The organism is Methanococcus voltae PS, assembly GCF_024807035.1.
GTDB classification, from domain to species: Archaea; AGJL01; Methanococci; order Methanococcales; family Methanococcaceae; genus Methanococcus; species Methanococcus voltae.
Genome location: NZ_JANUCQ010000002.1, coordinates 288,358 through 346,028, shown reverse-complemented (window position 1 = coordinate 346,028; position 57,671 = coordinate 288,358). Strand labels below are relative to the sequence as shown.

48 protein-coding genes and 2 tRNA genes (2 of these 50 only partly in view) are annotated in these 57,671 nt (G+C 30.2%); 33 read left to right on the top strand and 17 right to left on the bottom strand.

Annotation, left to right across the window (positions count from 1 at the left end; genetic code table 11):
• Positions 1–468, top strand: partial view of a translation initiation factor IF-2 subunit gamma gene (locus M2325_RS04800; RefSeq protein WP_209590976.1) — the final stretch only. The gene continues 762 nt to the left of window position 1, outside the view; only the last 468 of its 1,230 coding nucleotides appear in the window; its start codon lies beyond the left edge, outside the window; it ends in the stop codon at positions 466–468.
• Positions 469–650: 182 nt separating this feature from the next.
• Here the strand turns inward: M2325_RS04800 and M2325_RS04795 are convergent, their stop codons facing one another.
• The 3 genes from M2325_RS04795 to M2325_RS04785 all read right to left on the bottom strand — a co-directional run bounded on the left by M2325_RS04795 (position 651) and on the right by M2325_RS04785 (position 3,685).
• Positions 651–1,625: an NOL1/NOP2/sun family putative RNA methylase gene (locus tag M2325_RS04795; protein ID WP_245314866.1), complete on the bottom strand. Its 975-nt coding sequence runs from the start codon at positions 1,623–1,625 to the stop codon at positions 651–653.
• A gap of 171 nt (positions 1,626–1,796) precedes the next feature.
• Positions 1,797–2,906: a thiamine-phosphate kinase gene (locus tag M2325_RS04790; RefSeq protein ID WP_259051923.1), complete on the bottom strand. Its 1,110-nt coding sequence runs from the start codon at positions 2,904–2,906 to the stop codon at positions 1,797–1,799.
• Positions 2,907–3,058: 152 nt separating this feature from the next.
• Positions 3,059–3,685 (bottom strand): HoxN/HupN/NixA family nickel/cobalt transporter, encoded by a 627-nt coding sequence (locus M2325_RS04785; RefSeq protein WP_259051667.1) that lies wholly within the window; start codon positions 3,683–3,685, stop codon positions 3,059–3,061.
• A 575-nt stretch (positions 3,686–4,260) separates the two neighbouring features.
• On the opposite strand from M2325_RS04785, the gene M2325_RS04780 reads away from it, so the two are divergent.
• Both M2325_RS04780 and M2325_RS04775 read left to right on the top strand, forming a co-directional pair.
• Positions 4,261–5,901 (top strand): S-layer protein, encoded by a 1,641-nt coding sequence (locus M2325_RS04780; RefSeq protein ID WP_209590974.1) that lies wholly within the window; start codon positions 4,261–4,263, stop codon positions 5,899–5,901.
• A gap of 273 nt (positions 5,902–6,174) precedes the next feature.
• On the top strand, positions 6,175–6,402 hold the full coding sequence (locus tag M2325_RS04775; RefSeq protein WP_209590973.1) for a hypothetical protein: 228 nt from the start codon (positions 6,175–6,177) through the stop codon (positions 6,400–6,402).
• A 163-nt stretch (positions 6,403–6,565) separates the two neighbouring features.
• On the opposite strand, the gene M2325_RS04770 is transcribed toward M2325_RS04775, so the two are convergent.
• Positions 6,566–7,174 (bottom strand): flavin reductase family protein, encoded by a 609-nt coding sequence (locus tag M2325_RS04770; RefSeq protein WP_209590972.1) that lies wholly within the window; start codon positions 7,172–7,174, stop codon positions 6,566–6,568.
• Positions 7,175–7,500: 326 nt separating this feature from the next.
• On the opposite strand from M2325_RS04770, the gene M2325_RS04765 reads away from it, so the two are divergent.
• The 3 genes from M2325_RS04765 (at position 7,501) to M2325_RS04755 (ending at position 9,904) form a co-directional block, all read left to right on the top strand.
• Positions 7,501–8,031, top strand: a complete 531-nt coding sequence (locus tag M2325_RS04765) for a CD3072 family TudS-related putative desulfidase (RefSeq protein WP_245314149.1) — start codon at positions 7,501–7,503, stop codon at positions 8,029–8,031.
• Between the two features lie 248 nt (positions 8,032–8,279).
• Positions 8,280–9,083, top strand: a complete 804-nt coding sequence (locus tag M2325_RS04760) for an ABC transporter substrate-binding protein (RefSeq protein WP_374759674.1) — start codon at positions 8,280–8,282, stop codon at positions 9,081–9,083.
• Positions 9,084–9,241: 158 nt separating this feature from the next.
• Positions 9,242–9,904, top strand: a complete 663-nt coding sequence (locus tag M2325_RS04755; RefSeq protein WP_209590970.1) for an amino acid ABC transporter permease — start codon at positions 9,242–9,244, stop codon at positions 9,902–9,904.
• Between the two features lie 71 nt (positions 9,905–9,975).
• Here the strand turns inward: M2325_RS04755 and M2325_RS04750 are convergent, their stop codons facing one another.
• A complete protein-coding gene (locus tag M2325_RS04750) occupies positions 9,976–10,677 on the bottom strand; it encodes a 4Fe-4S binding protein (RefSeq protein WP_209590969.1) in 702 nt (233 codons plus the stop codon).
• Between the two features lie 538 nt (positions 10,678–11,215).
• On the opposite strand from M2325_RS04750, the gene M2325_RS04745 reads away from it, so the two are divergent.
• Positions 11,216–11,659 (top strand): MarR family winged helix-turn-helix transcriptional regulator, encoded by a 444-nt coding sequence (locus tag M2325_RS04745; protein WP_209590968.1) that lies wholly within the window; start codon positions 11,216–11,218, stop codon positions 11,657–11,659.
• Between the two features lie 227 nt (positions 11,660–11,886).
• On the opposite strand, the gene acs is transcribed toward M2325_RS04745, so the two are convergent.
• A complete protein-coding gene (gene acs, locus M2325_RS04740) occupies positions 11,887–13,803 on the bottom strand; it encodes an acetate--CoA ligase (RefSeq protein ID WP_259051665.1) in 1,917 nt (638 codons plus the stop codon).
• A 1,497-nt stretch (positions 13,804–15,300) separates the two neighbouring features.
• Here acs and M2325_RS04735 point away from each other — a divergent pair.
• The 10 genes from M2325_RS04735 to M2325_RS04690 all read left to right on the top strand — a co-directional run bounded on the left by M2325_RS04735 (position 15,301) and on the right by M2325_RS04690 (position 26,605).
• Complete coding sequence (locus M2325_RS04735) at positions 15,301–15,612, top strand: hypothetical protein (protein ID WP_209590966.1); 312 nt, start codon at positions 15,301–15,303, stop codon at positions 15,610–15,612.
• Positions 15,613–15,774: 162 nt separating this feature from the next.
• Positions 15,775–17,832, top strand: coding sequence for a V-type ATP synthase subunit I (locus M2325_RS04730; protein WP_209590965.1), 2,058 nt, complete (start codon positions 15,775–15,777; stop codon positions 17,830–17,832).
• A gap of 165 nt (positions 17,833–17,997) precedes the next feature.
• Positions 17,998–18,666 carry an ATP synthase subunit C-like protein gene (locus M2325_RS04725; protein ID WP_209590964.1) on the top strand — a complete coding sequence of 223 codons (669 nt, stop codon included), beginning with the start codon at positions 17,998–18,000 and terminating at the stop codon, positions 18,664–18,666.
• Positions 18,667–19,030: 364 nt separating this feature from the next.
• A complete protein-coding gene (locus M2325_RS04720) occupies positions 19,031–19,642 on the top strand; it encodes a V-type ATP synthase subunit E (protein WP_209590963.1) in 612 nt (203 codons plus the stop codon).
• Positions 19,643–19,738: 96 nt separating this feature from the next.
• Positions 19,739–20,905 (top strand): V-type ATP synthase subunit C, encoded by a 1,167-nt coding sequence (locus M2325_RS04715; RefSeq protein ID WP_209590962.1) that lies wholly within the window; start codon positions 19,739–19,741, stop codon positions 20,903–20,905.
• Between the two features lie 48 nt (positions 20,906–20,953).
• On the top strand, positions 20,954–21,253 hold the full coding sequence (locus M2325_RS04710) for a V-type ATP synthase subunit F (RefSeq protein WP_209590961.1): 300 nt from the start codon (positions 20,954–20,956) through the stop codon (positions 21,251–21,253).
• A gap of 243 nt (positions 21,254–21,496) precedes the next feature.
• A complete protein-coding gene (locus M2325_RS04705) occupies positions 21,497–23,254 on the top strand; it encodes an ATP synthase subunit A (protein WP_209590960.1) in 1,758 nt (585 codons plus the stop codon).
• A gap of 246 nt (positions 23,255–23,500) precedes the next feature.
• Positions 23,501–24,895 carry a V-type ATP synthase subunit B gene (locus tag M2325_RS04700; protein ID WP_209590959.1) on the top strand — a complete coding sequence of 465 codons (1,395 nt, stop codon included), beginning with the start codon at positions 23,501–23,503 and terminating at the stop codon, positions 24,893–24,895.
• Positions 24,896–25,030: 135 nt separating this feature from the next.
• Positions 25,031–25,666, top strand: a complete 636-nt coding sequence (locus M2325_RS04695; protein WP_209631753.1) for a V-type ATP synthase subunit D — start codon at positions 25,031–25,033, stop codon at positions 25,664–25,666.
• 561 nt (positions 25,667–26,227) lie between these two features.
• A complete protein-coding gene (locus M2325_RS04690) occupies positions 26,228–26,605 on the top strand; it encodes a DUF22 domain-containing protein (protein WP_209590957.1) in 378 nt (125 codons plus the stop codon).
• A 482-nt stretch (positions 26,606–27,087) separates the two neighbouring features.
• Here M2325_RS04690 and M2325_RS04685 read toward each other — a convergent pair whose 3' ends face one another.
• Positions 27,088–28,971, bottom strand: a complete 1,884-nt coding sequence (locus M2325_RS04685) for an ATP-dependent DNA ligase (RefSeq protein WP_259051664.1) — start codon at positions 28,969–28,971, stop codon at positions 27,088–27,090.
• Positions 28,972–29,213: 242 nt separating this feature from the next.
• Complete coding sequence (locus M2325_RS04680) at positions 29,214–30,098, bottom strand: hypothetical protein (protein WP_209631756.1); 885 nt, start codon at positions 30,096–30,098, stop codon at positions 29,214–29,216.
• Between the two features lie 333 nt (positions 30,099–30,431).
• On the opposite strand from M2325_RS04680, the gene M2325_RS04675 reads away from it, so the two are divergent.
• Positions 30,432–31,886: a hypothetical protein gene (locus tag M2325_RS04675; protein WP_259051661.1), complete on the top strand. Its 1,455-nt coding sequence runs from the start codon at positions 30,432–30,434 to the stop codon at positions 31,884–31,886.
• Between the two features lie 102 nt (positions 31,887–31,988).
• On the opposite strand, the gene M2325_RS04670 is transcribed toward M2325_RS04675, so the two are convergent.
• A complete protein-coding gene (locus M2325_RS04670) occupies positions 31,989–33,350 on the bottom strand; it encodes an oligosaccharide repeat unit polymerase (RefSeq protein ID WP_209590953.1) in 1,362 nt (453 codons plus the stop codon).
• Between the two features lie 401 nt (positions 33,351–33,751).
• On the opposite strand from M2325_RS04670, the gene argJ reads away from it, so the two are divergent.
• Together argJ and cooS are read left to right on the top strand one after the other, a co-directional pair.
• Positions 33,752–34,972 carry a bifunctional ornithine acetyltransferase/N-acetylglutamate synthase gene (gene argJ / locus M2325_RS04665; protein ID WP_209591116.1) on the top strand — a complete coding sequence of 407 codons (1,221 nt, stop codon included), beginning with the start codon at positions 33,752–33,754 and terminating at the stop codon, positions 34,970–34,972.
• 173 nt (positions 34,973–35,145) lie between these two features.
• Positions 35,146–37,029 carry an anaerobic carbon-monoxide dehydrogenase catalytic subunit gene (gene cooS, locus M2325_RS04660; protein WP_259051659.1) on the top strand — a complete coding sequence of 628 codons (1,884 nt, stop codon included), beginning with the start codon at positions 35,146–35,148 and terminating at the stop codon, positions 37,027–37,029.
• 155 nt (positions 37,030–37,184) lie between these two features.
• Here the strand turns inward: cooS and rsmA are convergent, their stop codons facing one another.
• From rsmA to ppsA, 6 genes are all read right to left on the bottom strand, one after another.
• Positions 37,185–38,021, bottom strand: coding sequence for a 16S rRNA (adenine(1518)-N(6)/adenine(1519)-N(6))-dimethyltransferase RsmA (rsmA, locus tag M2325_RS04655; RefSeq protein WP_245314150.1), 837 nt, complete (start codon positions 38,019–38,021; stop codon positions 37,185–37,187).
• Between the two features lie 112 nt (positions 38,022–38,133).
• A complete protein-coding gene (locus tag M2325_RS04650; RefSeq protein WP_259051648.1) occupies positions 38,134–39,249 on the bottom strand; it encodes an oligosaccharide repeat unit polymerase family protein in 1,116 nt (371 codons plus the stop codon).
• Positions 39,250–39,463: 214 nt separating this feature from the next.
• Complete coding sequence (locus tag M2325_RS04645) at positions 39,464–40,231, bottom strand: phospholipase D-like domain-containing protein (RefSeq protein ID WP_209590949.1); 768 nt, start codon at positions 40,229–40,231, stop codon at positions 39,464–39,466.
• A 142-nt stretch (positions 40,232–40,373) separates the two neighbouring features.
• Positions 40,374–41,288 (bottom strand): AEC family transporter, encoded by a 915-nt coding sequence (locus tag M2325_RS04640; protein WP_259051646.1) that lies wholly within the window; start codon positions 41,286–41,288, stop codon positions 40,374–40,376.
• 110 nt (positions 41,289–41,398) lie between these two features.
• Positions 41,399–41,911 carry a phosphopantetheine adenylyltransferase gene (locus tag M2325_RS04635; RefSeq protein WP_259051644.1) on the bottom strand — a complete coding sequence of 171 codons (513 nt, stop codon included), beginning with the start codon at positions 41,909–41,911 and terminating at the stop codon, positions 41,399–41,401.
• Between the two features lie 304 nt (positions 41,912–42,215).
• Positions 42,216–44,504 carry a phosphoenolpyruvate synthase gene (gene ppsA / locus M2325_RS04630; RefSeq protein WP_259051640.1) on the bottom strand — a complete coding sequence of 763 codons (2,289 nt, stop codon included), beginning with the start codon at positions 44,502–44,504 and terminating at the stop codon, positions 42,216–42,218.
• Positions 44,505–45,214: 710 nt separating this feature from the next.
• Here ppsA and M2325_RS04625 point away from each other — a divergent pair.
• The 6 genes from M2325_RS04625 to hisC all read left to right on the top strand — a co-directional run bounded on the left by M2325_RS04625 (position 45,215) and on the right by hisC (position 51,479).
• Positions 45,215–46,033: a transketolase gene (locus M2325_RS04625; protein ID WP_374759685.1), complete on the top strand. Its 819-nt coding sequence runs from the start codon at positions 45,215–45,217 to the stop codon at positions 46,031–46,033.
• Positions 46,034–46,183: 150 nt separating this feature from the next.
• The gene (gene rpe, locus M2325_RS04620; protein WP_209590945.1) at positions 46,184–46,846 is read left to right on the top strand and encodes a ribulose-phosphate 3-epimerase; all 663 of its coding nucleotides are present in this window, start codon (positions 46,184–46,186) and stop codon (positions 46,844–46,846) included.
• Between the two features lie 83 nt (positions 46,847–46,929).
• Positions 46,930–47,862, top strand: coding sequence for a transketolase family protein (locus M2325_RS04615; RefSeq protein WP_209590944.1), 933 nt, complete (start codon positions 46,930–46,932; stop codon positions 47,860–47,862).
• A 308-nt stretch (positions 47,863–48,170) separates the two neighbouring features.
• The gene (locus M2325_RS04610; RefSeq protein ID WP_209590943.1) at positions 48,171–49,448 is read left to right on the top strand and encodes an ornithine cyclodeaminase, nickel-pincer nucleotide-dependent; all 1,278 of its coding nucleotides are present in this window, start codon (positions 48,171–48,173) and stop codon (positions 49,446–49,448) included.
• A gap of 78 nt (positions 49,449–49,526) precedes the next feature.
• Positions 49,527–50,285: a DUF2100 domain-containing protein gene (locus M2325_RS04605; RefSeq protein WP_259051635.1), complete on the top strand. Its 759-nt coding sequence runs from the start codon at positions 49,527–49,529 to the stop codon at positions 50,283–50,285.
• A gap of 81 nt (positions 50,286–50,366) precedes the next feature.
• Positions 50,367–51,479 carry a histidinol-phosphate transaminase gene (gene hisC / locus M2325_RS04600; RefSeq protein ID WP_259051633.1) on the top strand — a complete coding sequence of 371 codons (1,113 nt, stop codon included), beginning with the start codon at positions 50,367–50,369 and terminating at the stop codon, positions 51,477–51,479.
• A 92-nt stretch (positions 51,480–51,571) separates the two neighbouring features.
• On the opposite strand, the gene lysS is transcribed toward hisC, so the two are convergent.
• Both lysS and M2325_RS04590 read right to left on the bottom strand, forming a co-directional pair.
• The gene (gene lysS / locus M2325_RS04595) at positions 51,572–53,191 is read right to left on the bottom strand and encodes a lysine--tRNA ligase (RefSeq protein WP_209631762.1); all 1,620 of its coding nucleotides are present in this window, start codon (positions 53,189–53,191) and stop codon (positions 51,572–51,574) included.
• 328 nt (positions 53,192–53,519) lie between these two features.
• Positions 53,520–53,593: transfer RNA gene (locus M2325_RS04590), tRNA-Cys, on the bottom strand.
• Between the two features lie 775 nt (positions 53,594–54,368).
• Between M2325_RS04590 and M2325_RS04585 the strand changes: the two genes are divergently transcribed.
• From M2325_RS04585 to M2325_RS04555, 7 genes are all read left to right on the top strand, one after another.
• Positions 54,369–54,453 (top strand) — tRNA-Ser (locus tag M2325_RS04585).
• Positions 54,454–54,509: 56 nt separating this feature from the next.
• Positions 54,510–54,959, top strand: a complete 450-nt coding sequence (locus M2325_RS04580) for a 30S ribosomal protein S13 (RefSeq protein ID WP_209590939.1) — start codon at positions 54,510–54,512, stop codon at positions 54,957–54,959.
• 230 nt (positions 54,960–55,189) lie between these two features.
• On the top strand, positions 55,190–55,726 hold the full coding sequence (locus tag M2325_RS04575; protein WP_209590938.1) for a 30S ribosomal protein S4: 537 nt from the start codon (positions 55,190–55,192) through the stop codon (positions 55,724–55,726).
• Between the two features lie 9 nt (positions 55,727–55,735).
• Positions 55,736–56,110 carry a 30S ribosomal protein S11 gene (locus tag M2325_RS04570; RefSeq protein WP_209590937.1) on the top strand — a complete coding sequence of 125 codons (375 nt, stop codon included), beginning with the start codon at positions 55,736–55,738 and terminating at the stop codon, positions 56,108–56,110.
• A 218-nt stretch (positions 56,111–56,328) separates the two neighbouring features.
• Positions 56,329–56,895: a DNA-directed RNA polymerase subunit D gene (locus tag M2325_RS04565; RefSeq protein ID WP_209591114.1), complete on the top strand. Its 567-nt coding sequence runs from the start codon at positions 56,329–56,331 to the stop codon at positions 56,893–56,895.
• 181 nt (positions 56,896–57,076) lie between these two features.
• A complete protein-coding gene (locus M2325_RS04560) occupies positions 57,077–57,439 on the top strand; it encodes a 50S ribosomal protein L18e (RefSeq protein ID WP_209590936.1) in 363 nt (120 codons plus the stop codon).
• 136 nt (positions 57,440–57,575) lie between these two features.
• A protein-coding gene (locus M2325_RS04555; RefSeq protein ID WP_209590935.1) for a 50S ribosomal protein L13 crosses the window boundary here: on the top strand, positions 57,576–57,671 show its 5' portion. Its footprint extends 318 nt past the window's final position; only the first 96 of its 414 coding nucleotides appear in the window; it begins with the start codon at positions 57,576–57,578; the stop codon falls past the right edge of the window.

Sequence of the window (57,671 nt, the reverse complement as noted above, 5' to 3'; positions counted from 1 at the left end):
ATAAAAGTTGTAGAAGGAAACAAAACTTACTGGAAGCCAATTGTAACAAAAATAACTTCATTAGGTGCAGGCTCTGCAAAAGTAAAAGAAGCACAACCTGGTGGTTTAATTGGTGTAGGTACTGAATTAGACCCTTCATTAACAAAATCAGATGCTTTAAACGGTAGTATTGCAGGAAAACCTGGAACTTTACCTCCAACTTTAGAGCAAATGACAATAAAACCTCAGTTACTCGAAAGAGTTGTAGGTTCACAAGACGAATTGACAATCGAACCATTAAAAACAAATGAAGTTTTAATGTTAAACGTTGGAACATCAACAACCGTTGGAATAACTGCTTCAGCAAGACCTGACGAAGTAGATATTAAATTAAAATTGCCAATCTGTGCAGATAAGAATGACAGAGTAGCAATTAGCAGAAAAATAGGTTCAAGATGGAGATTAATCGGTTACGGACTTATAATCTAAAAATTATAATTTAAACTTATAATTTAAACTTATAATCTAAGACTATAATCTAAAAATAGAATATTTAATAAAATATTAAATTCAATTTATTATTTTAAACTTTATTTAATCTTATTTTTAAAATTTAAGAATGTAAAATAGTGTATATAAAATAGTGTATTTAATATACTAATGTAGTATACTTACAATTTCTTAAGTTTCGCAATATAGAACGGTTCATTTGGCGGTAAAATCTTAAGTGTACCCTTAATTATTGCATCTTCAATATTTAGTCCCTTGTAGTCATTTTTATCTAATTTTACAAGTTCTACGTCATTTCTAAGGTTTACTATATGGCTAATAACTTCTTCATCTTCCTCAATTTCTGGCGAACATGTACTGTATACTAATTCACCACCTGATTTTAATAAATCAATAGCTGTATGTATGAGTTCTTTTTGACGATTGGAGCAAAATAAAATGTCACTTCTATTTTTAATCCGGCTACTATCCTTATAAGCATTACCTGTACACGGTGCATCCAATAGTATTTTATCAAATAATCCTAATTCTTCAGGTTTTAAGTTAACAGAATCCGTATTCATTGTTACAACGTTTTTGAGTCCCATACGGTTAATATTTGATGTAAGACTTCTAACCCTATTTTTATTTACCTCAACAGCGAAAACCATGCCTTCATTATTCATTAATTGTGCGATATGTGTAGTTTTGCCACCTGGTGCAGCACACATGTCCAATATACGTTCGCCTTTTTGAGGATTCAAGGCAATAACTGGTACCATTGAAGAAATACTCTGCATAAAGTAATATCCGTAAAGATATTCTGGAGTAGCACCAACTGAAAAAGGACTGCTAATCACTTTAAAGGCATAATCCAAGAAAGTATCTTCCAAAACGATTTTTTTATTTTCAAGCCTTTTTTTCAATTCTTCGGGCGTAATTTGTAATGTATTGACCCTTATATACTTATAATTTTGAAAATCAACCGTATTATTGTCTTCGTCATTTTTTTTATCCAATTCATCATTGGAATCGTTTTTCAAATTATTATTAGATTTTGATAAATCCAATTCTATTTTATCTTCTTTTCTAATTTTATCCTTCATCTGTCTCATTTTTTTAATGTCTCTTAATGAAGAAGTAAGTTTAAGTCCCATAATGTCACCAATATTTATTTAATGTAATTTTTATCAACATGCTCATTATAATTTTTCATAATTAGCGTAATAATTTTCGTAATTCTAAACTATTGTTTATCATATTATTTATATTTACTATTAAATCTAATATTAAATCTAATATTAATCTAATAGTAAATTATCAATACATTAATCATTCCAACGATGAACATAGCCTTTGACAACGCCCTCGTGGAATTTATTAAATGCTACACTATCTATATATTGACCATTTTCAATTGTTTTTCCAATTTTTTGAACTTTACTGTCATTATTCTTATTATTATTGCTATTATCTTTATTCTCATCATTTTTGTTTTTACTTTTATTTTTACGTTCAATTTTTTCCAATTTATTATTCAAATAATGACTTGAATTAAATGAACTAAATAGCAATTCAAATTCTTCACCACTATTTAATATAATATCCAATAATCCAATATCGTCAATATCAAGTTCTTCACAGAATTCAAAGGTTTCAGAACTTGCACAATTTAATATATCTTCTGAATTAAGTTCAAAATTATTTAAATATGTGATATCTTTACCTAATCCATCGGAAATATCACAACAAGTATTTATATGACCATTAAGTGCCATACCTTCAAAAATTCTTGCTTTTGGCTCACTAAGTTTATTAAAAATTTCGGGATAGTTATTTATGAGCTTTAAACCTACATTAAAGTCATAAGGGACTCCATTTTTTTTATCAATCAAGTATTTTTCATACATTATCAAAGCACAGGATACTTTCCCTAAGTCATTAGTTATGTATATATTTGACTCATATTGATTTGTTTCTGTTTCTTTTAAATTAAAATCCCTAAATACTGGATTTGACGTAATACCAAACGCAGTACCTGATAAAACCAATTCTTCTGATTTATTAGTATCGCCACCTACTAATGGGCATTCATATTCACAACAAGCCGAATTTATCCCCCTCGAAAGCTCGTCAATATACTTTTTATCGGCAGTTTCTTTGTCAAATCCCATTGATACCACAATTCCGAGTGGTTTAGCACACATGGAAGCTATGTCGGATACATTGGCAGTAACTACTCGTTTTCCAATTTGAAAAGGCGTAAGTAACTCTGGAAAATGAGTACTTTTGAACAACATATCTGTAGTTATCACTAATTTGTTAATTCCCAAGTTAATTACTGCACAATCATCTCCAATAGATTTTATAATGCCAGAATTTCCCTTTACCGAGGTATTGTTTTTTTGAATTATATCTATAATATCAAATTCATTTATTGCTTTTTTTTCCATATTTTCCATATTTTCCATATTTTGACCAAATCTCTATCTCTTTAATTTAACTTATATGATATCTTTTATAAAAACTTAATAATAATAAACTAAAATAAATATAATCTAAAAATTAAAAAAGAAATAAAGTAAAAAATTTAATGAATTCCAAACAACGGACCAGCGATATTCCAAATTCCAAACAATATAATTATAATTCCACTAATTAATGGTAATTTGTTTATGCTATTGTTAGAAACATATTTTTCCAAGAAATCTTTACTTTTTACAAATAGAATCGAAAACAACGAAATGCTAACTGCTAGACCTAAACTAAAGATAATTACATATAATAATCCATCGACGATAACTCCACTAGATATGCTAATTAAAAGCACCGCAAGAGCTGCAGGACAAGGGATTAAACCAGCGGATAATCCTATGGCTATAGCACTTTTATTTGTATCTATCTTATGTACGTGAGGTTTATAGTAACTTTTTAATATCCAAATTCCAACCAGTAATAAAATAACTCCGCCAATAAGTTCCATAGTTGAGCTTAAGCTCCCTAAATTGAAATAATTTGATAAATACAATGATAAAATCCCCATGAGTAATATAACAATTATATGAGAAAATACTACGGTAAAACCCAATGTTAATGTGCTACAGATGTTAGCATCTGTCCCAAGTACGAAAGCAGCCATAACTGATTTTCCATGCCCTGGCTCTAGTGCATGAAATGCCCCCAATAAGAATGCTGAAAATAATATGACGTATTGCATAATCATCACCTATCTATAATAAATTAATAGTATTACGATTTTTAAAATATTCTTAATAAAATATTACTTAGTAATAAAATATTATTGTTACTATATATATAGGTGATTATTATAAAGTTTTTTTAAATAGTATTAAATACTACTTTAATATATTGAATATTACAATATAATATTTTTTTAAAGTTTTGAATACTCTGGCAAAAATGGAAAGATATATATACTATTGTGGTCTACAAATAAGCATGTTAATTAATAATCATTACAATAACCCCCTTATTGTAACTAGTATAGATTAAATAATCTAATAATTTGTTGAGATAATTGATTTTAATCTTGATATATCTTATTTAATGTTATTTAAGGTATATATTTAGGAATTTAATCAAATTTAAACAAGATATAGTTTTTCAGTATTAATTATTAAAAAATAGTAGTATCATATCATAAGTTTTATATATTATTCCTACTATTACATATGTTTGTTGACAAGTAATATTAAAATTAAAAAAATAATACTAAGTTATTAATAATATCTAAAAAATATTATTGATGCTAGTATCCCCTTAGGTGAACTAATGGTAAGAAGCATAGTTAAAACTAGTGCAATTATCGCAGGTAGTGCAATGTTGGCTTCGACATTGGCTACGGGCGCTTTTGCAGTAGAACAAATTGGAGATGTAGAAGATTTCTCGAAAAAAGTTGTTGTTGAAGGAAATCCAAATGTTAATATTGTTGTAGGTTCAAATGCAAACGCAGGAGATGTAATTTCTGCAGCAGAGATAACCGCAAAAGTTGGTAATTTATTATATACAGAGCAATCAGCAGACGTTGGTTCAGCAAAACTTAACGTGAGGGCATTTGCTAAGTCAGATGACTACAATTTAGTAGGTAACAAAGAAGTTACTTTAGCAACTAAGGATGACAATGCGTTATTCGTAGCAGCTGCAGATGGCGATTATGCTGATTTAATGGCAAATACTGCTTATTTTGGAGACGATACTGATTTAGATGCAAAAGATGGTGCTGTTTCATTAGGTAGATTATCCACCTTAGCCGAAGTTAAAGATACAGACCCATTCAAATGGTTTGATAACGATAACGATGCTTATGAATTTTTAATGGGTAGAGTTACAAAAGAAAACAACGATAAATGGGCTATAAACGAAAATGAATTATCTTACGCTGTTTTATCATTCAAAGACGATAATACTACTTTTAAAGGCTTAGATTTTTTATGCCCGGGTAAAGAAATACCATTTTTAGGCGAAAACTATATCATCATGAGTACGAGTGGTAGTAAAGACGTCGTAGTTTTAGGTAAAGAAGTTTACCAAGGTGTAATTAAAGAAGGCGATACTTACGCTGTAAACGGTCTTGAAGTAAAAGTTGATTCTGTTTTAGTAAGTAATGCAGGAACTACCAACGAAGAATATAAAATAAAATTACAAATCTTAAAAGATGGTAAAGTAATCGCTGAAAAATTTGACAATGCACCAACTAATTTAATGGCTGGCGGTATCGGCGTTAGAATGTTTAAAGCATGGAAAGATATAGGAAATGACTATGGTTTCGTTGAATTGGTAGTTACCGATAACTTAAAGTGTATGCCATTAGGTGAGGAATACATACCTGACTGGGAAACTTACGTAGTTATAGAAGAAGGTAATAAATTAGTTTACACCGATGATATTGTAAAAGGTGTACCTAACCGAGGTATTGCTTTAAAATACGTTGGTGACGACCACGATTCATTATCTTCAGGTAAAGAAATCGATATTTTAAAATATGCAAGTATGAATTTCGATGATGATGACGATAAAGCAAACACTATGAACGTATTGTTTGAAATGGACACTACAAAAGATTTAGATTTAACAGTAGGTTCAAAAGGAACCGTTTTAAACTCTGAAATAGCTTTAGAAGGTATTGAAGGTACTGGAACTAAATTAACAGGTTTAAAAGCTCCATTAGCTGTTTTAGATGAAGAAATATCATTAGAGTCAGCTGACAAAAATTTAATTGTTGTCGGTGGACCTGTGGTAAACGCATTATCAAAAGAATTAAAGTCAATGGGTAAAATAAACCTTACGGAAGAATCACAAGCTACATTAGCAGTTGTAAATGGTGTAGCTAATGGAAACGATGTTTTAGTTGTAGCGGGTGGAAATACAAAAACTACCAACGAAGCTGCAAAAGCATTTGTTGAATTATTATAATTAAAATTGAATAATACATTGTATCAAAATTATTCTTTTTTTAATTTTTAAAATTATTTTACATTCTTTTGTTTTTATATACTTTATTTTTTAGAATATTACTTTTTTTATTTATTTTTTAATTTATAGTTTTATTTTTGATATTATCGCGTATTTTATTAGTTTATATTCTAAATACGAATATATACATCAAAAAAAGTCCTAATTTCGTACGGATAATTATATATCATATTATCCTAATATATCATTTAATTAAATCATCCGGGTGACATTATGAAATATTTCAAATTTAAAAATAACGAAACAGACATCTATTTAAGTAGTAAAAATATTAAAAACGTTGCAATAAATGAAAATTTCGTATATATTGATTTGTTTGAGCCTATTTATGTAGATAGTACCGTAGCTTGCTTAATGTTTGAAATGGGTACTGAAAAATTAGATAAATTTATAGCTTACTTAACTGAAAACTCCTACGATATGGAAGTACCTTCAAAGTAAGTAGCTCTAATAAACAATAGATTAATCAATTATTTACCAATTTAACTTACCAATAACAATCTAAAATTAATAATCAAATAGTCAAATAATTTGTTATACTCAATTAATAAATTTTGTAAAATAAGTAAAATAAGTAAAATATTGTAATTAAGTAATTTAATAGCTATTCTATGTATTTTTTTGATAATGGGTCTTTACCATCGGGAAACATAGCTCCAAAAGGTTCATGAGTCCCTATTTCGTTTACAGTGCAAAAATTCATTCCTTTAGAATCGCTCACATTAAATAGTGGTTTAGCCTTTTCTACATCGAGAGAACCGTCTTTTTTTAAGTATTTGTCATCAGCTTCTAAGTTGACCACTTTACCCATAATCAAATTATAAGTTTTTTCTTCGTATATTTTGAATAATTCGCATTCCATCCAAGCATAGCTTCCTTTAATACCTGGTGTTTTAATTACTCTAGATTTTTTCTCTTCAATCTGTGCATATTCGTACTCATCTATTTCAGGGGTCGTATGTTTCGCAGTAGGCACAACTTTGTCTGCAAAATCTACGCCAGTCATATTAATTACAAATTCGTTCATTTCTTTAATATTGTCTAATGTATCTCGTCTTTTTGCTGAAGCAATACATATTAAATCTAAAGGTCTTAGAACAGGCATTAAGCAAGAATAAGGTGCTATATTTCTAATTCCTTTCTTATTGATTGACGATATAAACCCTACTGGTAATGGTATAAAATTTTCCCTTAAAAACGGTTTTAAAATCATTTGCATACCTCTATTTTAATTTTTTTCATAACATTAGTATATTATAATGATAACTACAGTATTATTTATTTTATAATTATATTACATAATAATACTTATTTTATAAATATATTACCAATTAAATTACGTAATTAGATTAACTAATAATCTATTATTTAATGAATTTTTAATATAATAACCTATAAATAGTATAATTATGATAAATAACCACCTATGCGACTTTATATGGTACTAATTTAACTAATATGCAAAATAAAAAATAAAAAATAAAAAATAAAAAATACAAAATATAACCCTGTGGTGAAATTATCAAAAGATGTAAAAAAATGGCAATCGTTGCACATTGTATATTGAATGGAAACGCAAAAGTAGAAGGGATATGCGAATACGAAGGAGCGTTAAAAGACGTAGTAAATTACTTAATGGATGCTAATTATGGTATAATCCAATTACCTTGTCCTGAAACTATAATATATGGTATCAAACGATGGGGGCATGTAAAGGAGCAATTTGACACCCCTCATTTTAGAGAACAATCTCAAAAAATGTTGAAACCCGTAATCCAACAAATCATGAACTACAAAGAAAATGGCTATACAATTGATTTATTGGTCGGCGTAGATGGTAGTCCAAGTTGCGGTATTTATAAGACTTGTTCAGGTTCCGAATGGGGTGGATTCTCAAGTAATTCAAATATGAATGAAAAAATCAATAAAATGGAATTTATTTCTGAAAAAGGCATTTTCATGGATGAATTAATAAATATTTTAGAAGCAAATCAAATTTCTATGAAATATGTTGCAATAGATGAAAATGATGTAGAAGAATCTTTAAAATACTTAAAGAGTTTGTTATAATAAATTTATTATAATAAATTTATTTTAATCTATACTATTTTATTTTTTTAATTTTATATTGCTTTTTTTAAACTACTCTACGACGTTAAAACACTTTTTTTGCCTGTTTTGATAGTATGATTATATTAAGTTATTTAATACCTATAAATTATACTAATAACTACGTATAACAATTTATTTATACAATAACTGCAAATCAAATTTATATATTGTAATACAACCCTATTAAAAAACTTAATGGTGAAATGGTGAATAAAAAACTTACTTTAGTAGTATTAGGCTTATTAAGCTTAGTATTGGCATTTTCAGGATGTACATCCACTAGTACACAAAGTTCTGATGATTCAAACACCGATATGTCTTGGAAAAATGTTCAAGATAGCGGTGTATTAAGAGTTGGTCTTTGTGCTGCATACCCTCCATTTGAATCAAGAAACGCAAAAACTGGCGAATTCGAAGGTTTCGATATCGATTTTGCAAACGCCCTTGGTAATGAATTAGGCGTAAAAGTTGAAATAATAGACGCAGAATGGCCTGCTTTACTTGGTGGTCTTTCAAAAGGCGACTATGATACATTAATTACCTGTATGTCTGAAAGAGAAACTGCTGCAGAAAATGTGGAAATGAGTGAACCATACTACGCTTTAACAGATGTAGTTGTAGTTAACAAAAATACCGACTCAATCAAATCATTAGCTGATTTAGACGGTAAAATAATCGGTGCACAGTTAGGTACCGGTTCACAAGATACCGCAGAAAAACTTGAAGGTGTTAAAGAGGTTAAAACATATAATTATAACCCTGAAGCATTTATTGACTTAGAAAACGGTAGAATAGACGCTGTTATCGTAGGTCAAGCTTACGCTCTCACTCAAATGAAAGAGTACCAAAATGTAAAAACTACCAACATTACAATTAATCCTGTAAATGTTATCACAGTTCAAAAATCTGGTGCTAAAGAATTAACTCAAAAAATGAATGAAGCAATTAATAAATTGAAAGAAAACGGTAAATACGACGAAATAAAAGAAAAATGGCTTTCATTTGAATAATTAATACATAATTTTAATTATTAAATGATTGTTAAATTGATATTAAATTACTAATTAAAAATCTAATAAACCAATTAATTAACTAATAATTACCATATTAATACCTTATTTTTATTTTTAATTCAGTGTTATTTTAATTTATATCAGGGTGTAAATATATGAATTTTGACATAATATTGTTGTATAATTTACCGGCACTTTTTTGGGGGCTAGTAATTACTTTAAAAATAGCTTTTTTATCATTCGTATTTGCAATTATTATTGCACACGTAGTGGGCATATTAAGAGCTTTAAATATTCCTAAGGCTGTTGATTTAATATTTAGAGCTTATGTGGAAACATTTAGGGGTATACCCTTGTTAATATTGCTATTTTTTATATACTATGGTTTACCTTCGGTAGGTATTGTAATGGATAATACTACAGCGGCTGTACTGGGGTTATCCTTAAATGGTGGGGCTTATATATCTGAAATTGTCAGAGCTTCGCTATTGTCCATTCCAAAAGGTCAATGGGACGCGTGCTCTTCATTAGGAATGAATAAAGTACAAAGTTTGGTATATGTTATTATTCCTCAAACCATCCGTATTTCAATGCCTTCGCTTATGAATTCATTTTCTACAATAATAAAAGAGAGTTCCTTAGTTTCGGTAATTGCAATAACTGAGTTGACCAGAGTGGGGCAGTTAATATATACAAAAACAGCAAGTCCCTTTGAAGTTTATATTGTAATAGCTTTAGTTTATTTATCCGTAATATTCACAGTTTCGTTATTATCTAATTTAATTGAAAAAAAATTGAATTATGCTTACAATAGATAATTATGATATATAATTAATTAATTAATTAATAATAAAATAATATAAAATAAAAAAATTATTTAACTATTTAACTATTTATTTATTACTTTTTCTTTAATATTTTTAATCTTTTTATCCCATTTTACGCTTAAAGCATCGTTTATTGGACAACTATCCACACAAGCATTACACGATATACAGTGAGGATTTCTTAGTTCCGTAGTTTTTGATACATCGATTCCCATCGGACAAGAGTTATCACATTTTGAACAACTTACACAACTATTTGCATCTCTTTTAATTGTTCTTGGCTTAATCAAGTTTGTAAGTCCCATCATTGCTCCTGCAGGACATAAATATCTACAGTACACCCTTTCATTAAATAATGATAATATTACACCAATCACTACAGTTGCCATAAATACTGAGATTACAAAGTCCACTGTACCGTTTAATATTAAAATGTAGTATCCTGCAAAGCCCATCATTCCAAATAACATGAAATACTTTACATATTTCAATTTTTCGTGTGTTTTTTTGCTTATAAAGTTATTGTGTTTATGTCCAAACAATTTTTTCCCCAATAATCCAGAAATTCTTTGCAATGTCCCCATCGGACAAATCCACCCGCACCAAATCGGTCCAAGTAATAGCATGAATGGAAATAGCAATATTAAAACAACCATTCTTCCAGTCATTCCCAAAGCTAAAAGTGGAATCAATGCTCCAATTTGTAAATATAACCTATTTTTTTGATTTTTTGATAATTTAGCATACCATTTTTTTAAATCCATAACTTTCACCGTTATTATACTTTTTTTATTTTTAATTCTATTTTTATTTTAACATTTTTTGATAAATTTAATATTAATCATATTGTTAGATAAGTTAATTTTATATACCTAATATTAGATATCTAATAATATTATAACATTAGATATCTAAGAACTAGTATATTAATTTATCTACCGATATTCTTGAATAAATAATATAATAAGTATGTAACATATGTTTATTATATGGGGATATAACAGTATATTATATTAATAACATATGTATATATCTAGATTAGTTAGCAAATACTAATATATTAAAAACTTTAAATATATAAGTATACAATATTATTCAAAATGTAGCTAATCCTCATAATTGTTATATATAAATCTGTGCTAAATATATTTAATATACTAAATAATATATAAATAAACAACCAACATTATTAAAATTACTAAAATTACTAAAATTACTAACGTGACATAACAGTATGAATTTTAATTTTCATATTTTTAATTTCAATGTTGTAAATATGATGATATGATTAGAGGTTATACTATGACTAAATTACCTGAAAGGAGCGAAAATAATTCAATTAATCATTTGCTTTATTCCATTAAAACTGAATTATGCAAAAAATGTAACCAATCGTTCAAAGAATTAGGGGTTACTGGTTCACAATTCAATGTTTTAGAAGTTTTATGGTATAAAGACGGCATAACTCAATCAGAAATACAGCGTTATTTGGGCATAAAGGCTTCATCTGTTTCTAACTTAATAGACCATTTAGAAAAGAAAGAGCTTATTGAAAGAGTTTTTGACGAAAATGATTCAAGGGTTAAATTAATTTATTTAACTAAAAAAGGGCTGGAACTTAAAGAAAAAGGTTTCGAAAAATGTAACGCCCAAACAAAAATGATATTGTCTGGATTTTCAGATGAAGAAGAATCCAAATTGAAAGATTATTTAAAAAGGCTAATATCCAATTTAGGAAACGAATAAATGACTTAATTTCTATTTTGTACTTGTTTATTCGTATACTCTATAAAATTTATAATTTGGATTTTTATGTATTTTATGATATATTATATTATTATTTCATAAAATCTAACTATTCCGTAATATTATTTTAAAATAAATATTATATAATACCAATAATGTAAAAATAATAATACAAATAATAATACAAATAATAATACAAATAATAAAATAAAAAAAATAAGGTTATTTTATTTATTAAAAGTTTTAGAACCTTTTAATTGCTGTTTTATTTCATCTACACTAGTTGTATCTTCAAGAGTACTTATATCTCCTATTTCTTCACCAACAACCAACTTTTTAAGGATTCTACGCATAATTTTGCCACTTCTAGTTTTAGGCATTTTACTAACGAAGAATATTATTGAAGGAATGGCAATAGGACCCATTGTATCTCTTATGTACTGAATAAGTTCTTTTTTAAGCTCTTCCTTAGGTCTACCAACATATTCAGGATTAAGTGTTACGAAAGCAACCGGTACTTCTCCTTTAACTTCATCAGGCTTACCAATAACTGCAGACTCTGCAACCATCGGATTTGAAACTAATTCGTGTTCAAGTTCTGCAGTACCTATCCTATGTCCTGCTACATTGAGTACCTCGTCAGCTCTTCCCAATATCCATATATACCCATCATCGTCTTTAGTAGCATAATCAGATGTAGCAAATACCCCAGGTATTTTATTCCAGTATGAAGCTTTATATCTTTCAGGGTCGTTCCATAAACCTTTTAACATACCAGGCCAAGGTTTTTTGATAATTAAATTACCTTTAGTATTTGGTGGAACGCTTTTACCATCTTTATCGACAATATCGGCTTCAATACCTACGCCCGCAAATGAAGCAGACCCTGGTTTTAAAGGAACCGTTTGAATACCGTTTGGCGGGTAAATAACGTGTCCACCAGTTTCAGTTTGCCAGTAACAATCGCAAATTGGACAGTTTTTATCCCCAACTACTGAATAATACCATTTCCAAGCTCTTGGGTTAATTGGTTCTCCCACAGTACCCAAAAGTCGAAGTGTTGACAAATCATGGTTTTTAACCCATTTTTCACCGTATTTCATAAGCATTCTGATTGCAGTAGGCGCCGTGTATAATATGGTCACACCGTGCTTTTCAATAATTTTCCAAAGTCTGTCTGGTTCTGGATAATCAATCGCACCTTCATAAATTACAATCGTTGAGCCTAATGAAAGAGGCCCATAAACTACATAGGAATGTCCTGTAATCCAGCCAATATCTGCAGTACACCAAAATACGTCAGTATCTTCAATACCCCACGTCCAGTCCATCGTTTTGGTGGCGTAAGTTAAATAACCGCCTGTAGCGTGAACTACACCTTTAGGACTACCTGTTGTACCACTCGTATATAGTATAAACAACGGGTCGTTTGAATCCATTATTTCAGGTTCAACTCTACTGCGTGCTCCTGCCATTAATTCGTCCCAGAGATAATCTCTACCAAATGAAAGTTTGATATCTTCGTCTCCTCTAGGTACATAAATTACGTTATTTAAAGAGTTACAGTTTAAAGCAGATTTATCTACAATGCCCTTTAAATCTATTTTTTTACCACGTCTGTATAGTGTATTCGTACTAACCAATACTTTTGCCTTTGAATTGTTTATTCGCTCTGAAAGTGCTTCTGAGGAGAAACCAGAGAATACTGTGTTGTGTATTGCCCCAATTCTTGCACAAGCAAGCATGGCTACAACAGCTTCAGTCATCATTGGCATATATATGGCAACTACGTCTCCTTTTTCCACACCTAAATTTTGAAGTACATTTGCAAACATATTCACTTGTCTGTATAATTCGTAGTAAGTGAGTACTTCACAACTGCCGTCTTCTCCTTCCCAAATTATTGCCGCTTTGTTTCTTCTATTGCCTTTAATATGCCTATCTACACAGTTATAACAAGCATTTAATTTTCCGCCTACAAACCATTCTGCATTTGGATAATCCCAATCTAATACTTTAGACCAAGTTTTTTCCCAATCTAAACATTTCGCTTGTTCTCCCCAAAACTTTTCAGGGTCTTCAAGTGCCTCTTTTTGAAGAGGGCTCATTTTTTCCAATAAAATGTATTTATCCCCAGTTTTCACGATTTCACCCAAAATATCGTCTTACCAGTATTTAATTTTACTAATTTAATAATTTAACATCTGTAAATTTATTATTTACTATATATTAATCTATTAATCTATTAATTTACAATATTAAAAATTCAAATTGATTAACCACAATATTAATATTGAAATTTTCTACAATTTATTACCATCAATAATAATTTTGAATTCTATGATTAATATAACATTACATGTACTTTCAAATTCACCACTGTATAATCCAATTATACACTGTTATAAAATCTATAATTCATATGAATTCATCATGATTAATAATGACAAATTGTATTATTTCCTACTATTAATTATCTAATATATAAGTATTTCGCCTGGTGTTGTATTTTTATTATACAATTGTCGAAATATACTATTTTTGTAAGATTTACCTGGTAATCTATAAAACAGCTGAAAAATAATTTTATCGACTATTGCAAATTATTTATTAAAAATAGTCGTTAAAATAATTTAAATATAAAAATAATATACAATAACAAGTATTACCAATATTGTAGCATGTAAATTCCTTTAAAATTTTTTTGTTTTATATGTCTTTCTATTTGCGTTCGATGATTACATATATATAAATTTATAAATTAAATATTTTGATATTACAATTCTTACTAATATTTTACATAATAATTATATGAAATTTATATAAAATTTATATATTAATTATTTGTAATAACCTATTGCATACAATTAAATTGCTACAATTTGGAATTGGGTATATAACAATTATATATTAAATTGATATATAATATTGGGAAAAATATTTAAGTAGTAAACTTATGTTAGATTGATTTATCTACTTATTTAAATGTAATACCTAATCTATATCTGTTAATTGGTGTATATTATTCCTAAATTCTGTAATGTATTAATACAAGAAAATAATATGTAGTTATGACATTATGTGATACTATATATTAGATAGTATTATTGGCGATTTTTGCCAATGTTAATGCTTAGAATTTAGTAAAATATCATATACAAATTTACATGGTTATTAATTATTAATTATTAATTAACAAATTAATTAACAATATACTAAATAAAATACCAAATAATATAAAAAACTAGAATGTTTCGTGCATAAAGCATATTCAATAACTCTCAATCTCGTACAAAACTATTAAAATAGGTATAATAAAGTATGAGTATTACAATTTAACTTCACGATTAATAATTATAAATTTGATTGTAATGTCTAATATACAGTTACATACAGTTACAAATTGTAATAATATATTATAATAGTATATCGTAATAATATATTGCAATTAATTGTAAAATCGTAATATTCAGACTATTTATGATTATGGCTATCGTACAAACGTTAAATTTAATAATGTATATTATTATTACTCAATGTTATTATTAATCGAATTTTCATACTTTGAAAGTTCAAACAATAACAAATTATATATAGTTAGTGTAGGGGATATACTAAATATTCTTAAAGGAGGTTATTCTGTGAGTGCTATAGATACCATTAAGGAAATAAAGCATACAGAAAATGAAGCTGTAAATGCTATAAACGAAGCTAACAAAAAGGCTGAAGAGATAAAAGCACAAGCTATCATCGATGGCAAAAAAGTTATCTCAGAAGTTGAGGCAGAAGCTGACCAAACTGTTACAGAAATGGTTGCTAAAGCTGAAGCTAAGGCTAAAGAAGAAGCTGACTGTATAGTTGCTAACGAAAATAAAAAAGTTGCAGAAGTTTCATCACTTGCAAAAGTGAAAATCTTATCAATAAGATTAGAAGATGTTATGCAATTTGAATAATGAATTATTATTATGAAATTGTTATATTATATTGATTATTAGATTACAAATTACAACAGATATTATATTTACAATAAATGCTAAATTTATAATGAATATATGTAATTGTAACAAGTAATTACCAATAAAAATTATCTATTATTCAATTAAAAGGTGGTTTTATTGAGACCCGCAAGAATGAGCAAAATTAGGGCTGTCATCTTGGATGAAAAAGTGGATGCTGTTGTTAGACAACTCCATAAAAGCGGGCTCGTGGAGCTTTACGATTTAACTACCAAATTAGAAGATGCTGAATGGAAAACAATTGTTAAGTCATCATCATCTGCAGAATACGGTAGAAATGTAGCTTCACATATGATAAAAGTGAATAAAACACTTGATTTGTTCTCAAACGTTGCAGACCAAGAAAAAGTAACATTAGGTACCATGTTAAACCCTGTGTTACCTACAAAGAAAAACGTAACTTTTGAATCCGCAGAGGAAGCATTGAATTATGTTGAAAATATTGTAAACAGCGTTGAAAGCGAAGTATCAGAACCCGCAGCCAGGTTATCAGAACTTGAAAGCAAAGAAACCGCACTTGAAAATTTAAAAGAAAATGTTAGTTACTTAACCGACTTTGATTATGATATCAAAGACCTCGGAATGGGTGAATACACCTACGTAACAGCAGGTATTTTAAATAAGGCGGTATTCAGCGAATTCGAAGCAGACTTGGACCAGTTAACCGAAGGATGTATATCCATTGCAGCTGGCAAGACTTTTATTGACGAAGACGGCAAAACTGAGAAATTACCTGTAGTAATTGCAATGTTAAAAGACTACGCAGAAGTTGCAGGCGCAGAACTCAGAAAACACGGTTTTGACAGATTTGATATTAATGCAGAAGGTACACCTTCAAATGTATTAAATAACACCGTTAGCGAATTAAACAGCGTTAAAGGCGAAATCAAGTCAACTGTCGATAAATTAAAAGCATTAGGCAAAAAATGGAACGATGAATTACTCGTTACATATGAAATATTAGAAAATGAAAAAGATAGGGCTGAATCTTACTCATCAATGGGTATGACTGAAAGAACCTATTTAATCGAAGCTTGGGCTCCTAAATTCGACGTAAACAAAGCTAAGGAAATTATCGAAAGTGCTTCCGAAGGCTATGCTGTAGTTGAAATTGACGAACCTGACGTAGATGAATCAGAAATTCCTGTTAAATTAAACAACTCAAAATTCTTTAAACCATTTGAGATGTTAACAGAAATGTACTCAATGCCTAAATATAATGAAATTGACCCAACAGTATTATTGTTACCTACATTCATATTATTCTATGGTATCATGTTAACAGACGCTTTCTACGGTGTATTACTCACTATAGCAGGTTTAATATTACAACATAGAATCGGTAAAGTAAGTGAAGGTGCTTATAACTTAGGTTACATTTTGAAATTATCTGGTATTGTTACAATAGTTGCAGGTATTTTAACTGGAAGCTATTTAGGTGACTTTGCATTACAGTTCTTAGGATTTGATATATTCCAAACAGCTCTTGCATTAGTTAACCCATTAGGTGGAAGCGTTTACATTAGCGAAGCAAGTCCATTATTCGAGTTCTTTGGTGTTTCAATCAACAATGGTCCTATAGCTATTTTGTTATTCTCAATCATATTGGGTATAGCTCACTTGTTTGTAGGTATGTTCCTTGGATTCAAAGATACACTTAAAAATGTTGGATTCCTTGACGCATTCTTAAACCAAGGTATGTGGATGTTATTAATCCTTGCGATTATATTTACATCACTTACAGGTAATGGAATGGTTACAGTAGGCGTTTTAATACCAGTTATGTTATTAAGCATGTACAAAGGATTTAAAAACGGCGGAGTACTCGACGCAATGTTAGGTGCTTTAGATATTACAGGTTTCTTAGGTAACGTGTTATCTTACGCAAGGCTTTTGGCTTTATGTTTATCAACCGGTGGTTTAGCAATGGCTGTAAACATTATGGCAGGTTTACTTGACAAATCAGTACCTGTTGTAGGTGTTATATTAGCTGTGTTAATGCTCATTGGTGGACACGCATTTAACTTCTCTATGAATGGTTTAGGTTCATTCATCCACTCATTAAGACTTCACTATGTGGAATTCTTCGGACAATTCTACGAAGGCGGTGGAAAGAAATTTATTCCATTTAAGGCTAAAAAAGAGTACACTGAATAATTAATGAATTAATAAATAGCTTATTAATAAATAGCTTATTAATGAATTAATTATAGTATTAAATTAATTAAATAATAATACATAGAATAGTATAATAAAAAAAAATTGATAATCAATCGATAATCTCGATAATCATTACATCCGTAAAAAATTGAGGTGTTTATGATGGTATTTGAAAATCCATTATTACTCGGAGCTATAGGTGCTGGTTTAGCAGTAGGTATTGCAGGTTTAGGTTCAGGTATAGGTGCAGGTATCACTGGTGCAAGTGGTGCAGGTGTTTTAGCAGAAGACCCAAAACAATTCAGTAAAGTTATCGTATTCCAAGCGTTACCGCAGACACAAGGTCTCTACGGTTTCTTAGTTGCGATTTTAATATTATTCGTTTTCAAAACAGCTCCTGAATGGGCAATGTTAGCAGCAGGTGCGAGCGTTGGTTTAGCTGGTTTATCAGCTATTGGTCAAGGTATTGCAGCAGCAGCTGGTTTAGGTGCAGTTTCAGAAGATGCAAGTATTTTCGGTAGAGCTATGGTTTTCTCCGTACTTCCGGAAACACAGGCTATCTACGGTTTATTAGTATCAATCCTTTTATTAGTTCAGGTATTCACTGGACCAGGTGCTGAAACAATTGCAGCAATCGGTGCTGGTTTAGGTGTTGGTTTCGCTGGTCTTTCAGGTATTGGTCAAGGTATTACCGCAGCTGGTGCAATCGGTGCTACAGCAAGAGATACATCAGTTATGGGTAGAGGTTTAGTTTTAGCTGTTATGTCAGAGACATTCGCTATCTTCGGTTTATTAATTGCTATCTTAATCATGCTTGGTATCATGTTCTAAGTATCTTAAGAAGTAATTAGTACGAATAAACTATAAACACGAATCTAAATTAAAAATAGATATATTAAATTAGATAATCGCAAATTAGCAAATATCTAATTAATCAACTGTAAATCAATACTTAATTTCGAAAAAAAGCTCAAATACAATCAAATAACTCAATATATCGATGATAAAATAAAATAATGGGAAATAAGGTAATAAAATAATATTTATTTATTATTTATTATTTATTATTTCTTTTTACTTTTTTTATTTTAAATTTGATGGGTTATGCTAAAATTGTAATTTAGAGAAACGAAGTCGAAATTAAAATTAGGAAATATCCCAATTTATCTTACAAATAATAATTAAAGGTGTAAATATGGGAGCGGAAAAGATAACTTCCAAAATTAAAGAAGATGCAAAATTAAAAGCTGATTCAATCGTAGCTGACGCACAAGCTAAATACGAAGCAACAATGGCAGAAGCTAAAGAAGAAGCTGAAAAAAGAAAGCAAGCTATTCTTAGAAAAGGAGAAAAAGAAGCAGAAATGGCTGAAAACAGAATTTTAGCTGATGCAAGATTATCCTCAAAAAAGAAATTGCTTGAAGAAAGAGAAAATACAATTCAAATGACACTCGAAAAATTAGAGGAAGACTTAATGAAATTACCTCAAAAAGATGAATACAAAGACATCTTAACAGGTATGGTAATTAAAGGCGTTCTCTCAATCGGTGGCGGAGAATTGACACTCGAAATGAACAAGAATGACTTCGAATTAATCGGTGACGAAACTTTGTGGAAGCTCGAAAAAGAAGTCGAAGAAAAATTGAATATTGTAACAGTCTTGAAAAAAGGCGAACCAATCGACATAATCGGCGGATGTATTGTTAAATCAGCAGATGGTACAAAAGTATCCGACAACAGTCTTGAATCAACATTCAAAAGAAATTTAGATAGTGTAAGAGCAAAAATAGCAGATTTATTATTCTAATTGTAATTTAATTATAAATTTGCAATTATAACTTGTTCAAAATACGCACAAAACTAAAATTAGGAAATTAAGATAAAAAGGTGCAAGGTGGTTTAGATGAATGATGCAATATCATTAATTGAAAACTTTATGAATTCACCTGATGTCTTTATCACAATGTTGGTTCTTGGCTTTATTATTGTCTTCATGGTTATAATCATCTATTTAATTAGATATCTTTCAGATACTGCACCATACGCTTACGTTAACGCAAGAGTTAGAAGTATGGAAGCTAGATTACTCGATGAAAATAAAATGAACGAGTTAATCGAATCAGCAGGAACAACTGAATTAATCAACCAATTAGAAGATAGTGATTACGGACCTTACTTATTAGATGCATTAGGTAATGAAAACGACCCAACATTTGCTGAAAAGGCGTTAGACACACATTTAGCTCATTTGTACGAGGCTCTCGCACACATGTCACCAGAAGGTGCAAGGAAAATCTTAAGATTATTTGAAATGAAGTTTGATGTTAAAAACATTAAAACATTATTAAGAGCTAAATTTGTAGGCTTAGATGCTGAACAAACATATTCCTTATTAGTACCTCTCGGAAGTTTAAAGGATAAATTAAGAGAGTTATGCGAAACAAAATCCGTAGAAGAACTTGCAAGTAGCTTGGAAGGTTACGAATTCTCAAAATTACTTTCAGAAGGATTAACTGACTACGAACAAACCAAAAGATTAACGACAATGGAATTGGCTTTAGACAAATTCATTCTTGAAAATCTCTGGAAAAACGTATCAATCAATGGAACTGAAAAAGACTTATTCAAGGAATATGTTGGTACATTAATCGACGTAGAGAACTTGAAAGTTATCTTAAAAGGTAAAGCTGATAAATTATCCTCAGAAATAGTTTTAAAATACGTTACTGAAACAGGTTACGAACTTGCTTCATGGAAATTAAAAGAACTCGCAGAAGCTGACTCAATCGATGGTGTAATTAGTGGTTTAGATAGTACTAAATACGCTCCATTGTTAACACACGCTCTCGAAGAATACCAAAAAACCAATTCAATCTACGAATTTGAGAAAGTATTTGACGATTACGTAGTTGCAACTGGTAAAAAGCTATCTCTCAGACAGCCATTTGGTGTAGGGCCAATTATTGGATTAATCACTTCAAAAGAAGCTGAAATAAGAAAATTAAAAATTATTATTAAAGGAAAAATTGAAGGATTATCCGCTACAGACATCAGAAAATTAATGGCTTAATTATCGTGCAATAACGCATTAAAAGGCAATTAATGAGTGAGTGATAAAATGAAAATAGGTGTAGTTGGAGACTCCGACATGATTACAGGGTTCAGACTTGCTGGTCTTACGGAAGTGTATGATGTTTCAAACACTGATGGGGCACTCGAAGCAATTACTAAACTCGAAGAAAACAAAGAAATAGGATTAATCGTTACAACCGAAAGAATTGGTGAATCAATCAGAGATTCATTATCAAGAATGAAAACTACAATCGTTGAAGTTCCTGATAAAAAAGGTCCAATTGTAAGGGAAAACGACCCTGTTAAAGTACTCGTGAGAAATGCAGTTGGTGTTGAGCTTAAATAATGTTATTATTATATAAAAATATCAATAATAAGCTTAATTTCCATTGTAATTCAAAAGAAAAATATACTACTTATAAAAATGATTTAAATTAACTTATACAATAATGATATAATATAAAAATATGGATTTATTGTATTCCATTTAATGTAATAATTAATATTAATCGAACATTATTAAAAAAAATAATAATAAATGCTCTTTCGATGGAATTAGACAACTATTCCATTCATTTGAGGTGAAAAAATGGTCGTCGGTAAAATTATTAAAATCGCCGGTCCTGTTGTTGTTGCTGAAGGTATGAAAGGCTCACAGATGTACGAAGTTGTTAAAGTAGGTAACGAAGGATTAACTGGGGAAATTATTCAGTTAACTGAAAATGAAGCTATTATCCAGGTTTACGAAGAAACAGCTGGTATGGAACCAGGAGAACCTGTAGAAGGAACAGGTGCTCCGCTTTCAGTTGAATTAGGTCCAGGTATGTTAAAAGCAATGTACGATGGTATTCAAAGACCATTAAACGCAATTGAAGATGCTACAAACTCAATTTACCTCCCAAGAGGGGTAAGTGTACCTTCTTTATCAAGAGATGCAAAATGGAGCTTTAAACCAACTGCAAAAGTTGGCGACAAAGTTGTAGGTGGAGACATCATTGGTACAGTTGAAGAAACAGCTTCAATCGTACACAAAATCATGATACCAGTTAACGTTAGCGGTACAATCAAGGAAATCAAAGAAGGCGAATTTACCGTTGAAGAAACCGTAGCAGTTGTAGAAACAGCAAACGGTGACAAAGACGTTATCATGATGCAAAAATGGCCTGTAAGACAACCAAGACCAAACAAAGAGAAATTACCTCCAGTAATTCCTTTAATCACTGGTCAAAGGGTAGAAGACACATTCTTTGGTTTAGCAAAAGGTGGTGCTTCAGCTATCCCTGGTCCATTCGGTAGTGGTAAAACAGTTACACAACACCAGTTGGCTAAGTGGTCAGACGTGGACATTGTGGTTTACATCGGTTGCGGTGAAAGAGGTAACGAGATGACTGAGGTTATCGAAGAGTTCCCACACTTAGACGATTTAAAAACAGGAAACAAATTGATGGACAGAACCGTATTAATTGCGAACACATCAAACATGCCGGTAGCTGCTAGGGAAGCTTCAGTTTACACAGGTATCACAATTGCAGAGTACTTCAGAGATATGGGTTTCGGTGTTTTATTAACAGCTGACTCAACCTCAAGATGGGCAGAAGCAATGAGAGAGATTTCCGGTAGATTAGAAGAAATGCCTGGTGAAGAAGGTTACCCTGCGTACTTATCATCAAAATTAGCTCAGTTCTACGAGAGAGCTGGTAGAGTTGACTGTTTAGGTAGCGATGACAGAAAAGGATTCGTTTGTATCGTTGGTGCAGTTAGCCCTCCTGGTGGTGACTTCTCAGAACCAGTTACCTCAAACACATTGAGAATTGTTAAGGTATTCTGGGCTTTAGATGCTAACTTAGCAAGAAGAAGACACTTCCCTGCTATCAACTGGTTAACAAGTTACTCCTTGTACATCGACGATATCGCAGGATGGTGGAAAGAAAACACAAGTGCAGATTGGAGAGCTTTAAGAGACGAAGCTATGAACTTGCTCCAAAAAGAAGCAGAGTTACAAGAAATCGTTCAATTAGTTGGTCCTGACGCATTGCCTGAAAGAGAAAGAGTTATCTTAGAAATTGCAAGAATGTTAAGAGAAGACTTCTTACAACAAGATGCTTTCAACGAAATTGACAGCTACTGTTCACCTATGAAACAGTATACAATGTTAAAAGTTATTATGACATACTACAACAAAGCTCTTGACGCAGTTGCAAAAGGTGCAAACCCAGCAGAAATCTCAAAAGTTACTGTTAAAGCAGATATTGCAAGAATGAAGTATGTTGAAGAACAAGAATTTTTAAACAAAAAAGCTCCAGAAATGATTTCAAAAATGGACGTTGAATTAAGCAAATTAATCTAATTAGTATTTAATAAGTAAAATTTGATTACTGTATTAATTGCATTAGATTATCAATTTAGATGGAATTGTAGATATAATGAAATATATTGAATTATTAATAATTATTAATAATTTATTGATTAAATTAATATATTGAATTAATCTATCTCCATTGTTTAATTGTTTAATTATAATATTAAGGAAAATATTAAATTAAAAATACAAAATAACAAACAAAATAACCTATTTAAATTAAGGAGGGTTATTATGGATGCAATGCAAAAAACCATAGAGTATACATCAGTTTCAAGAATTGCTGGTCCTTTAATGGTTATTGAAGGAATCGAAGGTGTTTCATACGGGGAAATCGTAGACATCACAACACCAAGCGGCGAAAAAAGAACAGGACAGGTTTTGGAAGCTAACGAAGAAGTAGCAGTTGTTCAGGTATTCGAAGGTACGACAGCTTTGAACACTAGTGAAACAAAAGTTAGATTCACAGGCGAAACAGCTAAATTAGGCGTTTCAATGGATATGTTAGGTAGAGTTTTCGATGGTGCAGGTAAACCAATCGATAAAGGTCCAGAAATTATTTCTGAAGAAAAAATCGATATTAACGGTTCACCATTAAACCCAGTATCAAGAGCTTCACCAAACGCTTTCGTTCAAACGGGTATTTCAACAATCGACGGTACTAACACATTAGTTAGAGGTCAAAAAATCCCTATCTTCTCAGGTTCAGGTTTACCTCACAACATGTTAGCTGCTCAGATTGCAAGACAAGCTAAAGTAAGAGGAGAAGGAGAACAGTTCGCGGTTGTATTCGCAGCAATGGGTATCACAAGTGAAGAATCAAACTACTTCATCGAAGAGTTTAGAAAAACAGGAGCTTTGGAAAAAGCAGTTGTTTTCATCAACTTAGCTGACGACCCAGCTATTGAAAGAATCATTACACCAAGAATTGCTTTAACAACAGCTGAATACTTAGCTTACGAAAAAGGAATGCACGTTTTAGTTATTTTAACAGACTTAACAAACTATTGTGAAGCTTTAAGAGAAATTGCAGCAGCAAGAAACGAGGTTCCAGGTAGAAGAGGTTACCCAGGTTACATGTACACCGACTTAGCTTCTTTATACGAAAGAGCTGGTAGAGTTAAAGGTAAACAAGGAACAGTTACCCAGATACCTATTTTAACAATGCCTCACGATGATATTACTCACCCAATTCCTGACTTAACCGGTTACATTACCGAAGGTCAGATTGTATTGTCAAGAGAATTGAACAGAAAAGGTGTTTACCCACCAGTAGACGTTTTACCTTCATTATCCAGATTAATGGGTAACGGTATCGGCGAAGGAAAAACAAGAGACGACCACTCAAAAGTTATTAACCAGGCTTACGCTGCTTACGCAGAAGGTAGAGGTTTAAGAGACTTAGTCGCTGTTGTAGGGGAAGAAGCACTTACAGACAGAGACAGAGCTTACTTAAAATTCGCTCAAGCTTTCGAAGACAGAATTGTAACACAAGGAGTCGACGAAGACAGAAACATCGAGGAAACACTCGACTATGTATGGGATATCTTAGCTATCTTACCTATGGAAGAGCTTAAGAGAATCTCTGAAGACTTAATCGAAAAATACCACCCAAATTTCAGAAAATAATTAATTAATGAATAAATTGATTAACCACTAATTAATAATTAATAATTAATAATTAATAATTAATCACTAATAAGTGTGTTAATTCAATTATCTCATCATTAATTTAATTATTACAAATTTTTATCGGGGGATAATATGGCACAAGTTAACCCTACAAGGATGGAATTATTAAAATTGAAAACAAAAATCAAATTAGCCGAAAAAGGGCACAAACTCTTGAAACAAAAAAGAGACGCTCTTATGATGGAATTTTTTGATATTTTGAATCAAGCTTCTGGAATAAGGGAAAAGGTAAACGATGCACTTGCTAAAGCTTACAAAGACTTAATAATGGCTCAAGCTGTTATGGGTACTTTGTCAGTTAAAGAGGCTTCATTTGCTGCTAAAAACGATAACATCGAACTTGACGTAGATATGAGAAACGTTATGGGTATTTCAGTACCTGCTTTCGAAATAAACAACGTTAAAAGAGATATATCAACAAGAGGGTACAGCCCTTACAGTACATCAGCAAAATTAGATGAAGCAGCAGGTAACTTCGAAGAAGCTCTTCAACTTATTGCAGAACTTGCAGAAATTGAGACATCCATCAAGATGTTAGCTCAAGAAATTATTACAACAAAGAGAAGAGTTAACGCTCTTGAATACGTTGTAATTCCAAGAATGGATGAAACCAAAAAGTACATTTCAATGAGATTAGATGAAATGGAAAGAGAAAACTTCTTCCGTTTGAAATTGATTAAAGCAAGAATTGATGCAAGAGAAGCATAATAATCTCTTCATCAATTTTTAATCTTTTAGTTAATTTCACATATTTAAAATTTCAAATAGTGATTATATATTAACTATGATAATCATAATCATATGTAAGGCATATTATCCTACCACAATATGTCATACAGAATATAAAATAATTAATTATACCTATAAGAATACCTATATTTATAAAAAAATTTTTGATATATACAACAATACATTATATTCTTTATGGGTAATGTTTAAATAAAAATTTCATATGTATCCCATTTTCCTATCGGATATGTATGTCCTACCTTTTTTTATTTAAACAATTATTCAATTTTCATATAAAATTTATTTTAATTAAATTACATTGTTCAATTGTTTTATAATAGCTATTTTATTATTTTAATATTCAATAAAGGATTTATCTCAAATTATATCAAAAACTATAAAATGTTTAACTATAATATAATTAAATGAATTAAAATAGATAATATATCACAAAATAATACTCTAGTAATTATGGATTACTAATTACGGAATTAAAATATTAATATTTTATTTATCATTTAACAAGTAAGGTGAATTATAATGTTTAGAATAATTGGTAAAATAAAGAAGATTGAAGGCGAATTGAGCGAAAAAAACATTAAAGATGCAAATTTACACTTTGAATTAATGGGGGATAAAGTTTTATTAATATCTGAAGAAGATATCGCGGTAAAAAAAGGAGATATCACTGAGATAAAAGTTGAAAAAATAGCTTTAAAACCAAAGTCTGTAGTTTTAAAATCTGCCTACAAACTTAACAAAAATGGTAGTGTGATTTCAGCAGGAGAAGAAATTCCAGTACCTTTTGAATCAGAAAGAGACATTGATAGAGTAACATTTTTAGCTACGGCAAACGGAGAAATCAAAAAAGGTGATTTACTCGGTGGTTTAGTTCTTTTAAAAGCAGAGCAAGAATAATATACGAGAAATATTGAAACAATATAAAAATAATATTTACATAACTTTTCTATTTTTTAAATTTTAAAAATAATTTTATTTTACAATTTTTACAAATTAATTCTTTTGAAAATAAATTAGTGTCAGCTCGCCCATCTTTCATCATGAAATGTTAAGTTAATCAGAAGATAAAGATTCATCATTCACTAATTAGCCAAAAGCTAAATAACCATTATTTTGAAATAAAACAATAAAATAGTTATTACATTATTTACAATAAAAAGTTTGGTGTCAGTAGGATCAAAATCATCATGAAATCAGAAGCTACTCCGTTCATCATCCACCAATACAATTAGTTATCAATTATAACTATATAAAACTTTCTAATTTAAATCTTACATCTATAAAATTTTTAATCCGTATTTTTCAATAATCCGAATTATTTAACTAACTTTATCCATTTATTTTTTATTCTTATTTTATTCTTATTTATTTCACTCAGGTTATTTATTTTTCCTATTTTTTTGAATTGCATATATTCTTTTTACGTCTTCAACAGTATTGATATCGTCAATACCTTTATCATATCTGATATTGATTACTCGTGGAAATCTCAGTGCGTAGCCAATTTCATATTTTTCAGAAGCTTGTATCTCTTCGTAAGATACTTCAAATACGATTTTAGGCTCAACAATAACTTCGCCATCCAAATCTGCCTCTTTAATTTCATTTACTTTTCTGGTAAGCTCTTCTAAGTTTTCTTCTGTTAATCCACTACCGACGTGACCGATAACATATAAGTTGCTATTTTCTAAATCTGAGGCTGCAAATGATGATAAAGATGAAGAACTTTCGCCCAACTCTCCAATCTCCTCAATTCCTCTAATTCCTCCAATTTCGTTAATTTCGTTAACTCCATTTCCTCGAACTGCAATTTCATAGGAACCATACCAGTCTTTACGCTTACCTCTTCCAAATATAGCACGGGTTACAACAACATCTAAATTATCCAAGGTCGGCTTAAATTTATACATCGTTTTTACCCTACTACCTGCAGTATACAAGGCATCTTGATTTTTAATCATAACACCCTCATGACCAATACTTAAGCACCAATCAAAGAATTTTTGAGCTTTTTTGGCATCATCTGTAACTAACTTAGTTGATAAATTTATTACATCGTCTGTTTGTGGTACAATAACTTGCCCATTTTCATCAATATCAAAATTATTTTTCTTATTTAGTATTTTTTCAAGTTTTTCACGACGAAGATGTAGTGAATCACTTATGCTCTCTCCATTCATATATATAACATCAAATAAAAATACTCTAAGTTTAATTTCTGAAGTCATCTTTTCAATATCATATTTACGTCTGAATCTTCTTAATATGTCTTGAAATGGTCGAGGTTTTCCATTTTCGTCTATTGCAACGCACTCTCCTTCAACTATAAGTTGATTACAATCAATTTTTTTAACTTCATCGACTATTTCAGGAATTGAATTTGTTATATCTTCAAGTCTTCTACTATATATCTTAACATCTTCGCCATCTTTATGAATTTGAACCCTTGCGCCGTCGTATTTAGTTTCAAACTGAGGAACTCCCATTTCTATGATTGCGTCATTTATCGAAGGCGTTAATTGTGCCAACATCGGTTTTATCGGCCTAAATAGGTTTAAGTGCAATTCTTTGTCTTTTTTAAAATTTTCATAGTAATTTCCATCGTATGAAAGTAATCTCTCCCCTATTTTTCCAATATCATTTGTTACAGCATACGTTTTCTCTAAATCTGGTTTTGGTATTTCAAAGTATATTGAAAAAGCACTAAGTATCGTTGATATATTCATCCCTATTCTCATATCCTCCAAAATAAGTCTAGCAAGATATCGTGTTTCGAGAGCATTTGCAGATATCAAAAGATTAGAAATTGTTCTTATTTTCTTTTTTTGAGAGCTAGCCCCTTCAATTGCCGATAACTTTTTAAGGGAGTTATATACTTCCTCAACGGTTAATTTGGTTTGGAAAAGTGTAACTTGCTTTATTTCCGATTTCAAAAGTTCAACAGAATGTCCCAAATCCCCCGTTTCTTTGATTTTAGCGTACATATCTTTTTCGGAGATTCCAACAGATTTAAAAGCTTCAACCAATAAATTATAGCCTATTCCTAATTCTTTATTTTCATATTCTGCGAAAACCCTACCAATTGATAACTTACATAATATGGCAAGTATTTCAGCAGAATTACTCGGACTATTGGAAAGTCGTGATTTTTCTTTCTCCTCATCGAGTTTTTTAATTAATTCAACAAAATAGTCTGTCTTTTCCAATCTTTTGGTAGTTTTCTCTATTTTTTCTATAATTTCGCAATAATCTTTGTATAACAATTTATCACCAAAATAATTAAAATAATTAAAATAATTAAAATAATTAAAATAAAAATGAAAGATAAAAGATATATATTGACATAGTTGATATAATCAATAATCTTATACTAAAATAGTATGTATACTTTGAAATTTAAACGTATGCTTTGTAAAATAAAAAATATAATAAAAAATATAATAAAAAATAAATTAAAAAAATATAATAAAAAAATAAAAATAGATTATTTAATAACATTATCTATTTAATTATATTCTTCATTTGAACTATTATTTAGTAAAAATCCTAGGTCACTAATGTTATGACCGCCATAAGAGAATTTTTCCTCAATTTTTTGAAGTTTTTGAAGTTTTAAATAGTCAATGTTGTCTGAAATACTTGATTTATTGAATACAGACGTTTCTACTACATAATCACCATTATATTGTAACGTAGAATTTAATTTTACGCCTAAACCCACTGTAGTCCAATCAATAGCGAATAAATCTTCATCCTGTGCTTTAGTTTCGTTTAAATATTTTGCATAATCGTTGGTATTTTTAAATACCATCTGCATGTAGTTATATTTTTCGTCACTATTAAGGATTATTAGCGTTTCTTCTGAATAAACTACGATATTTCCTTCCATTAAGCCGTTATATTCTTCATATGAATAATTAAAGTCTGGTTTTCCAAAATGTTTCGAATTAATGAATATATATCCATTTTCAATAGAAATATCGTCACCTGCGAATAAGTAACCTACAAACCACAATGGTGTTTTAATGGCTATTTCGGTTTTATTTTCGCTATTGGTGTTATTATTACTATCATTGATGTTATTACTATCATTATTCTCCATCATGCTTGAATCTTCAATCGTAGAGTTATCTAAGTTTATGTACACAGAATCTACGAAGAATAACATACTTGGCGATATTGATATGTTCATACTATCGTTTATAAAGTCTGTAGCTACTTCTTTATCTACGTATAAAAATTCTGGATAAGGGCTATTATCTACGATGCTTTTAGTGGATTTTTCGGGTCCAAAAAATGCGCCCGATAAATATCCTATAGTGGCTATACCTAAAATCAAAATAATGAGTACAATGCCTAATTTTATCAATAGTTTTGATGCAAATTTCAAAATTCCACCTATTTTTTGATAAATATATCGAATAAATAAGTATATTCAAATAATAAAATAATAGAATTTATTATTGAAATACGATTATCTAATTATAATGAATAGATATTATATATTATTTTCTTTAAATCTACTAATCTAATAAATCAAAAATAAAATCAAATGATAATCATTATATAACAAATTTTTATATTCTTATTACATGAATTACAAATTACAGTTATAGGTTACATACAATTTATAAATCATATTACAGATATTAAGAGTATTCAAAATATTAAAAAAATTTAAAAGTATATTATAATTATGTTTAATTTAGGATTTGGTGATAATATGGAATTTAACGCGGAAGAAATGGTATTAAGTGCTTTAGAAAGCCATATTATGAGTTATTTGCAAGAAAACAATGAATTAATCAATAATATAATTGAAAAACAAATGAACGATTATATACGGTCATATATTTTAGAAAACACCGAAAAGATAGACGAATTAATCAAAAAATCCTTAAATAGTAATTTAGAAAACTATCTGAATCATTATATTTCTAAAACGGATAACCCCCAAGATTTAATCGTAAATTCTTTTAAAGATGGTATAAATACACATTTTAAGGACAATTGTATAGAAATAAGTTCGTGTTATCATGATGCAATATATAGCTATTTTGCAGATAATAATAATTTATTGATGAATACAATCCAAAAATCTATTAAAGATTCATTTAATGAATATTTGATAAGCCATGAAAAAGAAATTGGAAATATTGATATGGATATCAAGATAAATGAGAATAGAAATATCAATAAAACCTTAAAAGTAGATTCAAAACCTGAAGCTTTTAAAACTAACAATACAGTTAAAAATACAAAATCAGTTAATAACGACGTCGGTAAAAATATTGACTCTATTAAAGCACCCGAAAGTCATGAATTAAAAGAATATGGCGAGGAATATCAAGATAAATATCTCAAAGACATTCGAAATATTGAAAATATTGAAAATATTCAAAAAGCCCAAGAGATTCCGAAATCAACAGAATTGAAAACTGATTTAAAGTATGTTGTAAAACCCGAACTTAAATTAGAAAATTTAAAAGGGATGAAATCTAATTCTAAGAATTATATACGGGTTGAAGATATACCTAAAAATGGGGATTTTAGAAGCATTTTATCTGAGGAACATTTAAAAAAACCGGAATTAAAAGAAATTGACAAGGAAAAAATTAATAATGTGGATGACGAAGAATCTGAAAAGATAAAACGAATTGATGAAAAATTAGCAAAATTAAGATTAAATAGGCAAGAAAAACAACAAAATTCCAATAAAAACGATAAAAATAACAGTAACAATGAAAATATTGAAAATATTGAAAATAATGTTTTAAACAATTCTTCAAATCTCAAAATTAAAGGTTTAGATAAATTAAGCAAAATAGATGAAAATTTAGATAAATTTAGTCAAGATATTCATAAAATAAACGAATTATATCAAAAAGATGGTTTAAGTTCAAAAAATTCAAATTTAAAATTAGAAACTGAAACTAGTAAGGACATAATTAAAAGCCATGTAGCAGAGATAAACGAGATAGAGCATTTAAATGCTCAAAATACGGGAAAAAACCAAGATGAAATATACAAAGATTTAAAATCATCCTTAAAATCTTCAATAGGTAGCAATAGCTATAAAAAATTAGATGAAAACCTAAAAGATATAAATAAAGATGAAAAATTAAAATTAAAAGTTACATCAAAGGGTCATATAAATTATAAATCACCCTGGGATTAACTAATTAACACATATTTAGTTTATACTATTTTATAATTAGTTAAACATATTAATTTTAACTAATTAAATTAATTTTAATTATTTTAACTATTTTAACTAATTCTACCGTATATTTTTAGCATGTTTAATATATTTTATTTTATAATCCTGCATTCTAACTGCCATATACGAGAATAATGCTACAACTACTAAAAATCCGTAGTTAAATCCTATTTCCGTCATTGAAAGTAAAATTGCTCCATATATGCAATATAATTTTAAATCAATGTTTTCATATATCTTTTTAGAAATTAAACCGAATAGGAATGCTAAGAAACCGCCCCCTAAAAGTCCAAAGTCCAAATGGAACGGTGCAAACATCGTGGTTGTTATATTATGATTATAACCATATATTAGTTGAGAAATTACTTGTTCTCCATTTGGTATAAACGTAGTACTTCCCATTAACATTTGAGGATAGTGTATAACTTTATCAAAAGACATTATATCGAAATATGCTCGATATGATAACATTTCTATGAAATTGAGGCTCCAATTTTGTCCAGATGTGCTTATTATAAGTTTTGACATTACTCCTAAAAATACTAGCAATACTAGTGCCCAAAACACTAATTTTGCAAAACTTATTTTCGAAGTCTTTTTTTTCCAAATTAGATACGATACCACAACCGTTAAAACGCCTGCTTTATACCCTAATCCAATATTTAAGCCCAAGGCAATTATAAATGGTAAAAATCCACTTAACGCAAAATATGACAAAGTACCATACGATAAAAGCCTTAAAGGCTCATTTGCAATTCCCATTCTTATGCTATAATCTAATATCGGGATATTTCCGTATTTTAAAACTATTATTATAAATGATAGTATACCAAATAAACCTGCATAGTATCCTATTTTATCGATATTTCTCTTATTTTTATTTTTTTCGCCTTTTTTATTATTTATGACATATTCTTTGTTACAAGCAAAACTGTATTTTTTATAGTATCCAAAGAATAGTTCTAATAAGCCAAATCCAATTATCATAAATAATATGGCGGTTTCAATACCTAAAAATGCGTAGATACCATTTCCCGCAACTATTCCGCATATTACTAGACTAAGTAATACAAGAGGTTTTTTAAAATCTTTTAAATTACTTATTGTATGGTTTTTTAATGAATTATCTTTTAAATTAGAATTATTTGCAGTTTCTGCCTCATTATCGTTATTATCGTTATTATCGTTATTATTCTTATCATTAGCATTAAAGCTAATTTTTACAAAATAAGGTATTCCAAACATTACAATGTTAAAAAACATCACAAGTACTGAGTAATAAACCGTAGGCTCAAATTTGCCATAATAAGGTAATGCTAAAATTAAGAGTGTCAAATGTCCTAATAACACTAAAGAAAGTGGATTTTCTACATTTTTTAAATTTTCGACTAGTTCATTTTTATTTAAAATTTTTATATTCATCTTATCACTTTTTAAATTAAGTCTTTTTTGACTGTCGTGTAAATTGTAATTATCCATTATTTAAAATCAAAAATCTATAATTTTCCATAACTTTTCATAATTTCTTATAATTCTAATGTATTTTGGTTTTAATTTAATTTTAAGTTTATATACAAAATAACATATTATATTTATTGTAGTGATACAATATTAAATTATGCAATTATATGCAATTATTTAATTTTAAAAATAATATTATTACTATTATTACTATTATTACTATTATTACTATTATTACTGGTGAGCATAAGATGACAAACAGGCTAAAAAAAATAGATAAAAGTTTCATTTTCGCAGATGATAAAGAAGACAGCGAATATATAATATATAAAACTAATAAAGATAATAACGATAAAAAGCAAATGGGTGTGGTATTCCCAAAAGGCTTCAAAGCAAATGGTTATAAGGAAGGAAAGTACGGTGTAACTATTGTTTACTCTGAAAATCCAAATACTGTATGTTCAGGAGTTTTTACTTCTAATAAGGTATATGCACATCCTGTAAAGTACTGTAAAGATTTATTACTAAGTAGTGATGATAAAAAGTTTAATGCAATAGTCATAAACAGTGGTAATGCAAACTGTTTTACAAAGGACGGTATGCAGGATAATAACAAAATGGTAAAGGTCACGTCAGAACTGTTAAACGTATCTGAAAATCACATCCTAAGTGCGTCTACGGGAGTAATCGGTAGAAAAATGCCAATGGACATAATAGTTGACAGAGTTGAAAAGGCATATTCTAACTTGGAAGTAGAAAGTAATAACGAAAACGCATCTAAGGCAATAATGACTACAGACGCGTTTAATAAAAGTGTTTGTATAGAAATAGCAGTAAATGATAAGGTTGTTAAAATGGGGGGCATTGCAAAAGGTGCGGGTATGATAGCACCAAACATGCAAAAGCCAAAGAATTTATTACACGCAACAATGTTGGCAGTAGTTACAACAGACCTAGAAATATCAGCTAATGATATCGAAAACTGTTTATATGACGCTACTGAAAAAAGTTTCAACAATACTGTGGTTGATGGTGATACTAGTACCAATGATAGTTTGTTTTTAATGGCAAATGGTGAAAGTGGTGTAAAATACGAAGAGTGCAAAGAACTTTTTGACAAAGCCTTATCATTAGTATGCCAAGAATTAGCAAAATTAATGGCTAGAGATGGAGAAGGTGCTGGAAAATTGGTTGAAGTACTTGTAAAAGGTGCAAATACCCAAGAAGATGCCAAAAAGGCATCTATGGCAGTTGTAAGGTCATTGTTGGTAAAAACAGCAGTATTTGGTAATGACCCTAATTGGGGTAGGATAGTAGCAGCTATCGGCTACAGTGGTGCAGATATGGATATGAACATTTTTGACTTATCAATAGGTGATTTTAATGAATCTACCTATTTGGTAAAGGATGGTGTACAAATAGCTGATGATGGAACGCCAGAATTGAAAAAAGCGGAACAATTAATGCAAAAAGAAAAAATAAAATTCGTAATAGATTTAAAAAGAGGTAATTTTGAAAATACTTCATTTGGTTGTGATTTAGGTCACGAATACGTAAGAATTAATGCAGAATATACAACTTAATTATTATTTTTATATTTTATATTTTATATTTTATATTTTATCATTTTTTCTTTATTTTTTATAATTTATTTTTTAGTTATTTTCACATTTTAACACTTTTATTGTGTAATACGTCATAATATTTAAATTATGAAAAATAAAAATTATATTGTATACGAGGATGAGGGGGTCGTATGAAAAAAGTTTCAGAACATGATTCAATAAATGAAATGTACCAAAAATTAATAGAAGACAACATGTCTAACATTTTTGACCGAGAAGACCAGCAAGAAACCGTTAGATGTGGTTTTTGTAGTCAAGGGATGAGTTGCCAACTCTGTAGCAATGGACCATGCCGTATTACACCAATTGTCGAGGGGAAACGGAAAATAGACTCGGGGGCATGTGGAATTGGTCCTGACGCAATGGCAATGAGATACATGTTACTTAGAAATGTTATGGGGACTAGTACATACACATATCACGCAAAGGAAGCATTCAGAACCTTAAAATCAACTGCAGAGGGTAGAACCCCATTTGAAATTCAAGATATAAATAAATTAAAAACTTTTGCAAACGCATGTGGTTTAAAAGTCACTTCAGTAAATGAAACCGCAGTTAATTTGGCAAAATTCCTTTATGAACAAACCTATACTAGTAGACCATCCATAATGGTGGAACGTTTTGCACCAAAGCCACGTCAAGACCTTTGGAATAAATTGGGGATATATCCCGCAGGACCTCAAGAAGAGATGCTAGTTTCTACATCAAGTTGTTTAACAAATGTGGATAGCGATTACGTTTCATTAGCTTTAAAAGCAATGCGTTTGGGGATTTCTTGCATATATGGGGCTCAAATAGGTCTGGAAATGGTGCAAGATATATTGTATGGCACACCAATGCCTCATAAAGTAGACGTTGATTTAGGAATAGTTGACCCAGAATACATAAATATCGTGGTAAACGGTCACGAGCCTTTCGTTGGTGCAGCATTAATCAACATGGCTAGAAGCTCGAAAATACAAGAACGGGCAGGAGCCGAAGGTGCAAAAGGATTAAGAATAGTAGGTTCCATTGAAACTGGTCAGGAATTAATACAGAGATTTAATGTAGACGATGTATTTGTTGGTTTAACTGGGAATTGGATTACAATTGAGCCACTTTTGGCAACAAATGCAGTAGACGTTTTCGCAATGGATATGAATTGTAGTCTTCCTAGACTGAATGAGTATTCTAAAAAGTACAATACTACACTAATTTCAGTATCAAAACTTGTTAAATTGCCTCACGTAAGTATAAATATGGATTATGAACCTCACAAAGTAGAAAAAATGGCGGAAGAAATAATAAATATAGCTTTTAAAAATTATAAAAATAGAAAATCAACAAAAAGTCACGTACCAAATAGAAAAACTGAAGCAATAGTCGGTGTATCCACAGAAGCTATATTGAACATATTAGGTGGCAGTTTAGACCCATTATTAAACGCTATTAAAGATGGAGACATTAAAGGGGTTGTAGCTTTAATAAGTTGTACATCCATACATGGAAATGGTCACGATATGAATACAGTGGCGATTGCAAAAGAATTAATCAAAAAAGACATTTTAGTGGTTAGTGCAGGGTGTGGAAACGCAGCTTTACAGGTTGCAGGCTTAACTTCACTAGATGCAATAGATATGGCAGGCTCTAAACTTGCAGGAGTTTGTAAATTGTTAAAAATACCTCCAGTACTTAGCTTTGGAACTTGTACTGATACAGGTAGGATATCTATGCTTGTAACAGAATTAACCAAAGCTTTAAACGTAGATACAAAAGATTTACCAATTGCAGTAACTGCACCGGAATATATGGAGCAAAAAGCAACCATTGACGCTTTGTTTGCACTAGGATTTGGGTTATACACCCACGTTTCACCATTACCTCCAGTTACTGGCGGAGAAAGTTTGGTAAAATTACTTACAAACGATTTAGAGAACCTAACTGGTGCTAAATTAGATGTAGAAACAGATATGGTGAAAGCAGCATCAAATATTGAATCTCACATTAATAAAAAGAGAAGTAGATTAGGAATTTAAGATAAATTAAATTATATTAAATTATATTAATTTTTTAAAATAAAAAGTGAGCATCAGGTTTTCATGAAAAATATCTCATCGCTTGAAAAATCATCAGCTGGGGATAACGTCATCATCTGCTCGATTAGTATAATCTATTCTTATGCTTTATATACCTATTGTTCCAATTTAGGTAATTTAGAAATAAATTTATTCAATAAATTAGATAATTCACCTATTTCAAAGCCAGGTAATTTAAAAACTCTTTCTTTAAAGTCAAACTCTTCAGAATACGCTTCTATAAATTCTTTAACATGTTCACGAGTAAGATTAAGCTCGTGTGCAGAATTAACAAGAGCCTTACCAACTGTTTTATTTCTATGTTGGAATAATGCTTTAAGTAAATTTTTAAATGTTTTTTCATCTAATACCTGATAATCAGGATTTTTTTTAATTAATTTAACAATTGCCGAATCTACTTTGGGTTTAGGCGAAAATGCAGTAGGTGGAACTTTACAAACCATCTTTACGTCGGCATGATATTGAACCGCTACGCTAAGTCTACTATATTCTTTTGTATCTTCTTTTCCCACCATTCTTTTGGCAAATTCGTATTGATACATTAGTACAGCTAAATCAAAACCTTTTTTACGCTCTAAAAATTTAAAAGTAATCGGTGAAGATATTTGATAAGGTAAGTTAGCAACTATCTTATTGAAGTCCAATGAATCCAAATCCACTTTTAAAGCGTCTTCCCATATAATGGTCACATTAGGGTACTCTTTAACTACTTCTTTGGCAAATACTTCTAATCTCTTATCAAGCTCTATTACGTAGACTTTTTTAGCTACTTTTGCAAGTTCTTTGGTAAGTACACCTTCACCAAGACCTATTTCAAGTACTATATCCTCATCATTTAAATTTGCACTGCTTATTGCTTTTTTTACAAAATTTTTATCCTTTAAAAAGCACTGACCTAATTTTTTAGAATTTTTATGAGAATTTGAATTCATACAACCACACATTATTTATTTTTTCAATCTTATCTTATTATCTTATTATCTTATACTATTATCTTATTTTTAATTTAATTTAATTTAATTTATTTTTTATATTATCTTTATTTTATCTTTTTTTCACTTTATATGCTTCGTATAATCCATAAACCAAAGAAAAAGCACCTAATCCAAAGAAAAATACTACATCTAAATCCAATATACCAGTTTCAATCCCTGCGAGTAAATAAGCAATTAATATCGCGTATATTCCCATAAATACGCCATTAAGTTTGCTACTAATGTAATGTAATGCCCCAATGAATATACCGAGAGTTCCGAAGTAAGGTATTAATCCTAAATATCCAAAATCTGCAAAAACTGCTCCAAATATCGTAGGTGTAATTGTAACACCTTCTATTCCAAGACTATTTGCAACTATAGTTCTAGGGCCCGAAGAAACGCCAGGAATAAGTTTATATGATGAAAAAATTGCAGTATGTAACACACCTTGAAGGCTACCTTCAAAATTTTGAACTATCATATCTAAGATATTCATAGTCAACTGTACACGCGATACAATCGGATTTCCGCCAATATTTAGCGAATAAAATCTTAGTACTGACATTACAATTACGATTAAAGCAAGTCCAACAACTGGGTAAACAACCTGTTTATTCGATAACTTGTTGTTATAGTACATAACGAATATTGTAGATAGCAATAGGATAATAACCTGAGTCCTATAGCCTAGTAAAGCAACCAATGCCGCGAAAACCAAAGAATAGCCAAATACCTTTTTTTTGCTCATTTCAGTGCATGAAACAACTATCGCCCAACCTAGTGGTAAAAGATGCGCTAATCCCGTAAATCCAACATTTAAAAACTTTCTTGAGGCAGGGTCAAATAAAGGAACTCCGCTAACCCAGATTAAGTCTGCTACGGTAAATAAAGCCCCTACAGCTATTAAAAGTAACCCAATTTTCCTATGTTTTTCATAATTAATATTTTCTCTTATTAAATTAATTAATTCACCATCTTTATTATCATCAAATTCAGGATTTAAATATTTTTTAATAATATTTTTTCCAACATTGAAGGATAAATAAAAGAAACTCGCACAAAATAGGACTATAGCGCCGGTTGTGACTGAAATATTGCATGCAAGTATCACAAACATACAACTTATAATAACAAAAATATCATTTGGATTAACTTTTTCTTTTAAATTTAGATTTAAATTCATTTTATCACTAATCCTTATCAAACATCGTTTTAATTACATCTAAACATCTGTCGTAAATATTTTAAATATTGTAAATTTTAATAAATTTTAATAAACTTTATTCTAAATACATTAATAAATTATTTTAATATGCGTATAATCAATATTAAAAAATTAAGAAATATAATTGAAATATCTAGAAATATCTAGAACTATCTCTTATCTATTTTTATATTTATTTCCATGAACTAACCTTTAATTTGGAATTTTCACCAATTTTTTCAGCTAATTCGCTGTTGGTTTCTTCATAGACTACAGAAACTTTTAAGTCGGATGTTAAAACATTGTTTGGTTTCAAAATCTCGTCAAGTGATTCAAAATGACTAATTTCGAAGTCTCCAATCATTGTAGTACCATTTAATAATATATTGAATACTGGCATTAATTCATCGTATTTAAACACGTTTCTAATCTGTTGTTGTGTCGTAGGCAACAATGTATTACCGTCTGAAGCAATTGAGCCTTTAACAATAATATATTTTGGATTTAAGCCTTCAATCGAGGTTTCTTGCTCAATTTTTGATTTTAAATCAGCAAAAGACTCCGCTTGTAACTCATCTAATCTGTAGGTAATCATTGAATTACCGGAAGGTACTAATTTTATGTATTTAATCGCGATATCTTCCTTAGAAGCTAATCTACCGCCTAATTCATATTCTTTGTTATTGTATGCAACTTTAAGAGTTCCCCCTTTTGCACCAATTACCCTTATGGTATCTTTAAATGGACTTTTATCAGCTGTCCATTCACCTTCTACTTCTGCATTTAAAATAAAACCTTTCTTTATAATGTTGTCAGATACCCATGCACATTTGTACATTTCTTCCCCGCTAAAATCGTATTTTGCCGTATTAGAACCTAAAAAATTGTATCCCAACACACCTGCGGTAACAACTATTGAAAGAATAACTAGTATTTCTAAAATACCGATTTTTAATTTCATAGTATCACAATTGTAAATTAATTTTTTTATAAATTTAAATTGATATCAAACTAAAATATCTATCAATTTTATACTATAAAAATATGTAATAAAAAATAAAAAAAAGGAAAATATAAACAAAGAAAAATAAAAAAATTAATATTTAAATAATATTTAATAGATGATAGAATAGCGTAAGTGTACCTATAGATATCACAGTGGTTATAAAACAACCTGAAGCTATCATTTTAATGTCTAATTTATATTGTATCGCAAATACTAAGCTCATCATAGCTGAAGAAGTCCCAGACTGTAAGACTGCGACATTTCTATCCAATGTATTATCTAATACAAATTCCGAAGCCCCAAAGGTGAATCCAGGGGCAAGTAATAAACGTATAACCGAAGCAACCAAGCCGTAAAACATACCAAATTTAAGAGCTGAAGGTGATAGGGATAAACCCAGGGATATCATAATCAAAGCAATCGTAGCCTGTGAAAGATACGTAAGTGTTTCAATAACGATTGGAGGCATATATGATAAATTAAACCCTAATATAACTAGCAAAGTACTGAAAACCCCTGCTACAATCGGCGGGAATTTCATAATCTCTAAAGCAACGTTTTTCTTAGCTCCTGACATTTTAAGACCGATATATGTACCAAGTCCCATAATAACTATTACGCTACCCATATCCCAAAAGATAGCTCTTGTAAGTCCTTCTGCACCATAAAATCCATTTATAACGGGGTATCCCATAAAGCTAGTATTTCCAAGGGTACATAATAATATAAATGCACCAAGTGATTTATTGTCCATTTTTAAAGCTTTTCCAACGTAATAAGACGTTATTATACAAAATGCAGACATTAAAAATACCAAAATCGGTAATTTTAAAAATTCTGAAAGTTGGTCAACTCTTACATTTTCAAGAATATTTAAAAATATTGTGGAGGGTATACCCATGTAAATAACTATGTTATTAAGCGCTAAAATATGGTCTTCGTTTAATATCTTGCCTACTTTTGCAAGATATCCTACCAAAATTAAAGCCACTATTATTATCATTATATCCATAATTTCGCCTTATATTTATTCACAAATAATTCAATTATTTATAATTTAACTATATTCGTAAATTAGTAAATTATTAAATTAGTAAATTAGGTAATTATTCTAGTTATTATTTAATATTTCAATACGTTTCCACACTTGTCCAATTCATTACATCTAATTCGAGTGGTTGATATTGGTTTATTATCTTCTGCCATCTCAAATTCACATAATTCTATATTTATAGGTTTTTTTCCTTTTTCAATACGTATTTTGTTTATTTTTTCCGCATTGCAAAGTGTTTCAGGACTAACAATTATATAATCGTAGTCATTTTCTAAAGTATCCCCGTATGGGTCGTTAATGATTTGTATTTCAAATTCTAAGTTATTATCCGTAAGGAAGGTTTCTAACTTTTTAATTCTAATAACCAAGGGGTTAATATCGTGTTTCTTGTATTTTTCGTATTTTTTAAGGTACTCGTCACTAGTAATTCCTATATAAAGTTTACCAAATTTCGAACCGTGTTTAAGTAGTTTTTCATGCCCCTTATGAATTATATCAAAAGTACCGCCAATTACAACCCTAGTACAAAGCTCTGATTCGTTATTACATATTATTTTATTCTTTATTTCAGATAGTTTCATTTTTGTACCTTTTATTTTTTTATATTTATTTATTAATATTCATTTATATCCATTTATTTTTATTCATTATTTAATTTGTAATATATATAGTTTGACATAATTATATCTTCTATAGTAATTATAAAGCCATATGTCCAATAAAAATTTAAAAAAATTTAAAAATAGCTGTTATATGCCTGAATATTAATAATTATTAAATATAAATACGTATTAATTGATAATAATGTAATTAAAAGTAATTAAAAAAGAAAAAGAAAAAGAAAATGTAGATTTTAGATTAAATAATATTATATGGTATTAAATATTATTTTTTTGAATTTCTTATTGAATCTAAAATTATTTTTTGCTCTGTTCTTGCTACTACGCTTCTAATAGTTTTTACAGCGTCTATGTTTGATGAAATACTTGTGATACCCCATTCAACTAATTTTTCAACGATTGCAGGTCTACTTCCAGCTTGTCCACAAACTGATGTTTTAACATCATTTTCTCTACAAACTTTTATAACTTGCTCGATTAGTTTTAAAACTGCAGGGTGGTTTTCCATGTAGTATTTAGCCACAAACTCGTTGTTTCTATCAATTGCAATAACGTATTGTGTTAAGTCATTGGTACCGAAACTAATGAAATCTACACCTTCTTTTACAATATCTTCAATGATTAAAGCAGCTGCAGGTGTTTCAACCATGATACCAAACTCGATGTCTGTTCTCATGTTTAAACCTACTTCTTTACCTATTTCTTTAACTTTTCTAATTTCGTCAACATTTGTAACGAGTGGTATCATAATGTTTAAGTTTCTGTAGCCATCCTCTCTAAGTCTTTTAATCGCTTTTAATTCGCAACTTAAGATTTCTGGTTGGTCTAATCCTCTTCTGATACCTCTCCATCCCATCATTGGGTTTTGTTCGTGTGGTTCGTCTTGTCCACCTTCTAAACCCATGAATTCATCGGTTGGAGCGTCTAAAGTTCTGTATGTAACAGGTCTTGGGTAAAATGCGTCTGCTACTTTCTTAATTCCCTCCATAAATACTTCAACAAGTGCTTCTGAACCTTGTTCGTTCAATATTTTACTTGGGTGAACACCAGTTCCTAAAATCATGTGTTCAGCTCTTAATAAACCAACACCATCAGCACCGGTTGCAGCAGCTCTTTCAGCTACTTCAGGCATACTTACATTTACTTTGATGTCTGTAGCTGTGATTACTGGAGCTCCTTCGTAGACAACTTGTTGTTGAGCTTGTTCCACACCATTTTGTTTTTTAGCAATTGCACCTGCATATACAATACCTTTTTCACCGTCAACAGTTACAGTTTCACCGTTTTTCAAAAGTTGGGTTGCCTTTTTAGTTCCTACTACACAAGGTGTACCTAATTCTCTTGAAATAATTGCAGCGTGACAGGTTAATCCCCCATCGTCAGTAACAATTGCTGCAGCTTTTTTCATTCCTGGAACCATATCTGGCGTGGTCATTTTTGTTACTAAGATGTCCCCTTCTACAACATCTCCGATTTGGTCAAGGTCTAAGATTAATTTAACGTTTCCTGACATTGTACCTGGTGAAGCACCAATACCTTTCATTAATATTTCAGCATCGTATTGCCCTTCTGACGCTGTTTTTCCATTTTTTCCGCCTTTGTCTAATGTTGTAATAGGTCTAGCTTGAACCATGTATAATTCATCGCCTTCGTAAACCCATTCAATATCCATAGGTTGAGCATAGTGTTTCTCAATTAATTTACCAACTTGTGCAAGTTTTAATATTTTAACTTCGTCTAAAACTTGAGCGTCTACTTTTTCAGCAGGGGTTTTTATTTCTTCGGTTTTACCTTCTGCATTTTTAATAAACATAGTGTCTTTACTTGCAACATTTATGTCAGTTACTTTTTCAGCTTCTTTTGCTATTAAGTAAGTGTCTGGGCTAACTGTACCGCTAACAACACCTTCACCGTATCCCCAAGCTGCTTCAATAACCATTTGGTCGTGATTTTGATTAATTGGGTTAACTGTGAACATAACACCTGCTTCATCTGCATCAGCCATTTTTTGAACTACAGCACATAAAGCTACTTCAAAGTGGTCAAATCCTTTTTGCTCCCTGTAAAAAATAGCTCTAGGTGTGAATAATGATGAGTAGCATTTTCTAACTGCTTCGAAAACTTCTTCATTACCCTTCATGTTTAAAAATGTTTCTTGCTGTCCTGCAAAACTTGCATCTGGCAAATCTTCCGCAGTAGCTGAACTTCTAACTGCTACAAAGATATCTTCGCCATCACTTAATTTGTTGTATGATTCGATAACACTTAATTTTAAGTCTTCAGGCATTTCCACTGTTTCAATAGCCTTTCTAACATCTTCGGAAGCTTTTATTAATTTTTTTGAATCGTTTACATCTAAACCTTCGAGAATGTGTTTAATAGTGTTTTTTAAGTTAGTTTCTTCAATGAAATATCTGTATGCGTCTGCCGTAGTAACAAATGCAGGAGGTACTGGTAATTTTGCGTTCCACATCTCACCTAATGAGGCACCCTTCCCACCTGCTATATCTACATCTTCATTTGTTAGTTCATCTAACCAAGCTATTAATTTCATTCTTTCACCGTAGTATAAATATATGATAATTTTTTAATATTACTTTCTTTTTAATTTATTTTAATAATTTATACGTTTTATATAATTTATATCATTTATATAATTTATAATTCAATAATACAATGTGTTACAAATTATTTATATGATTCTGTAGAGTTTAATACTTCATTCTTGTATAAATCACATTTGCAAAATATATGCTTATATCTATACAACTACCTATACAAATTTGTATCAACATCTACATATGTATCTATAGTTTCGATTGTATTTATAATTACATAATGATACGGGTAATAAAATTAAAATCTGTATTTTTAATTAATTTGTATTGTTAATTTGTATTTTTTTATGTATTCGTTAACATCAAATATCCTAATTAAGTATTTAAATATAATCCTTAATTGAAATATAATATAATAAATTGTTAAATATTTTATTAATATTATATTCAATTGTATAGTATAAATTATAGGATTGTAATAATATAATATGAATATAAAATTAAAATCAAAATTCTATTTAGTAAGTCTAGCCATATGCTAAATATATAAATAAGTAGTGAATTAAATGAATTATAAAATATTATTTAATGTTAAATATTATGTAATCAGACATTATGTAATCAGCATATATATTTCATAAGTAAATTAATGTAAATTATGTAAAATGGTGTAATTATGAGTACAAACGATAAAAACGATAAAACCATGGAACAAAAAATCCAAGAGTTAACCCAAATAACAAAAAAATTAAGATACAATATTGTAAAAATGATAGCAAAAGCTAATTCAGGACACCCTGGTGGCTCATTATCTGCTATTGACATAGTAGCTACACTTTACTACGAAATTATGAATCAGGATGCAACAAATCCAAAAATGCTAAATAGAGACAGATTTATTTTAAGTAAAGGTCACGCATGCCCTGCAGTATATGCAACATTAGCAAGTTTAAACTATTTTTCAGAGAATGAGTTATGGAATCTTAGGCAAGTTGGAGCTCTTTTGCAAGGTCACCCTACAATTGATATACCAGGAATTGAAGCAAACACCGGTTCATTAGGTCAGGGATTTTCAGCATCAGTGGGTATTGCACTCGGTTGTAGATTAGATAAGTATGATAACAACGTTTTCACACTTTTAGGCGACGGAGAATGCCAAGAAGGTCAGGTATGGGAAGCTGCAATGGCTGCACACCACTATAAATTAGATAATTTAATCGCAATCGTTGATAGAAACAAGTTACAAATCGATGGTTGTACTGAAGATGTAATGTGTTTAGGCGACGTTAAAGCTAAATTCGACGCTTTCGGTTGGAACACATTTGAAATTGATGGGCATGATTACAAAGCAATCATTGAAACCGTAGAAACCGCAAAAGCACTTAAAAATGGAAAACCTACTGCAATAGTTGCAAACACAATTAAAGGAAAAGGCGTTTCATTCATGGAAAATAACGTAGGATTCCACGGAAAAGCACCAAATACGGAAGAATTAGAGCAAGCTTTAAATGAATTAAGCAATTAATTAAAGAAAATACTCAATATATCAAAAAATACTATAAAAATACTATAAAAATATTATACGAATATTTGATAAATAGCAATTAAATTATGTTATTACTTAATAAATTTGTTATTTATCTAAATTATCGAGTTTATAATTAATGGTGATTAAATGGTTATGATTGGAGCTTCAATATTGTCTGCTAACTACGGACATATGGCGGAAGAAGTAAGAAAAGCAGAAGAAGCGAAAGTTGACTTTTTCCACGTTGATATTATGGATGGTCACTTTGTACCTAACTTAAGTATGGGTTTAAAGGTACCTGAATACTTAAAAGATATTACACACGGAACAGATATAGATGTTCACTTAATGGTTGAAAATCCAGACATATTTATCCCAAAAATAGCTGAAGCTTCAGATATGATTTCATTCCACGCAGAATCTACAAAATATTTATTCAGAACAGTAGATTTGATAGCAGACCATGGCGCAAAGCCAATAATAGCATTAAATCCATCTACCGGTCTCACAAATATCGAATATGTACTCGAAAACTTATACGGGGTACTTATAATGACTGTAGAGCCAGGATTTTCTGGTCAATCATTCATAAACCCAATGGTAAAAAAGATTGACAAATTGAAAAATTTAATACTTACAGAAGGATACGATACAAAAATATTCGTAGATGGTGGTATAAACACTAATACTGCACCTAAAGTTGTTGAATCAGGAGCTGACGCTTTAGTTGCTGCATCTGCAATATATGGAAAGGATGACGTTGTAAAAGCTGTTCAAGATTTAAGAGCTTCTGCAAATTTCAAAATTTAATCAAAATTAATCAAAATTAATCAAAATTAATCAAAATTTAATATATTGATTTAATAAATATAAGTTAAACTAACGGTGAAACAATGAATGGAGTTAAAAAGGCAATGAGAGAAGCCTATGGTGAAACATTAGTTGAATTGGGCGAAAAAAATGAAAATATTGTAGTTTTAGATGCGGATTTATCAGGTTCTACAAAAACAGCTCTTTTCTCAAAAAAATACCCTGAAAGATTTTTCAATGCAGGTATTGCAGAGCAAAACATGATTGGAATGTCCGCAGGTCTTGCAAGAACTGGAAAAACCGTTTTTGCATCTACATTTGCAATGTTTGCAACTGGTAGGGCTTGGGAACAGATAAGAAACTCAATAGCGTACCCTAAATTAAATGTAAAAGTATGCGCAACTCACAGTGGCGTAACTGTAGGTGAAGATGGAGCTTCCCACCAAATGACCGAAGATTTGGCAATTATGAGAGTTATACCAAATATGGTAGTTTTAGCACCTGCAGATTACTATGAAGCTAAAAGCGTTATTAGATGGTGTGCAAATTACGAAGGACCAGTTTATGTAAGAATGCCAAGAGGAAACACCGAACTTATATTTGATAACGAAGAAGATGCAAAATTCGAATTAGGAAAAGCAAGAAAATTAAAAGAAGGAACTGATATAACAATTATCGCAACCGGTGAAGTAGTACCAGAAGCTTTAAAAGCATCAGAATACTTAAGCAATGAAGGAATAAGCGCTGAAGTAGTATCTATGACTTCAATAAAACCTATTGACGAAGTTGCAATATCATTTGCAAAAGATATAATCGTAACTTTGGAAGACCACAACGTAATCGGTGGTTTAGGTGGAGCTGTTTCAGAAGTTGTTTCTTCAAAAGGTCTCAATAAAAGAGTTTTAAGAATCGGTATAAATGACACATTCGGTAAATCTGGACCTGCAAACGAATTGTTAACCTACTACAAGTTAGATGGTAAAAGCGTAGCTGAAACAATTGTTAAAAACTTATAAATCTTAAATTTTTATTCTTTTATTCTTTTATTCTTTTTTTTTAATTATTAAGTATTAAGTATTGTTTTATTATTTTTATAGAACTAATTTCTTTTTTTTATTTACAATATCCATTTCCAAAAATCTTTATATAATTTAGCACATAAAAAGAATATAAAATATATATTTTTAAATTTAATACAAATTACAAATAATTCCAATAATTCCAATTATTATGATAAAATACAAATATAAAATACAAGTATACTGAATAATAACACTGTTGAATACACTGTTAAAGGCTTTAAAAACAAAAATTCGGTGAAATAATGTTTATGCGTGAAATTGAATTGAAAGGGCACATTGTAGATAGCATGATTATGACAAAAGTTTTCGATACTACCTTGGAATTGGGCGGAGACTATAAAGTTTTAGAATTTGATATAGGAAAAGAAAAAACTGACCCTTCCTATGCAAAGCTCTTAATTATCTCAAATGAGAGTCAACAGCACCTTGAGAGCATATTGGAAGAATTACAAAACATTGGTGCAGATATTCCCGAAGTTCAAGATGTTAATTTGAAACAAGCTGAAAAAGACCAGTGCTTACCTAAAGGGTTTTATTCAACAACAAACCACCAAACTTTTGTTAAATTAAATGGTGAGTGGATTAGTGTACAACATCCAAAAATGGATGCTGTAATAACTGTAGACCCTGTCGCAAAAACCGCTGAAACAAAGGTTATACGTAAAATTAAAGCTGGCGACTATGTTGTAGTAGGTCACAGCGGTATTAGAATCGTACCTCCTGAAAAACCAAGAGACGCCGGTCAATTATTCGAATTCATGAATTCTGAAGTTTCTTCTGAAAAACCAAAGGAAGCCATAATTAGAAAAATTGCAAAGGAAATGTTTGAAATCAAACAGGAATATCAAAAGAATTTAAAAGAAGGCAAAAAAGAAGGCGGTATTGCAATAGTGGGTGGTCCTGCAATTATACATACCGGTGGAGGAGAAGCTTTAGCTAAATTGGTGGAAATGGGATATGTTCAAGGTCTTTTAGCAGGTAACGCACTCGCAACGCACGATATCGAGAGTGTATTATATGGCACTTCATTAGGTATTAATATAGAATCTGCAAACCCTGTTGTAGGTGGTCATAAACACCATATTTACGCAATAAACGATGTAAACAAAGCAGGAAGCATAAGAAATGCTGTAGAACAAGGTATAATCACAAAAGGTATTATGTACGAATGTATAAAGAATGATGTACCTTACATATTGGCAGGAAGTATAAGGGACGATGGACCGCTCCCAGATGTAGTTACTGATTCCGTAGAAGCTCAGGACATCATGAGAAGCATGGTTATGGACAAAAAAATGGTTATTATGATGGCAACGCTCTTGCATTCAATAGCAACCGGTAATTTAATGCCATCGTCTGTAAAAACCGTGTGTGTAGATATATTACCTGCAACAGTTACAAAATTAATGGACAGGGGGACGTCCCAAGCAATTGGTGTTGTAACGGACATAGGTGTATTTTTAGTCTTATTGGCAAAAGAATTGGAAAAATTGGAAAATGAACACAATAGTAAAAAATAAATTAATAATAGATTAATAATTAATAATAGATTAATAATTAATAAAATAGAATACTATAAAATAGTAATGGATGATATAATGGATAAACAACTTAGAAATTCGCAAGAATTACTTAAAAAATCAATAGAATCAATTTCAAAATTGGAACAAGAGAAATTGATAGAACTTAAAAAACAGAATATGGGCAATAAAAATGGTGCTGAAAATGGTGACAGTGCGAACACCAAAAATGCTGAAAAAACCCATAAAGACGCAAAAGCAGGTAGTATTAACATATTAGAGCTTAAAAAAGCAGCCTATGATTTAATAGAAGCTGACGAATACGTGTACAAAAAAGCTCCTAATCACGAATTAACAAAAGAAGAAGCTGAAGAGTTTACCAAAATAATATTGGACGCTCAAAAAAGTTTAAATAACGTTTTAGAAGCTTTTGGATTTGAGCAAGAAAAAACTATCATAAATCTTGACTCTGAGGCGTTATATTTAGTTAGCAATAAAAAATTAATAAAAATATTGAACGAAATAAACGAAGAAGCAAACAAAGCAATGGGAATAACTTTAAAGACTAATTTAAACATTATTTCGACAGAAGGTGTTTTAGAACCTGAAGATATGCTAGTTATTAATCCAAAAATGCCTGAAAAAGCCTTAAAGGGTATTGAAAAGAAATGTACGATTACAAAGGAAAATATCCAAAAAATAATCGATAACAAAAAACCTACTGCCATATTTGTAGTATTCAAAGAAGGAGATAAAGCTGACGAATTAATTTTAAAGAGGGCAGAAGCTTTATACGATGCTAAAAAATTACCTTTAGAAGAATTACAAATACTTTAATCGATTGAATTATACGTCTATAATTTTAATTATACCCCCTATAATTCTATAATATTTTTAATTATTAACTGAGATGATTTTATGATTGATGATAAAATAAGAAATGTAGTGAAAGAATTTAAAGCATACGTTCCGGGAAAATCAAAAGAAGAAATCGCAAGAAAATATAATTTAGACCCTGAAACAATTATAAAATTAGGTTCAAACGAAAATCCTTGGGGTTGCTCACCAATGATTAAAAATAAATTACTCGAAGAGTTACCGAAATTTAGTCAGTATCCTGAATCAATAAACCCGCTTTTATTACATGAGATAGCCGATTTTGCAAATGTACCAAAAGAAAACTTAATCGTGGGTGGAGATGGTGCAGATGAAGTAATAGACCTTATTATGAGGATTTTAATTGATGAAGGCGACGAAGTTATAATACCAATACCAACATTTACACAATATGCAATTTCCGCAAAAATACACGGTGCAAATATAAAATGGGCTAAATACGATGAGGAAAACGACTTTAAATTAGATTTAGAAAGTGTTTTAAGTCAAATAACTGATAAAACAAAAGTTATTTTCATATGTACACCAAATAACCCAACTGGTAATGTAGTCCCTACTGATGATATTAAGAAAATCGTTGAAGCTACTGACGCTCTTGTAATGATTGACCACGCTTATATTGAATATTCAAGAAAAGAATATGATTTAACCGATTGGGCTTTAAAATACGATAATGTACTAGTATTAAGAACCTTCTCAAAAGTTTTAGGTCTCGCAGGTCAAAGAATCGGATACGGTGTTTCAAGTGCAAAGGTAATCGATTATATGATGAGGATAAGACCAGCGTTCAGTTTAACAAGAGCTACGCAAATTTCAGCAATCGCTACACTTCAGGATAAGGAATTTATTTATAAAAGTCTCGATGACGGAATAAGGAGTCGAGAAATGATATACGACGGAATAAAACAGTTTAAAGAACTAGACGTTTACCCAACTGAAGCGAATTACATGCTCGTAAAAGTTAAAAATGGTATGAATTCTTCACAATTTACCGAGGAATTGCTTAAAAAAGGCGTTATTGTTAGGGATTGTTACTCTTTCACCGGATTAGAACCTTATTACGTAAGAGTATCTATAGGAACCTTTGAAGAAAATGAAAGATTTTTAAATATACTTAATGAAATCGTTGAATAAAAAGAATAACAAAGAAAATTAAAAATATATATTAAATGTAAAAATTAAAATTAAAAAATAAAATTATTCTATTTTATATATTCTATTTTATATTATTTGTATAATTCAATTACTTTTTCCCTATTTAACGAAGCTAAGAAGCTACCTAATTTAGGGCCGTATTTTTTGCTTAATAACATAGCGTATGAAGCTCCAAAAGCGTCTTTAGGGTCTAATTCTAATGAATTAGCTACTTCATAGATTAACTCGTGCAAGTTCATTGCAGTAATGTCCTGAGTTTCAAGAGCTTCAAATCTTGCAATAAATGTGTTAACCCATTCTTTTTGGGCATCTGAAAGTTTTTCATACTCCATTTTTGCCTGTTCTTTTGTATTAATGATTAATTTTTCACCGTAATTTTTAGCCCAGTTTTTACTCATTTCAAGTCTTGCAATAAGTCTGGTTTTATCAAATTCGGTAAATTCTTCCACATTGTAGCCATTTCGACTTAATATGTCGTATGCTCTTTCCATATCAATTTCTTCGTTATCTGCAATTGCAATTTGTGCAATAATTGAACAGAATTTGTATGCTACTTGAACAGGTAATTTTTCAGGAATATTTGAAGTTACAACCTCGTATAACCTAATTTTATCGAGGTCATTTGTATTTATTTCTTCTTCCGGATTATTTTTCTGTTTTTCAATTAATTCGAAGTATTTTCTTTCTAACTCGTCGTAATCGTCAACTATGTTAGGAATTCCTTTTAAATCAAAGTCGATGTGTTTTGAAGGTTTACTTCTTACTAATAAGAATCTCAATATTTCAGGATGGCAAATCTCATTCCAATCCTTAACTGCAAATACAACACCTGCAGATGAAGACATAGGAACGGCTTTATCTCCCACTTTCAATTGAATCCATTCATAAATCATTTTTTCAGGTGGAACGTATCCATAAACCATTCTTGAGATTTTAACACCTGTATCATATGAACCGCCGGACGCACCGTGGTCTTTACCCATAGGTTCTGCAGTTACGCCGAATATTTGCCATCTAGCAGGCCAGTCAACTCTCCATGGTAATTTACCGATTCCATCGAATGGTTGAACGGTATTTTCAAATCCACAGTCGGAACAAACGTAGGTAATTGTTTTATCTTCGCTATTGTATCCTAATATTTTCGTGTTTATCATTTTACCGCATTTTTCACAAACAACGTTTAAAGGATACCAGTCATCAGCAAGTGGCTCTTTTCTGAATCCGTCGAGGATTTCTTTGATTTTTAATCTATTATCGAGAGCTTTTATAATTGCATCGTTGTACATACCAGCTTTATAGCATTCACTCGCTCTGTATGTGGTAATTTCAATACCCAGGTCTTTTAAACTGTTCAAGTACGGGTTTAAGAAGTGTTCTGCGTAACTATTACAGCACCCTTCAGGACAAGGTATTTCACTTAAAGGCATACCAATGTATTTTGTGTATTCTTCAGTTAAGAACGGGTATAATTTCCTAAGTGGGTCATAATCGTCTGCAACAAATATTAATTTTGCTTTTTTACCTGCTTTTTTGAGTCCTTGGTAAATACCATCTGCAGTAAGTGTTTCTCTTGCATTTCCAACATGGATGTGACCGGAAGGGGTTATACCACTTGATACGACATATTCCTCAATTCCTTGTCTATCTCTTTTTTTGATTATTTTTTCAGCTGTAGCATCTGCCCAGTACATGTTTTTCCTCCATAAAATATTCAATTTGGACATTATAAAAATCTTAAATAAGTGATTTTAATTACTTATGTATTAATTTTATAAAAAGATTGACTATAGGATATATAGAATTGATGATTTATTAAATATAAAAATAGAATTTAAACTTAAAACAAAGAATAACAACTAACAACTAACAACTAACAACTAACAACTAACAACTAACAACTAACAACTAACAACTAACAACTAACAACTAACAACTAACAACTAACAACTAAATAAAAAAATAATTAAAAGTAACAATCATAAATTTAAATAAATGAATATATTTGCTTAAAATAAAAAAAGCCAAGGAAGGGATTTGAACCCCTCTGAAGCGGATCTGCAGTCCGCTGCCTCGCCGGACTAGACTACCTTGGCACTTGCGTGTTTTTGCTATTTCTTTTATTTACAAGTATAGGAAGGCTATTCTACTATATAAAGTTTTCTATAATTTATCATACATCTACATATACTATTTTAAAATTGACAGAATAATTATTTTAAATTATAAAATTCATATATTCCGATATACGCGTTTTAAAAAGCTTTATATATTATAAATAACATCTCTATAGTATATTATTATAATAAATGAGAAACACGTAATCTATACGATAACTAACGTTATTGGTAGATTTAAATCGAAATCTATATAAATAAAGTTAACATAGTATTTGATGAAGTATTAAGGGACTGAAACACAGATATATATTTAATTACAATGAATTACTTAATATATACTAAATTATACTCTAAATGACAGTATTTCAAAATTTAGGAATTATATTTTAGTTTTTAGTGTAATTTTCAATGTATTTAGGTATTAATTGGTTGAATTAGGTTCCCAAGTCTGTAAATTTAATATTAAAGTGAATATACGGGTATTTGCCTTTTAAAATGTGCAAAATACAAATATATGTGATTATACACGAATATATTAGTCATATGGATTATATGGTTGAAGTCAGAAACCCTAGTTTGATATGGTTGGTAAAAAATTAAGCATTTGCTTAGTAAATAAAATTAATCAATACAATTAATAAATACAAGTAGTTAGAATTACAATATTCGTTTAATAAGTTTATTAATTATCGCTTAACAATCAAAATGCTTTTATATGGTACAGCGAATGAAAACTTAAAAACGTTGATGTGCAGAGATAGTCTAGCCCGGAAAGGCGTACGGCTGGAACCCGTATGAGGCTTTGCCTCTCGGGGGTTCAAATCCCCCTCTCTGCGTCACTTTTTTATTTTTTTTACAGTCATCAAACACGAAGATCTCTGGAGGTGCAAGAGTGACTCAAACAGAATTTAGACACAGAATTAGAATATCTAAAACAGATTTAAAAGGGGAAAGTCCTTTAGAATACGCTCTTCAAGAAATAAAAGGTATTGGTAGAGCAATGGCAAGAGCTATCATTAGATTAACCGAGTTGGACCCTAAAGTTCAAGCAGGTTACATTGGTGATACAGAAGTAGCTAAAATCGAGTCAGTATTGGAAGACCCAGCAAAACACGGTATACCATCTTGGATGTTTAACAGAAAAAAAGATGTATATTCAGGGTTAGACAAACACCTTATCGAAACAGATTTAACAATGACCGTTCAAGAAGATATCACAACAATGAAGAAACTCAGATGTTATAGGGGTATCAGACACGAATTGAGATTACCATGTAGAGGCCAAAGAACAAGAGGCTCATTCAGAAAAGGTAGCTCAATGGGTGTTAAAAGAAGAAAATAATTGAGTAGCTTTAATGTTCATATCTAGCATTACATTACCTATGTATTGTAGGTATTTATGACATTTCTAGTAAAGACTTAATTAGTAAAAAACGAGTGCTTTATTCAATAGCATAACATATAATCGATATTAAAGTCGATAGACCTATTTATCTAATGACCTAAGCATGGCAGAACGCAAATGCAATTAAATGCGAATAAAAGCAAATGCAAGTGCAAAAAGGTGAAAACATGGGAGACCCAAGAAGGTTAAGTAAAAAATACGACACACCTAATCATCCTTGGATTGGCGAAAGAATAAACAAGGAAAGAGATTTAAGTCAAAAGTATGGTTTAACAAATAAAAAAGAATTGTGGAAAATGGAAACACAATTAAGAAACTACAGAAGACAAGCAAGAAAACTTATCAGCAACACAACTGCACAAGGTGCTAAAGAAGCTGTTCAGTTATTCGCTGTTTTGAAAAGATACGGTATCTTAGTTGAACAAGAGCCAACATTAGACCACATCTTATCATTAAATATTGAAAGTATCTTAGATAGAAGATTACAAACAATTGTGTACAAAAACGGTTTAGCAAGAACGCCAAAACAAGCAAGACAATTTATCGTACACGGTCACATTGCAGTTAACGGTAGAAAAGTATCATCCCCTTCATACTTAGTTGCACTTGAAGAAAATGATGCTATTTCATATGTGGGTATTTCACCATTGGCTGCTGAAAATCATCCTGAAAGAACAAAAGCCGTTGCAGACGAAAAACAATAAGGTGATTAAATGAGTCAAAAATGGGGAGTAGTGCACATATACGCATCATACAACAACACAATACTTCATGTTACAGACGTAACAGGTTCAGAAACAATTGCTAAGGTATCTGGTGGTATGATTGTAAGAAACCAGAGAGATGAGTCATCACCTTACGCAGCAATGCAAGCAGCATTCAAAATCGCTGATTTAATCAGAGATAAAGGTATTGACCACGTTCACGTTAAAGTAAGAGGTACTGGTGGACAAAAATCCAAAAATCCAGGACCAGGTGCTCAAGCAGCTATCAGAGCTTTATCAAGAGCAGGAATTAGAATCGGTAGAATCGAAGATGCTACCCCAATTCCACACGATGGTACAACACCTAAAAGGAAAAACAGATAATTAATCTAATTTATAAATTTATTCAAAAGTATAGCGAATAAATTAATCAATTTTACTTTTAATTATTCCTATATTTTAGAATTAAAGTTTATAATAAGTTTAGGGTTAATTTATTAGATAATTTATTAGATAATTGGACAATAAATACCCATTACGTAGTTATTAAATATTTATGAAATTGTTATGAAATTGATTTGGTGATTTTTTTGATAACTGATATGCAAAAAGAGGTAAAAAGAACCGGAGAGATTATAACTATAAAAGTTGAAGCTCCTTTGTCTTTTTCCAGTGCATTAAGAAGAATAATGATATCAGAATTACCAACTTATGCTATAGAAAATGTTTTTTTCTATGAAAACACATCATCAATGTATGATGAAGTTTTAGCTCATAGGTTAGGTATGGTACCAATAAAAGGAAAACCAGTAAGTTCTGATGAATTAATAACATTTGTGGTATCTAAAGAAGGACCTTGCACAGTTTACTCATCAGATTTAAAATCAGAAGTTGGAGAACCTGCTTTTGATAATATACCTTTGGTTAAATTGTTAGACGGTCAGAAATTAGAAGCTGAATGTGAAGCATTGGTAGGAACCGGTAAAATTCATTCAAAATGGCAACCATGCAACGTGGTATATAAACAACTCGAAGATAACCTCGTAGAGTTTAAGATAGAATCACACAAAAACATGGAAGCTGAGGATTTAATAAGGTCTGCATTAGAAATTCTTAAAAATAAGGCCGAAACATGCTTAATTGAATTAGAAAGTCATGTATTTAATTAAAAACAAAATAAAATACATATATGGACATATATTAGTTAACTATCTCAAATATGTCAAATATTTGATATAATTAATTCCAAAAATTTCACGAAACAATATTATTTATAATATTATTAGATTATTCATAAATATTTAATATTAGAAAAATGATAAGATAATCAAACATGACATGGTGAAAATCATGAGAAAGTTACTTGCAACAAACCCTGAAGTACACGGATTGGTACAATTCTTAAAAGAAGCAGCTTTTAAAAATGAGGCACCAATTTGGAAAGACGTTGCTAAAAGAATGGCAAAACCTTCAAGAAGAAGAGCAGAAGTAAATATCAGTAAAATAAACAGATATGCTTCAGAAAATGATACAATCGTAGTAGCTGGAAAAGTTTTAGGTGCTGGTTCATTAAAACAAAATGTTACAGTAGCTGCATTTAATTTTTCAAACACCGCTAAATTAGCTATTGAAGCTGCCGGTGGAAAATGCATAACAATCCCAGAACTCGTAGAGCAAAACCCTAAAGGTTCAAAAGTAGTTATAATGGCATAATTGAGATTTTTAAAATTTCTTATTATATTATTATTAGCTAATATAACAATATAGTTATTTACAATAGTTATACTAATTATACTCGTAATTACAATATGAATAATATACGAACGATAAACACGAAAGGTGGATAAGCATGGTTGTTATTAATGCTGAAAACGCTGTAGTTGGAAGATTAGCTTCATACGTTGCTAAGGTTGCATTAAGCGGTGAAGAAGTTACCATTATCAAC

Coding starts and splice junctions, on each gene's coding strand:
- M2325_RS04795 (WP_245314866.1), bottom strand. CDS start 1,625: ATGGGACTTAAACTTACTTCTTCATTAAGAGACATTAAAAAAATGAGA.
- M2325_RS04785 (WP_259051667.1), bottom strand. CDS start 3,685: ATGCAATACGTCATATTATTTTCAGCATTCTTATTGGGGGCATTTCAT.
- M2325_RS04780 (WP_209590974.1), top strand. CDS start 4,261: ATGGTAAGAAGCATAGTTAAAACTAGTGCAATTATCGCAGGTAGTGCA.
- M2325_RS04775 (WP_209590973.1), top strand. CDS start 6,175: ATGAAATATTTCAAATTTAAAAATAACGAAACAGACATCTATTTAAGT.
- M2325_RS04770 (WP_209590972.1), bottom strand. CDS start 7,174: ATGATTTTAAAACCGTTTTTAAGGGAAAATTTTATACCATTACCAGTA.
- M2325_RS04765 (WP_245314149.1), top strand. CDS start 7,501: ATGGCAATCGTTGCACATTGTATATTGAATGGAAACGCAAAAGTAGAA.
- M2325_RS04755 (WP_209590970.1), top strand. CDS start 9,242: ATGAATTTTGACATAATATTGTTGTATAATTTACCGGCACTTTTTTGG.
- M2325_RS04750 (WP_209590969.1), bottom strand. CDS start 10,677: ATGGATTTAAAAAAATGGTATGCTAAATTATCAAAAAATCAAAAAAAT.
- M2325_RS04745 (WP_209590968.1), top strand. CDS start 11,216: ATGACTAAATTACCTGAAAGGAGCGAAAATAATTCAATTAATCATTTG.
- M2325_RS04725 (WP_209590964.1), top strand. CDS start 17,998: ATGGTATTTGAAAATCCATTATTACTCGGAGCTATAGGTGCTGGTTTA.
- M2325_RS04720 (WP_209590963.1), top strand. CDS start 19,031: ATGGGAGCGGAAAAGATAACTTCCAAAATTAAAGAAGATGCAAAATTA.
- M2325_RS04715 (WP_209590962.1), top strand. CDS start 19,739: ATGAATGATGCAATATCATTAATTGAAAACTTTATGAATTCACCTGAT.
- M2325_RS04710 (WP_209590961.1), top strand. CDS start 20,954: ATGAAAATAGGTGTAGTTGGAGACTCCGACATGATTACAGGGTTCAGA.
- M2325_RS04705 (WP_209590960.1), top strand. CDS start 21,497: ATGGTCGTCGGTAAAATTATTAAAATCGCCGGTCCTGTTGTTGTTGCT.
- M2325_RS04700 (WP_209590959.1), top strand. CDS start 23,501: ATGGATGCAATGCAAAAAACCATAGAGTATACATCAGTTTCAAGAATT.
- M2325_RS04695 (WP_209631753.1), top strand. CDS start 25,031: ATGGCACAAGTTAACCCTACAAGGATGGAATTATTAAAATTGAAAACA.
- M2325_RS04690 (WP_209590957.1), top strand. CDS start 26,228: ATGTTTAGAATAATTGGTAAAATAAAGAAGATTGAAGGCGAATTGAGC.
- M2325_RS04675 (WP_259051661.1), top strand. CDS start 30,432: ATGGAATTTAACGCGGAAGAAATGGTATTAAGTGCTTTAGAAAGCCAT.
- M2325_RS04670 (WP_209590953.1), bottom strand. CDS start 33,350: ATGAATATAAAAATTTTAAATAAAAATGAACTAGTCGAAAATTTAAAA.
- argJ (WP_209591116.1), top strand. CDS start 33,752: ATGGGTGTGGTATTCCCAAAAGGCTTCAAAGCAAATGGTTATAAGGAA.
- cooS (WP_259051659.1), top strand. CDS start 35,146: ATGAAAAAAGTTTCAGAACATGATTCAATAAATGAAATGTACCAAAAA.
- rsmA (WP_245314150.1), bottom strand. CDS start 38,021: ATGAATTCAAATTCTCATAAAAATTCTAAAAAATTAGGTCAGTGCTTT.
- M2325_RS04650 (WP_259051648.1), bottom strand. CDS start 39,249: ATGAATTTAAATCTAAATTTAAAAGAAAAAGTTAATCCAAATGATATT.
- M2325_RS04645 (WP_209590949.1), bottom strand. CDS start 40,231: ATGAAATTAAAAATCGGTATTTTAGAAATACTAGTTATTCTTTCAATA.
- M2325_RS04640 (WP_259051646.1), bottom strand. CDS start 41,288: ATGGATATAATGATAATAATAGTGGCTTTAATTTTGGTAGGATATCTT.
- M2325_RS04635 (WP_259051644.1), bottom strand. CDS start 41,911: ATGAAACTATCTGAAATAAAGAATAAAATAATATGTAATAACGAATCA.
- ppsA (WP_259051640.1), bottom strand. CDS start 44,504: ATGAAATTAATAGCTTGGTTAGATGAACTAACAAATGAAGATGTAGAT.
- M2325_RS04625 (WP_374759685.1), top strand. CDS start 45,215: ATGGAACAAAAAATCCAAGAGTTAACCCAAATAACAAAAAAATTAAGA.
- rpe (WP_209590945.1), top strand. CDS start 46,184: ATGGTTATGATTGGAGCTTCAATATTGTCTGCTAACTACGGACATATG.
- M2325_RS04615 (WP_209590944.1), top strand. CDS start 46,930: ATGAATGGAGTTAAAAAGGCAATGAGAGAAGCCTATGGTGAAACATTA.
- M2325_RS04610 (WP_209590943.1), top strand. CDS start 48,171: ATGTTTATGCGTGAAATTGAATTGAAAGGGCACATTGTAGATAGCATG.
- M2325_RS04605 (WP_259051635.1), top strand. CDS start 49,527: ATGGATAAACAACTTAGAAATTCGCAAGAATTACTTAAAAAATCAATA.
- hisC (WP_259051633.1), top strand. CDS start 50,367: ATGATTGATGATAAAATAAGAAATGTAGTGAAAGAATTTAAAGCATAC.
- lysS (WP_209631762.1), bottom strand. CDS start 53,191: ATGTACTGGGCAGATGCTACAGCTGAAAAAATAATCAAAAAAAGAGAT.
- M2325_RS04575 (WP_209590938.1), top strand. CDS start 55,190: ATGGGAGACCCAAGAAGGTTAAGTAAAAAATACGACACACCTAATCAT.
- M2325_RS04570 (WP_209590937.1), top strand. CDS start 55,736: ATGAGTCAAAAATGGGGAGTAGTGCACATATACGCATCATACAACAAC.
- M2325_RS04565 (WP_209591114.1), top strand. CDS start 56,329: ATGCAAAAAGAGGTAAAAAGAACCGGAGAGATTATAACTATAAAAGTT.
- M2325_RS04560 (WP_209590936.1), top strand. CDS start 57,077: ATGAGAAAGTTACTTGCAACAAACCCTGAAGTACACGGATTGGTACAA.